Here is a 57671-nt window from a genome sequence, read left to right on the forward strand (position 1 = left end):
CAACAGATATCAGTTTATGTGATGAGGAAATTTTTCAAAGGTATAATTGTCGATGGACAATAGAAACTTTTTTTCGTCAAAATAAAATGGAGTTAAATCTTGATAAATATCAAATAAGAAGTTCTAGGGCAATAAAAAGATACTTAATCATAACTCAGTTAGCATATTTATATTGTATTTTTGGTGTCTGTGATAATTATACCTCCTTTAGTGAAGGATTAAAAATTGCTAGAAATAATTCTAAAGAAGCCTTGATTTCTTGGAACTGTGATAAATCACAAGAAGGTTTTACTAAACAAGAAATATGTAGCCTATTAAAAGTTGCATAGGAAAAGTATAATTATATACTGTAAAAATTTGCTAGCATTTTTGCACATTTATAGCTTAAAAAAATGAACCGTCCCTTTCTTGTCCCTTTCTTGTCCCCTTCTTGTTAAAAAATTTTGCAATTTAATTAATTAATTTTGATGACAAAAAGAAAAAATAAACTATAATGGAGTAATGAGAATATTTTTGGAGGTGACGGTCTTATATTATGAAGAATTATAGTGTGTTTGATATATTGGGTCCTGTAATGATTGGACCTTCTAGTTCACATACTGCAGGTGCTGCCAGATTAGCAAAAATTGCAGCTATAATTGCAGGAAAGAATATTAAGAGTGTAAATTTCGTGCTTCACGGATCATTTGCAAAAACATATAAAGGACATGGAACAGATAAGGCACTAGTTGCAGGAATTTTAGGTATGGATCCATGGGATACAAGATTAAAGAATTCATTTGAAATTGCTAAGGAGAGGGGATTGAATTTTGAATTTACAGAGGAAGATTTAGGGGATGTACATCCTAATACAGTAAAATTCTTGATTACCAAACAAAGTGGAAGAATAGTTGAAATAAAAGGTTCTTCAATTGGAGGAGGAAATATTTTAATTTTCGAAGTTGATGGAGAACCAGTTGAATTCACAGGAGAATATCCAACGCTTATAATTACACATAAAGATGTGCCAGGAATGATATCAAAGGTAAGTACTATTATTTATGATGAAGGAATAAATATTGCATTTATGAATGTATATAGAAATAGCAGAGGGCTTGGTGCTGTAATGGTTTTTGAAACAGATACTATTGTACCAGATGAAGTGCTTTCAAAAATAAAAAAAATGGGGAACATTAACACAATTAAGAGAATTAATCCTCTTAAGGAAGGAGCAGTATAATATAATGTTTGCGAAAAACGGAGTGGAAATGCTGAGCATTTGTAAAAGAGAAAATTTAAGTATTTGGGAATATACATTAAAATGCGAGATAGAAGAAACAGGTAACAGTGAAGAAAAAATAATTTATAAGATGAAAAGAAATTTAGATGTTATGAAGGAGTCTTCAGAGTATGCTCTTAAAAACAATGTGAAATCGATAAGTGGACTTATAGGTGGAGATGCTAAAAAGCTCTATGAATACTCTAAGGGAAATAATTCATTGACAGGTAGTTTTATGGTAATGGCTATGGCAAGAGCGATTTCATGTTCAGAGGTAAATGCTACTATGGGAAGAATTGTTGCTGCACCAACTGCTGGTTCATGTGGAATACTTCCAGCTGTAGTAATTTCAGCAGGGGAAAAATTGAATAAAGATGACAATGATTTAATTAATGCTTTATTCACTGCTGCAGGTGTAGGTAATTTAATTGCACAAAATGCATCTTTGTCGGGTGCAGAAGGAGGATGCCAGGCAGAGTGTGGTTCGGCAGCAGCTATGGGTGCAGCTGCTGTGGTTGAAATGATGGGAGGAACACCAGAAATGGCACTAGATGCTGCTGCAATAGTTATAAAGAATATTTTAGGTTTGGTATGTGATCCTATAGCTGGATTGGTTGAAGTACCATGTGCCAAGAGGAATATTGCAGGTGCTGTAAGTGCACTTACAACTGCAGATTTAGTTATGAGTGGAGTTAAAAGTGTGATTCCTTTTGATGATGCTGTTTTGGCAATGCATAAAGTGGGAAAACAACTGCCATGTGAGCTAAAAGAAACTGCATTAGGAGGACTTGCAGCAACGCCTACAGGTGTAAAACTGAAAAATTTAATATTAGGCACATTCAAATAAGGCATATGGAAGTGAACTATAAGCGACTTCTGATGGTGCAGTATGGCACAAAATAGACCAGAATACTGACTTGTTATTTTTAAAAATGACTAAATCAATAAAAAATGTATTTGTAAATAATTTACTTAAATTGATTTATGTAATTAATAAAGTATGCACTAGTAGTGTAATTAATAAAGTATGCACTAGTAATAACTAAAAAGTTATTAATGAATTTGAATTGACTTATCCTGCAACATCAAGTAAAGCTAAAGTAGTAACTAAAAAGTCATTAATGAATAGTATGTTAGAGAGAAAAAGTTAAATGGGGAATAAATGATGAATACAAAAAAAATGTTTTTGTTAATGATATTGGCTTTTTCCTCTCTAATGGTGAATATATCAAATGAGTGGATTAATGCTATTATTTATTCGATAGCAGTAGTTCCATTAGCAATGTTATTAGGTAATCTTACAACGGAAGTATCAGAGTTTATAGGTGAAAAAAAAGGAGGACTTCTTGCTGCGACGGTAGGAAACTTTCCAGAACTTGTTATGGGAATATGGGCTGTTAGATATGGTATGATATTGATGGCTAAGTCAGCTGTAATGGGATGTATTATTTCTAATATGCTTTTAGGATTAGGAATAGCTGTAATTTGTGGAGGAGTAAAATATGGGCAACAGAATTTTAATAAAATAATTGCAAGAACGAATTTTAATATGCTTTTTTTAGCTTTTTCATCAATGGTTGTTATGGCGTCGATTAATAGATATAGTGTCCTATTAGGAAGAGTAAAAATATCAATTAGTGTAAAAGTTGCATTTGTTTTGATAGGAGTATATATTTTAGGACTCGTTTTTTCATTATATACACACAGAAATTTGTTTATTGTAAGCGAAGGAGAATATAAAGAAGGATTTCAATTCAATAAGAGAGTTATTTTTATACTTATCTGTTTGGTTATTGTGGCTATATTATTATATTTCATAAGTGAAAGATTAGTTTTTAATCTAAAAGAAGTTGCTATGAGTTATGATTTGTCAGAACAGTTTTTAGGAGTAATATTAGTGCCTACACTTGGTAATGTAGGAGAAATGGTATCGGCTGTAATGAGTTCTGTTAAGAATAAAATAAATTTAAGTATTGAAACATCAATTGGTTCGAGTATTCAGATGGCATTATTTGTTATGCCTATAATAATTATATTTTCATATTTTATGGGTATTAAAATGACATTATTCTTTTCTGGATTCCAAATTTTGATGACAGCAATCGCTGTTGGAATGTCATATATTGTATTTCAAGATGGTAAAACTTATTGGTTTGAAGGAGCTATACTGATTTCAATATACATTATGATAATTATTGGATACTATTACATTATCTGATAGCACCTCTGAGGTCGTTCCAGAAAATGTATGTAATATTTTAAAAAGTTGAAAAATATATTAATTGTATAAGTAACTTATAGGGTGATATATTTGTCTCATCGTACTGTAATTGAAGCGTATTATAGTGATATAGATAATTTAGTAGATTTATTAGGTAAATTGGTTAATTCATATAGATTGCTTATAGGAGGTGCTGATGAACTAAATAAGATTGCATTTGCGAGTAAGAGTGATATAAAAGATGCACTTGATAGAGCGGATGACTTAGGTGATATAATAGATGATGTTATTAAGAATATTGATGTAATTTGTGGAAACTATATAAATTACTTGAAAATAAAAACAGAGGTTATGAAAACGGAAATCAATGCTCAATCAGTTATAAGTGAAATAAATGAAGAATTAAAACGAAAAGAGTGAAAAGTATGAAGAGAAAATTGATGAATGCAATTATTATGTATATGTTACTATAAATTTTATACAATATGATAGTAATGGATTTAGTAAGCGAAGATATACTGGAATACTAGATGTTTTATTAGGAGAGGTTAATATTAGAAAAGGTTAATTATAAGTTTATTGTTAAACAAATTATAGAAAGACCGTTTGAATAAATAGAATATTTAGGGCTGTTGATAAAACTGTTTTATCAACAGCCCTAAGTTTTAATATATTATACTTTATAAATTTATGAAAAAAGAATTATCTATAAATTTAAATATTATGGACAAAATAAAAGAGGGAGGTGTTCATAATGAAGATAAAGGACATAATGACTAGGCAAGTTGCAAGTTTAAATGCTGAAGATAATGTTGAAAGAGCAGCTGAATTGATGCGAGAATACAATGTTGGCTCTATTCCTATTTGTGATGGAGAAAAGGTTATAGGAATAATAACAGACAGAGATATTGTTTTAAGATCAGTTGTTGATGGCGAAAATTGCAAACTCCAGAAGGCAAGGGATATAATGACTTCCAATCCTGTTTGTGGTACCACAGATATGGATGTTGATGAAGTAGCTAGGTTAATGAGTGAGAGACAAATAAGAAGATTACCTATCGTTGAAAATGGAAAACTTGTAGGAATAGTATCATTAGGTGATATTGCTGTGGAACCTACAATAAAGGATGAAGCAGGAGAAGCACTATCAGATATATCAGAGCCAAGTATTCCAAGTTTTTAAATAGTGTTTGTTGAAATATGCAGAAATCCACAAGAATGTTGTTTATTATCTTGTGGATTTTTTGTATTAGATGGTATAATGTTCATATAGAGATATGATTGAATTAGATAGGTAATGGTATTGAATTAATTCATAAAAAATGGATTGGAGAGATTTTATGAGAAAGGTCAAATTTATATATAATCCATATTCGGGGGAGAATGTTGTTATAGATGCATTGGATTCTATTATTAATATTCATCAAAAATATGGATATACGATTTGTCCATTTAGAATGGGGTTTGAATATGATTTAATGAAAGCATTTGAAGATATTGACGATGAATATAAATATATTCTAGTTGCAGGTGGAGATGGCACAGTTGATAATGTTGTTAATGTTATGAAGAATATGGGTATTGATCTACCTATTGCTATTTTACCAACGGGAACAGCAAATGACTTTGCAAAGTTTATTGGTATGCCTCAAAATATTGAAAAATGTTGTGAGCAGATAATAAATTCAAAGGAGAAAAAAGTCGATATTGGTAAGATAAATGATAAATATTTTATAAATGTTGCAAGTACAGGTTTGTTTACAGATGTATCACAAAAGACGGATGTGAATCTAAAAAATACCATTGGAAAATTAGCATATTATGTTAAAGGCATTGAACAACTTCCTAATTTCAGAAAACTAAAAATTGGAGTAAAGTCAAAAGAAATGGATTATGATGGTGATATGTACCTTATGTTAGTTTTCAATGGAAGAACTGCTGGAAATTTTAATTTAGCATATAAAGCAGAAGTTGATGATGGAATGTTGGATGTTATCATAATTAAGGCGGATATAATGAAAAATATCATTAATGCTTTTATAAAAATGATAAAAGGAGAGCATCTAGATGGGGTTAAAGGTATACTTTATTTTAAGACAGATAATGTGCTTATAGAGTGTAAAGAAGGTATTGTTACAGATATTGATGGTGAAAGAGGACCGGATTTTCCTTTGAAAATAAGTTGCATAAAAGATGGATTAACTATTTTAGGATATAATAGATAAAGAAGCAAGAGAATAATTCTCTTACTTCTTATTTTTGTTTTTGCTTCTTGCTTTTTTCCTTATTGAATTTTTGGGTTTTCTATTGGATTTCATATAGGTAGATGTTTTGGAATTTTTGTTATTAATACCGGTATTTTTAATATTCTTTTTAGGATGAGGTGGTATCAAACAATTTTTACCATAACCTATCAAATCTGTTCTGTTTGCCTTTATTAATGCTTCTTTAACAAGATTATAGTTTTCAGGATTCCTGAACTGGAGTAATGCTCTTTGCATATTTTTTTCTTTTTGTGTTTTAGGTACATATACTTTTTCACCTGTAAGAGGGTTTATTCCAGTATAGTACATAACAGTGGATAAGCTTCCTGGTGTAGGATAGAAATCCTGTACTTGTTCAGGATTGTATCCCATATCTCTTATATATTCAGCTAATCTAATTGCTGCTTTCAAATCACTTCCTGGATGACTTGAAATGAGATAAGGAACAAGATATTGTTTTTTATTAAGTTTCTTGTTTATTTCAAAATACTTTTTGACAAAGCGATTATATACATTTTCAGATGGCTTACCCATTTGAGCTAATACATTATTAGATACATGTTCTGGTGCTACTTTAAGTTGACCGCTGATATGATATTTACATAATTCTTCAAAAAATTGTGGGTTTTTATCGTAAATTAAATAATCATAGCGTATTCCTGAACGAATAAATACCTTCTTTATATTTGGTAAAGAACGAACCTTTCTAAGTAAGTTTAAGTATTCGGAATGATCTATTATTAAATTTTTGCATGGTGTTGGAAATAAACATTGCCTATTTTTGCACACACCCACTTTGTCTTGAATTTTACATGATTTATTTCTGAAATTTGCAGTAGGACCACCTATATCGTGTATGTATCCCTTAAAATCAGGAAAAGTGGTTAATAATTTAGCTTCATCAATTATAGATTCTTGACTTCTTTTTTGTATTACTCTTCCTTGATGGAATGTTATTGCACAAAATGAACAAGAACCAAAACATCCTCTATGGCTAGTAATGGAAAATTTAACTTCTTTTATTGCAGGTATTCCACCTTCTTTTTCATATATTGTATGATAGTTTCTAACATAAGGTAAATTATAAACATTATCCATTTCATTAATAGTCAATGGTGTTTGAGGCGGATTTTGAACTATGTATTTATCGCCATGCTTTTGAATAACTGTTTTACCTCTTATTGAATCCTGTTCTTGTGATTGAAGTTTAAAGCTTTCAGCATATTTTTTTTTGCTATCTAGTACTTCTTCATAAGAAGGAACTAGTAGAGTATTTTTTATATTGTTTATATCTTTTGCTAAATAAACTGTGCCTCTAACATTTGTTATTTCTTTAATGTTCATACCATATTTCATAAGATTTGCAATTTCAATAACTGCTTTTTCTCCCATGCCATAAATCAATAAATCGGCTTTAGAGTCTAAAAGTATACTTCTTCTTATTTTATCGCTCCAATAATCATAATGTGCAAAACGTCTAAGACTTGCTTCTATTCCACCTATAATTATAGGAATATCTTTAAAGGCTTCTTTTATTTTATTGCAGTATACAATTACAGCTCTATCAGGTCTTTTGCCACTTTTACCACCGGGGGAATATAAATCGTTATGCCTTTTCTTTTTAGCAGCAGTATAATGATTAACCATGGAATCAATATTACCGGAATTAACCAAAAAACTATACTTTGGCCTTCCTAATTTTCTAAAATCATCTATGTTATTCCAATTAGGCTGTGCAATGATACCAACGGTGAAACCCTCGCTTTCCAAAACACGCCCTATTATCGCTGTCCCAAATGATGGATGATCTATGTATGCATCGCCTGTTACGATAATAAAATCAAGCTGTTCAATACCTCTTTTCTTTAAATCTTCTTTGCAAATTGGTAAAAATTCATTATGTTTTTTCATATAAAATGTTGCCTCCAAAAACTAATTGTAGTGAATATGTAGTAATAATATTAGCATAATAACGTAAAAATATAAAGTAATTTGAAACAATGTGTTGCATTATTGATTTATTATAATATAATAGTAATAGTAATACATTTAAAACTTTTGTTAGGTGAAATTGCATATTTTCTTGTAAGAGTGTAATATATCTTAAAACTTTTGTTAGGTGAGGCTCCTATATAGATATACGCTGCTGCCCCGAAACATCGAGAGATGCCAATGGGTCAACAGATACTGCCGTATTAAGGTTTTATCTAATGTAGCTGGAATATTTCCAAAGCTATATAGTGTCAAAGCTCAACGAAGGTTTCATTTCTTATGAAGCCTTTAAGGCTTTTTATTTTTTAGAGTATAAATATTTAAATTTTGAAATTATTATGAGGTGATTGAGAGATGGAATCTGCTGAACCGCACAGTATTAACATAACGCAGAATTTAAAATTTAATATTGGTTTCAGAGGAATAACTTACGAAAGCAATGTATGATTGATGTTAAGTTAAGCTGATAGTAGGTCTTATCAGTGGGTTTCGACGATAAAGTAGTTTGTAAAATAGGCCAGTATAGTGGTTTAGTATTTATTGAATGTGCTTAATATACAAAGTTATTCCTCTGTATACACTAGGGAGGGATAGCTTTGAGAAAATTAACAAGCTTTTTTCTTAATGAGATTTTATACAGGAAAGTGTATGATGAGTTTGATGATTGCATAGGAAAATTATACGATATATATGTAACTACAGAAAATGGTTATCCTAAGGCAATAGGGTATAAAATCAGAAGAGATAAAGAAATGTACTATTATGAATTTAGAAATATTGATTTTTATAGGGAAAATTCTAAAATAGTCATTAAAGTAAGGGGAGTAAAAGAGATAATTCCTATGAAATATTCTTACCTCTTATCAAAACATTTGCTAAATAAAAAGATAGTTGATGTAAATGGTAAAAAAGTTATAAAAGTAAATGATTTAAGAATGGCAAAAATTTGTGGTGAACTTAGGATATTGGCTGTAGATTCAGGGATATTAGCAGTAGCTAGAAGATATTCTGTTGAAAATATAGTTAAATGTATATTTAAACTGTTTAATAAAAAACCTGTAGATGATATTGTTTTATGGGAGAGTGTCCAGTCGCTTGAAGTTGATAATGCTAGTTTGAAGTTGACTGTACCATATGAAAAACTATCTAAGTTACATCCAGCTGATTTAGCTGATATACTTGAGGAACTTGATGAGGATTATAGAAACAGAATACTTGAATATTTGGATAGTGATTTTGCAGCTGAGATATTAGAAGAAATTAATTCAGAGTTGCAAGTTGAAATATTAAAATCGTTAAAAGAGCAAAAGGCAATTGAAATATTGGAACGCATGCCTAATGATGAAATAGCAGATATTTTAGATGAAGCTAGCTATGAAGAAACTGAAAGGCTCTTATCCAATCTTAAAAAAGATGACGAAGAAGAGGTAAGAACTCTTTTAGAATATGAGGATAATGTTGTAGGAAGTATAATGAATAAAGATTTTATATGCTTCAATATAAATATAACAGTACAAGAAGTTATAGAACTCTTGAGAGAAATGAAACCTGATGATGAGGTGCTATATTATGTTTATGTCGTTGACGAAGATTATAAATTAAAGGGCTTAATTTCCTTAAGAGATTTGGTTGTATCTTCTCCTGAAAGTAAAATAAATGATATTATGGTTAAAGAGATTATTAGTATTAAAGATTGTGATGATATCAGTGAAGCGGTAGAATTAATAATAAAATATGATTTAACTGCATTGCCTGTTGTAAATGATGAGGGAACATTATGCGGTATAGTTATTATCAATGATATATTGGATGAAATAATATCTCCTCATTTAAAAAAGAAGTTAAAAATATAGTTAAAATACACATTTTTGTGTATTTTTTTTTATACTTTACACAATATAATACCAAAAGTATTTGTTTTGGAGGGGTAGTTTTGATAGGCAACAAAAATAGAATTATGAAATTAATAGCCATTGTTTGTGTAGTTTATATTACAAGTTTTATGATTTCGGGTTATTTGCCCAGTTTCACCAAAATAGTAAATGCGGAGGTTTATAAATATGGTTCAAAAGGAGAAACAGTAAAATTGATCCAAACTAAACTGAAAAGATGGGGATATTACTATGGATCTGTTGATGGAATTTATGGGAGCAAAACTCTATCGGCAGTAAAGTATTTTCAGAGAAAAAATGGCCTTGTTGTTGATGGAATAGTGGGTAAAAAGACATTAGAAGCATTAGGAATATACATAAAGGCACCAACTACGACATCTTCAAGACAGTATTCATCAAATAGTCAAGATGTAATGTTATTAGCAAGGCTTATTAATGGTGAAGCAAGAGGAGAGCCATATGAGGGGCAGGTTGCAGTTGGGGCTGTTGTATTAAACAGAACAAGAAGTCCAAAGTTTCCTTCCACAATAGCAGGAGTTATTTATCAACCAGGTGCATTTACAGCGATTGTTGATGGTCAATTCAACGCAAAAATTAGAGATACATCTATAAAGGCAGCAAGAGATGCACTCAATGGATGGGATCCTTCTGGTGGAGCATTATTTTATTATAATCCTGCTAAGACAACAAATAAGTGGATTTGGTCTAGACCGGTTATTAAGGTTATAGGAAGTCATAGGTTTTGCAAATAATAGAAAACTTTTAATTAAAGAATAGTGAATAGAGAATAGTGAATAGTAAATGATGAAATCGTTACACGATTTCTTAAATTCAATCTAAAAGATGTTTTATAGATTTAGAGAATAGAAAACCTTAGTTGGTAAATATTTAATAGTGAACTTTAATTCAGAGAATAGTAAAGATTAAAACTGCTGCGAAATTTCTTCAAGATAAAACTGCTAGTTACTAATTGGCTAGTGGAGAGCTATTGAGGTATTCTAAAATTTACCTATTGACAATTCGCAAAATGAAAGATATAATGTTTGTAATTTCAAAAATCTAAAAATTTAAAAATAATTAAAAACAGTGATGAGGCGAGTAAATTTAGGAAGTAGTTTTAGCGAGTCGATGATGGTGGAAGTTCGATACGAAGCCTATATTGAAGAACCCCTCTGAGTTTCTAGCTGAAATCTTTAAAGAAAGTAGGTGTGGACGGAGCCTAACCGTTATACATAGGGCCAGTATTATGATGTACTGGTAGGAGTGAGCTATTATTGGCTAATTAAGGTGGTACCGCGGAATTTTGACTTTTCGTCCTTTGTTTATGAGGATGGAAAGTTTTTTTATTATCTATTTCATATGAAATAAATTTATTTTACAACTTTTTGATTTGTAACTTTCATAATGAAGTTTATACATCAAGATTTCCAAGTACTAATCATTAATAGTGTACATATTTATGATTGGTAGTTGGAACTATAAAAACATAGATAAAATAGTACAATTTAAACGTGGAGGGATAATTTATGATTAAACATGTAAATGCACTAACTATACCTTGTGATTATAAACCATCATTAGGTCTTAAAGATACAGAAATTGCTATTAAACATATAAAAGATTTTTTTGAAAGGGAAATTGCAAAAAAGTTGAATTTAACAAGAGTTTCAGCTCCATTATTTGTAAGGCCAGAAACTGGTCTTAATGATAACTTAAATGGTGTTGAAAGACCTGTTTCATTTGATATAAAAGATTTATCTGGAAGAAATGCAGAAATAGTTCATTCACTTGCTAAATGGAAACGTATGGCATTATACAGATATGGTTTTAAATCAGGTGAAGGATTATATACAGATATGAATGCAATAAGAAGAGACGAAGATTTAGATAACCTTCATTCTGTGTATGTAGATCAATGGGATTGGGAAAAAGTAATTACAAGAGAAGAAAGAACATTTGAAAACCTTAAAGAGATAGTTAAAAGTATTTATAGTGTTTTCAAAGCTACTGAAAGTTATGTTGAAAATTTATATCCGCAAATAAAAGCATTTTTACCAGATGATATTTTCTTTATAACTACCCAAGAACTTGAAGATTTATATCCTGAACTTTCTCCAAAAGAAAGAGAAAATGCAATTTGTAAAGAAAAGAAAGCTGTCTTCATAATGCAAATAGGTGGATACTTAAAGTCCGGTGAAAAACATGATGGTAGAGCTCCGGATTATGATGACTGGATGCTAAATGGGGATATTATATTTTGGTATCCTGTACTTGAAAGAGCTTTTGAACTTTCATCAATGGGAATAAGAGTTGATAAGGATTCTTTATTAAAGCAACTAAAACTTGCAGACTGTGAGAATAGGTTAGAATTAGATTTTCATAAAAAAATAGTTGATGAAATACTTCCTCTAACAGTAGGTGGCGGTATAGGGCAATCAAGAATATGTATGTTCTTTTTAAGAAAAGCTCATATAGGGGAAGTTCAGGCTTCTATATGGTCTGAAGAAATGATAAAAGACTGTAAAAAGGCAAATATAGTTTTATTATAATATTTCTTTCAAACTATATAAATAGCTATTCCTTTTCTTTTCACTTTTGCTTCGGGTGGAGTAGATTTTCCACTTGAAGTCTCGATGTTTTGCTTTAGCAAAACGAGTTCACTGTAAAAAAGCACTTCTATAAGTAAAAAAGTTATAGAAGTGCTTTTTTTCATTTTAAACTATTTTTGTATACATATGCTGATAAAAAAGTACTATTAAGATAAAAAACAAATATTTTATTTTATAAGCTAATTGTATGGGAGAAGGAAAAATAAAATTTGGACTTATGTCAATAAAGATGTATAATTGTATGTAATTAATTGGTGTACAAGCAATAATACAATAATAAAATATAAAAAAATGCAACTAATATTTGATGTACTCCGTATATTAAGTAGAATACGGGAAGAAATATAGAATTCTTAGGGGGACCCTTATTTATGAATTATGATAAGTTATTTGAGGAATTATATGATACATATTACGATAGTGTGTATAAATATATATATTCTTCGGTTAAAAACAAATGGAATGCTGAGGATATTATATCGACTGTTTTTACTAAAATATATCAAAATAGAGAAAAAATTATTAACGTAGAAGGAAGTAAAAATTGGGTTTTCCGAATAGCACATAACTGTATAATTGATTTCTATAGAGTTAATAGCAAGATTATACCTATAGAAGAATTTCTTGATAGAGGAAGAATAGATGAAGGATATGAAGAAGTTCTTATAAAGGATCAATTTGCTCAGGTGAAGAAAATAATTGATCAATTTCCCGAAGAAACAAAAAATATGATTAGATTACGGTATTATGGTGGGCTGAAATTTAGAGAGATTGCTGAAGCTATAGATATTTCTGAAAACACTGTTAAATCTACTGTAGCAAGGGCTATTAAAAAGATTAAAAAGTCTTATTTTAACATGATAGGAGGTGATATAAATGAAAAGAGACAGGTGTGATATAGAAAAAATGCTATTAAATGATGCTGAAAAAATAGAAATAGATTATGATTTTAAGAAAAATTTGAAAAAACAAATAATGTCACAGTGTAGCAATAAAAATATTGTAGATATCAGTGAAAATAGAAAGAAGCATAAAGTCAATAGATATTTGAAAATTGCTTCAAGTTTTGCAATTGTCGTTCTAATTGGGGGCACATTTGTTAAAGTTAATTCGAATACGAGCTTTTTAGCTAAAAACGATAAAAATAATACAATTTCTGTAAGTGAAGTTGTTACTATATCTAAATTAAGTGATAGCAGTAATGCTGATAAAAATGTGTTAAAGGCAGAAGAAGACTTAAAAACAGAAGTTGTTAATGAAATTGAAAAAAGTGACGTGCAAAAAAATAAAGATGAAAATAATTCTAAAAGTTCAAATATTACTAGGAATATTCAAACTGTAGATAAAAATGAGAAGGAAATGGTGGAGATAAATAATAATGCTACATTGTTAGCTAAAGGAACATCTGCAAACAAAAATATAGCTACAAATAAAAGCAGCAGTGTGAAGAGTACAGAAAAGTATACTCATAAAGATGTGTCTAAACAGGATAATTTAAAGAATAAAGACTCTTTATATGAGAATAAAAACACTGACGCTACTAAAAATAAAGATAGTAAAGTCAATGAACAGCATGGTGATGTTAAAAATAATAAAGATGCTGAAGGCATCAAAGATGCAGAAGATATCAAAACTATCAAAGATAATAAGGATGGCAAAGATATTAAAGCTACCAAACCAAATGGCATAGATTCAGGTTATGATTTTGATAAATTGGCAATTGATAATTTATTAAAAAATCAGGAAATTAGTGCAGCATCACCAAACTTGAGTGAGGATACTATTGAAAAACCACATATGGAGAACATAAAAGAAGAAAACAATGTTATGACAAATTGCTATGATTCAAGATATTCTAAAGATTATTCAAAGGTTCTTTTGTGTAAAAAAGATGGAATATATTCAAAGGATATCAAAACTGGCGATGAAATAAAGATAGTTGATTCTCAAAATGCAATTATTGAAAAGCCTAATTATACTCCTGATGGAGATGTTATATATGCTAAAATAGATAAAACTGACTCAAATGATGTTAAATGGTTTATTTACAAATTCAGTGTTAGGGATTCTTCAGAAGAAAGTATTGTTGAAGGCAAGGATCCTATGGTTTCTAAGGATGGCTCAAAAGTAGCATATGAATTTAAAGGAAAGATATGTATTAAAGATTTAAAATCAGGCAAAAACAACATAATAGATGATGGTAAATATCCTTCATGGTCAGCTGATGGCAATTTCTTGAGCTATGTTAAGATTATAAGTGAGAAAGAGACGTTTGACAAAGATACTCAGCAGAAAAATGTTTATGTTGAGAAGAAATATTCTACTGTATGGATATATGACATTAAGCAAAATAAGGAATATGCTATTACAAATAAAGAATTTGTAGTTGATAATGATAAGCTTAACGATTGGGCGAATAAAGTTGTTAATGGAAGTGAATGTGAGAATTTTGATTTAAAGAGTAAGTACACATATTATGAAAGTATGTGGTCAGAAGATGGTAAAGAATTATATGTAATCAGAAGAGATAATGAAAGAGAAATATATGAATTAGTTAAATTTAATTTAAATTAATTGTGAAGCTCCACCGTAATTGGGTGGGGCTTGTTTATGTTTACACATTTGTATTTATGCTATAATAATTTTGAAGGTGTAAATATGAAATCAAAAGATATCATAAAATATTTAGTAAGAATATAATGAGAATATATAAATATGATAGAGGGGAGCAATAATTAAAAATGATAATTGAAATATTAAAATGTCATGGTTCAGGAAATGATTTTCTACTTATAGATGAATATAATAAACAATATAATTTTTCAGAAGAAAATAGAAAAAAATTGGCAATAAAGCTTTGTGATAGAAACAATGGAGTGGGAGCTGATGGAATTTTATTTTTTTGCAAAAGCAATGAATGTGATGCGAAAATGAGAATATTCAATGCTGATGGTTCAGAAGCGGAAATGTGTGGGAATGGATTAAGATGTGTTGGAAGATATGTTTCTGAAATGTTATCAAGAAATGTAGTAAAAATAGAAACAATGTATGAGCAATACGAAGTTAAATATTTGTCGAGTTTTTATGAAAATATTAAAGGTGTTAAAGTTAAAATAAATAATATATCAAGTGATACAAGAAATATACCTATTAACACGAGTCAGAAGCAATTTTTGTTTAATAAAATACTCGATTTTTCAGATAAACTAGCATTTAGTTCAATAAGTGTATCTAATCCACATTTGATTGCTATTGTGGATAACATAGATGTAAATAAACTAGAGGAGATAGGCGTGAAGACTAATAATTCTAGCATATTATTTCCAAGGGGTATAAATGTGAGTTTTGTTAAAATATTAAATGAAAATAGTATATATGTTAAAACGTATGAGAGAGGGGTAGGATTAACGAAATCCTGTGGTACAGGAATGATGGCATCTTCAACAGTTGTATGCATTAATGAACCATGTAGGTTTGAAAGGACGTTGAATGTATATAATGATGGAGGTATGATTAAATGTAAAATTACAAAAGAGAAAGAAAGTGTATTTAGTGCCGAATTTTCTGGAAATGCAACATATATGTTTAAGGGAAAAGTTGAAATTGATTTTCAAAATTTTGATGACTTTAGTTTTACTTTGCAGCATAATTTTGATAATGAAAATGAAGAATATGATAAATTTTTAAAATATACAAATATGAGTATTTCCTAGTATGAAAAAGAGGCTAGTAAGTTGAAGTAGTGTCATAGCTTACTAGCCTACAATTTTACTTAGTTATTTTCAAAAAACGACAAATCAATATGGTGATATATTTTACTTGTTATTTTATTTCAAATGTCCTAGTTATTTTCTGGAGATGCTTTAGTTTGACAATACTTAACTATTAAATCTAATGTAGCTAATATTGAATCCATGTGAGTTCTTTCATAACCATGGGATGCAAATATACCTGCTCCAATTAAACCTGCTTTAATGTCCCAACCTGCTCTAAGTGCAGCAGAGGCATCGGAACCGTAATTAGGATAAATATCTATTCTATGTTCTATATTATGTTTTTTACATAGATTTGTAAGAGCGATTCGTAGATCTAAATCATATGGACCGGAAGAATCTTTAGCACAAATACACACTGCATATTCTGTAGAGTTTTGATCTAGTCCTGGACAACCCATGTCTACTGATATAAATTCTTTTGTTTTTTCAGGTAATGCTGCAGAAGCACCGTGTCCAACTTCTTCATAATTGCTTATAAAGAAATTAACGGTGTGAGGTAGTGTTATATTATTTTCTGTTAGATAAGATATAGTTGAAAGAAGTATTGCTACACTTGCTTTATCATCTAAATGACGTGATTTTACAAATCCGCTTTCGGTAATGATTGTTCTAGAATCAAAACATATAAAGTCACCAACATTTATTCCGAGTTTTTCTACATCTTCTTTTGAGAAGACTTTTTCATCTATTACTACTTCCATATTTTCTGGTATTCTTTTTAATTCTCTAGCATCAGAACCGCTAATGTGGACAGAGGGTTTGATTGTTTGAATAGTTCCGGTATATATTTTACCATCTACTGTTTCAATTGTGCAATTTTCACCTTCTATAGAATTCATCATGTATCCACCTAGAGGTGTAAGAGCTAATGTACCATTTGATTTTATTTCTTTAACCATTGCACCTAGTGTATCTACGTGTGCAGAAAAAGTTCTTTGATATTCATTGTTTTCACCTTTTATTGTGGCTATAACTGCGCCTTTTGTGGTGACAGTATAGGAAACGTTTAATTTATCAAGTTCATCCTTAATGTAGTTCATTATAGTGTTAGTGTAACCTGAAGGACTTGGGATCGTTAGTATGTCATATAGATATTTTTTTAATTTATCAGTATTGTAGTTCATAATATCACTCCTTAATTAAAAGAATAAAAGTCTTTTATATTTACTATATTGTAACATGTACGAAAAATATAAACAATTTTATTGGCTATATTTTTCAACATAATTTACGTAAAATATTATAGGATTATTAGTTCAATTGTAGTATAATGTACTTGTGCATCAGAAGGGAGATTATATATGAAGAAGATAGCAGTTATTCTTATTTTATTAGCGGGAATTATTACTAGCTCAGCTTACTGTAGCTATGTATATTTTACTGTTAAAGATTGGAATGACCTTATTTATAAGGGCGTTAAAATTGAAGATACCGATTTATCAGGTATGACCAAAGAAGAAGCAATGAATATTATAAAGAGGAATTATTCAGACAAAGTACTTAAGAAAAAAATAATTATAAAGTATAGAGAAAATGAATACCATATAGATTATGAACAATTAAATGCTAAGTATAATATACAGGATACTGTAGAGGAAGCTTACGCTTATGCAAAGGATAAAGGTATGTTTCAAAAATATAAATTGATTAATAATCCAAAAGAGAAGATATTTAAATTAAGATTTCAATACAATGATAGGTTTATAGATGAAATTGTTGAAAACATGAAGAAAGATATAAACAGGGAACCTATTGATGCTAAAATAACTATGGTAAAAAGAGGGGTGTTCAATGTAACACCAGAAGTTGTTGGTAAAACTTTAGAAGAAGAAAAGCTTAAGAATCAAATATTAAGTAAAATAAATGGTAAGTTTGATGAAAACGAAATAATTACAATTGAAGCACCTGTAAGGGATATTGTTCCCAAATATACTAAAGATGTTTTGAGTAAGATAGATAGCAAAATTTCTTCTTATGAGACAAGTTTTAGAACTTCAGGAGTGGCTAGAAGTAATAACATTATAATTGCAACTAAAAGTATTAATGGTACATTGCTTTTACCGGGCGAAGAATTTAGTTTTAATGGTGTTGTAGGTAAAAGAACAGCTGATAAGGGATATCAGGCAGCACATGTTATAATAAGGGATAAGCTTGTAAATGGACTGGGTGGAGGAATTTGTCAAGTATCTAGTACTCTTTATAATGCGCTTTTGTTAGCGCATATAGACCCAACGGAAAGGAAACATCATACAATTGCGTCTTCATATGTTCCAATTGGACGAGATGCTACTGTAGATTGGGGAAATATAGATTTTAAATTTGTTAACACGCTAGAATATCCGATTTATATAGAGGGATTTATATATAATAAACGCTTGCATTTTAATATATATTCAAATAGCACGCTTAAGAGATGGTCTTATAAGGTATTTAATGATGTTTATGAAATTCTTGAACCTAAAAATAAAATTATAGAAGATCCAAAAATGTATGAGGACGAACAGAAAATTGAGAAACATTCATATAGAGGATTTAAAGTTAAGGTATACAGGAATGTTTACAAAGATGGTGTATTTGTAAAAAAAGAGCTTATAAGTCAAGATTATATACCTCCAATAAACGGTATAATAAGAAAAGGAACTAAAAAGAGACCTATAAATAAAAATGAAGTACCAAAAGATGAAATGCCGAAAGAGGAAGGTAACGACGTTACTAATGGTGCTGCTTGACATATTTAAATTTAAGCATTACCCTATATGTGTAATGTATATAAAATATTAAAAAATGTGCGGATATGGCGGAATAGGCAGACGCGGTAGATTCAGGTTCTATTAGTCTTTTGGCTGTGCAGGTTCAAGTCCTGTTATCCGCACCAGTTATGCCTAATTGATTTTGAAAAATTGCTTATGCAAGACATATAAGGCATATAAAAATAAATAACAAGTTAAATATACTAGTGTATTACGTTATTATTTATGGAATGTGTAAAACTAAAGCTTCTAGACAAAACTGTCTAGGGGCTTTAGTTTTGCTATGCTATTCTTAAAATATTTGATGTAATCAGTTTTGAAGCTATATAATTTGTTAAATCAACAATTCTGTTAGAATATCCCCATTCATTATCGTACCAAGCTACTATTTTTATCATATTGTTACCGATAATCATTGTTGAAAGTCCATCTATGATTGAAGACCTATCGTCACCTCTATAATCTATGGACACTAAAGGCTCTGTAGAAAAACCTAATATGCCTTTTAAATAATTTTCTGAAGCAAATTTGAAAGCATTATTTATTTCTTCCGCTGTAGCGTTTTTCTTTATTTCACATACCAAATCTGTTATTGAAACGGTAGGTGTTGGTACTCTAAGTGCAAAACCATTTAATTTTCCTTCAAGTTCTGGAAGTACTTTAGCAACTGCTTTAGCTGCACCAGTTGTAGTTGGAATAATAGATTCGGCAGCAGCTCTAGCTCTTCTTAAATCTGTATGAGTTTTATCAAGTATTCTTTGATCATTTGTGTAGGAATGTACTGTAGTCATTAGCCCTTTTACGATTCCAAATTGTTCATTAATCACTTTAACCACTGGGGCAAGACAATTTGTTGTACATGATGCATTTGAGATTATGTTATGGTTTATGACATTAAACTTATCCTCATTAACTCCCATAACTATTGTAATATCTTCATTTTTTCCTGGTGAACACAAAATAACTTTTTTTGCTCCAGCAGAAATGTGCTCTGATAGTTGTTCTTTAGATTTGAATTTACCTGTAGATTCTATTACTATATCAACTCCTAATTTATTCCATGGAATATTTTTAGGTTTATCTTCATGTGTTATTTTTATTTCGTGTCCTTCTATTATAATAGCGTCATTTGAAGTTGTAACTTGTTTATTAAATCTTCCAAAACAAGAATCGTACTTAAATAGATGAGCCATTGTATTTACGTCAGCTCTAGCATTTATGGCTACTATTTCTAAATTATCGCAAAGTTTTTGTTGAGCTATTCTTAAAACAGCTCTTCCTATTCTTCCGAATCCGTTTATACCAATTTTTATAGTCATGAAATTCCTCCTCTTAAATAGTTATCATAGTATATTAAAAATGAGCAAATACGATATACTATTTATATAAATAGTACACAATATTTATAATTCTTTGCACTATAAAAGTCAATTATCATAATAGCATAAAATTGCGTAATATATAGAAAATCCTACTAAATTCTTTGTTTATTTCAAATAATCTAATGATTTTAAGTGTGAAACATATAATAAAAAGAGTATCATAATATATGATATAAGAGTATCATAGAGGGATGGCTAGTTTTACACGTAACTACTTCTATAATTAGGAGATTGGAGCTTTTGCTTCGAGTAGATCAGAGTCTCTACTTGAAGTGACGGTATGTTGCTTTAGTAAAACTAGTTCGTTTTTTAGCGGTTCGATATTTTGTTTTGGTGAAATGAGCTTGGTTTTATAATATTACATGACATAATTAAAGGAAAAAAATATTATATATAGAATAAATTAATTAAACAGATTCACAAAGTAGTTGGTTGATAATATGTAGAGAAGGATTTTTAGATGTTCAATATGTGGAGGGGATACGCATGAAAGAAAGCAATTTTACTTTTAAGGATAAAATGGGGCAAAATATATTTGTATACAAGTGGGAAGGAAATGAAGGAACTCCAAAGGCTGCAATTCAAATTGCACATGGTGCATCTGAACATGCTAAAAGGTATTTTGAATTTGCAAAAACTTTAACGGAAGAGGGGTTTGTTGTTTATGCTAATGATCACAGAGGACATGGTAAGACAGCTTTAAATGATGAAGAATTGGGTTTTTTTGCAGAAAAGAATGGGTGGAAAATTGTTGTTGATGATATGCATGAATTAACTGATATAATAAAAAAAGAAAATGGAGACATACCAATATTTTTGTTAGGTCATAGTATGGGATCTTTTTTGGCTAGAAGCTATATAATTGAGTATGGTAAGGGTATTGATGGTGTTATATTATCGGGTACTGGATATAATACTTCTTTTGAAATTAAATTAGGATTGTTAATATCCAATAGAGAAATAAATAAAAAAGGTTTAAAAACAAAGAGCATGAAACTTCAAAAATTGACATTTGGTTCTTTAAATAATAAATTTAAATCACCTAGAACAGATTATGATTGGTTGAATAGAGATGAAAAAGAAGTTGATAAATATATTGAAGATAAATTATGTGGAGGCGCATTTACAACATCCAGTTATAGAGACTTATTTAACGGAATTAGTGAAATTTGTAATTTAAAAAATATTAGTAAGGTGCCTAAGACACTACCAATCTATTTATTTTCAGGCGATAAAGATCCTGTGGGAAAAAATGGTAAAGGTGTTTTGAAAGTATATAATTTATTCAAGAAGGCAGGTATAAGAGATATAGAGATGAAACTTTACAAAGATGGAAGGCATGAAATGCTAAATGAATTAAACAAGCATGAAGTATATGAAGATATAATAAATTGGATTAACAGACATTTAAAATAGATTACCATGCCGACTGGTATTTTTTTTAGATACCTTATACAATTGCGAAAAATTTGGTATAATATGATTGAAAATTGATAAACATATTTAAATAAAATACATTATAAGGAAAAAGGTGAGTGTGTGAGATACAAATTAATATGTATGGATATGGATGGAACTTTACTTAATGATGATAAAAATATTAGTGAAATAAACAAAGCTGTTATTAAGAAAGCGTATAATATGGGGGTTAAAATTGTTGTTAGTACTGGTAGGATATTCACTTCAGCTGAGCATTTTGCAAGTTTATTAGATGTTAAAACACCTGTGATTTCTTCAAATGGTGCTTTCATAAGGGAAAAAGATAGAGATAAAGTGGTATTTAAAAATGTATTAGGATATGATAAATGCATTGATGTTTTAAAGGTCTTAAAAAAATACGATATATATCCCCATTACTATACTGCAGATACAATTTTCACAGAAAAAATCATCTATTCTTCACATTTTTATACATTAGCTAATAAAGTATTACCAGAAGGTAAAAAAGTAAATATAGTGATTGTGAAGGATTGGGAAGATATATTTAATAAATACAAATATGAAATATTAAAATGTGTTGGTACTGATGATGATTTATCTAAAGTTACAGCAGCAAAAAAAGAACTTATCGATATGGGGTGTTTTGAAGTCGTTAGCTCTTACTATAATAACTTTGAGGTTATGTGCAAGGGTGTTTCTAAAGGTAAAGCTGTACAGACTTTAGGTGAATACTATAACATAAATAGAGAAGAGATTATTTGCATTGGAGATAGTGAAAACGATTTATCTATGATAAAATATGCAGGTTTGGGTGTTGCTATGGGAAATGCAGATGAATTTATAAAAAGGCAAGCTGATTATATAACAGATTCTAACAATAACAATGGAGTAGCTAAGGTTATAGAAAAATTTGTGCTTGGTAATGGCAACGATTAAATTATTTTAGGAGGAGTAGTGCTTGGTAAGAGTGATTATTAAATTATTTGAGGAGGAATATTAAAAAACATGGGAGAAAATATAAATTTTAATATTGTATTATTTGAACCAGAAATTCCACAAAACACAGGTAATATAGGTAGAACTTGTGTCTTGACTAATTGTAAATTACATCTTATAAAACCTTTGGGCTTTAGTTTAGATGAAAAACAAGTTAGGAGAGCGGGATTGGATTATTGGAAAGATGTTGATGTTGAAATTCACGAGTCGTTTGAAGAGTTGAGAAAAAAATATAAAGATGGTGTTTTTTATTTTTGTACTACAAAGGGGAAGAAGTATCATACAGATGTGAAATATAATAGGGGCGATTTTTTAGTATTTGGGAAAGAATCAGCAGGATTACCTGATGAAGTTAGGAATAGTGATCCGGATAGATGTATTAGAGTGCCTATGATAAATACAACAGATAGGTCTTTGAATTTATCAAATACTGTTGCTATAATTGCATATGAGGCATTGAGACAAGTTGAATTTCCAAATATGAAGTAGTATAAGCAATTCTGAAAAAAGTCTTAAATTTTTGAAAAAAAAGACGAATTATATCAAATTATAATAGAAAGTATTGAAAAAACTAATAGAAAAGTAACAATAAAGCCTAGAAATTATATATTAATTATATTATAATTAATATATGGTATCAAAGCTTTAAGAAAGTAAGGTTGTTTTTGAAATTTAGTGAAAATTTAATATATATGTATGGATGAAGTTTTCGAGAGATGATTTTAAGGAATAATATATGTGTTTTTAGGCAAAATACTATTGAGACTGTACAGTGCTGTATGATTGCTTGGTATGGAATTCCTTAAAATAGCCGAAGGAACAAGTATTTAGTCTAGCCGGCTAAATATGAATTTTTCAGGCAAAAGTATCGATTACGGACATAGCTCTGGAAAGCGGTAAGCACCGAAGGAGTAATACTCTCAGGTATCAAGACAGAGATAAAGGCTATTATGCTTTTATTTCTGTCTTTTTTGAGTTCTGTAATAAATAATTAATAGATTCGAGGAGAATAATGATGATAGAACCGTTGATTATTGTTACCAATAATCCTTTGTCAAAAAAGAAGTTTAGTAAATATTATGATGTAACTTTCGTTGATGGAGATGTAGAGAGTGTATACAAAGTTGTTAGAGATAAAATACATTTAGGATACAGATTGCTAACGCATCCGTTAATGAGTAGTGTTAAGCCAAATGAAACACCGTATAGAACTGTTTGTGTAACAAAAAAGAAGTATGAGCAAGTAGATTTTAAATCTTTACAATTGATAGAAAATAGCATTATGGAGTTGAAAAAATTTTTAAGTATTGCACCCGTACCTGAATATACGAATGAAGTCTTGTATGACTTTCAAGTTATAGATTATGATTTAATATTCCATGCATTAAACTAAAGGAGGAATTGATATGTCACAGATATATGATACTATAATTATTGGTGGTGGACCAGCAGGACTTGCAGCAGCGTTATATGGCGGAAGAGCAAGGATGAAGACTTTATTAATCGAGAGGGCTAAGTTCGGAGGACAAGCAGCAACAACTGAAGAACTTGAGAATTATCCTGGTTCTATTGAAGATACTACTAAACCTTTAATAGCAAGAATGAAAGAGCAAGCTGAAAGATTTGGAACAGAAATAATAAAAGATGAAATTGTTGATTTAGAATTAGAAGGTGAAATTAAAAAATTAAAAGGAAGAGACGCTGTTTATGAAGCAAAGACAGTAATTGTTGCAACAGGTGCTAATCCAAGATTAGCAGGGTTTAAGAATGAAGTTGAGTTAAGAGGAAAAGGTATATCTTATTGTGCAACATGTGATGCAGATTTCTTTACTGAATTGGATGTAGCTGTTGTTGGTGGAGGAGATTCAGCATTAGATGAAGCATTGTACTTAACTAAGTTTGCTGAAACTGTAACAATTATTCATAGAAGAGATGAATTCAGAGCTAATAAATCTGTTCAAGAAAAGGTATTTGCGAACAAAAAGATAAACATAATATGGGATAGCGTTGTTGAAGAAGCTATAGATGATGATGGCATTTTAGGTGGATTAAAGCTTAAGAACAGAAAAACTGGTGAAATAAGCGATTTAGATGTACAAGGATGTTTTGTGTTTGTTGGATTTGTTCCAAATTCAGAATTGTTTAAGGATAAACTTACAATGACTGAAAGAGGAGAAATAATAACGGATGCAGATATGAAAACTAATATTCCAGGTGTATTTGCAGCTGGAGACGTTAGACAGAAAAGTTTAAGACAAGTTATTACAGCAACTGCAGATGGTGCAATAGCAGCTACACAAGCAGAACATTATGTTCAAAATCTTTAATTTTATATTTAATTTTGAATTGTATAGGTTAATATTACACAAAATTAATGTGTATCAAATATAAAGGAGGTAGTTAATATGTTAGAATTAAACAAAGAAAATTGGGAAGCAGAAGTTCAAAATTACTCAGAAAAACCTGTATTTGTTGACTTTTGGGGTGACAAATGTGAAATTTGTAAGCAATTAATGCCAGGAGTTCATGGCTTAGAGGAAAAATATTCTGATAAGATTAAATTTGCAAGTTTAAATATCTCAGGTGCTAGAAGATTAGCTATTAAACAAAAAGTTTTAGGACTTCCAACAATGAAAATATACAATAATGGAGAAGTTGTAGCAACAATTACTCCTGATAAGATTTCTACATTAGATGATGTTGAAAACTTTATCAAAGAGTATTATGAGACTCTTTAATTGAGAAAACTAGTTTTGTTGAAGCAATTTGTTGAAACAAAAGTTTTAATTTACTACTTATAAAGGTGGAAGTGTAGAACCGAGAAGATTAGTAATATTTGTGAATTATTTACCATTTTAGAGTTATAACTAAAGTTATTATTTGAGTGAGGAAAATAAAATATTTCTTCACTCAGATTACATAAATAAATGATGACGTATTTATTTAATATTATCTGGGAGGTGAATCTCATGCGTCTAGAATTAGGTAAAATATTCATCAAAGATATTCAATTTGGTGAAGAAACAAAGATTGACAATGGTATTCTTTATGTAAACAAAGAAGAACTATTAAAAGAAGTAGGCGATGATGACAGACTTGCTAGTATTGATTTTGATATAGCAAGACCTGGCGAAGAAGTAAGAATAATTCCTGTTAAGGATGTTATTGAGCCAAGAGTAAAAGTTGAAGGAAAAGGGGGAATTTTCCCTGGGTTCATCAATAAAGTTGACACTGTTGGTTCAGGAAGAACTCATGTTTTAAAAGGTGCTGCAGTAGTAACTACTGGTAAAATAGTAGGATTCCAAGAAGGTATAATTGATATGGCTGGAATTGGAGCAAAATATACTCCATTTTCTAAAACAAACAATTTAGTTGTAATTGCAGAACCAAAAGAAGGTATTAATCAACATCAGCATGAGGAAGCTGTTAGAATGTTAGGTTTCAAAACAGCAGCTTACTTAGGAAAAGCTGGTAAAAATATTGAGCCAGATGAAATCAAAACTTATGAAACATTACCACTTTTAGAGCAAATCAAACAATATCCTGAACTTCCTAAAGTTGTGTATGTTTACATGCTTCAGAGCCAAGGATTATTGCATGATACTTATGTTTATGGTGTTGATGCAAAGAAAATTGTTCCAACACTAATTTATCCAACAGAAGTATTTGATGGTGCTGTAGTTAGTGGTAACTGTGTATCTGCTTGTGATAAAAACCCAACTTATGTACATTTAAATCATCCGATAATAGAAGAGCTTTATGAAAGACATGGAAAAGACTTTAACTTTGTTGGAGTTATATTAACTAACGAAAATGTTTATTTAGCAGATAAAGAAAGATCATCAAACTGGGTAGCTAAACTAGTAGAATACTTAGGTGTAGATGCAGCTATAGTTTCTGAAGAAGGATTTGGTAATCCAGATGCTGACCTTGTTATGAATTGTAATAAGATAACTGATAAAGGAGTTAAAACAGTACTTCTTACAGATGAATATGCAGGTCAAGATGGAAGTTCTCAAAGTTTGGCAGACTCTACTCCAAAAGGAGATGCTGTTGTAACAAATGGTAATGCAAATGAAGTTGTTACATTACCTCCAATGAAGAGAGTCATTGGTCATCCAGATGCAGCAAATACAATTGCTGGTGGACATGATGGAAGCTTATTGGATGATGGTTCTATAAATGCAGAAATACAGGTAATAACGGGTGCGACTAGTGAAGTTGGATTCAATTACTTATCTGCAAAAGGATACTAATTGGGATTCACAAACTAAAAATTTTATGATTATTAAAACGAGAAAGGAAGATGTAATAATGTTAAAAGATAAAAAAGTTATTGCTATCGGCGATAGAGACGGTATACCTGGCCCAGCTATTGAGGCTTGTATTAAATCAGCAGGAGCAGAAGTAGTATTTGCTTCAACAGAATGCTTTGTCTGAACTGCTGCAGGAGCTATGGATCTGGAGATCCAACAAAGAGTTAAAGATTTAACTGAAAAATATGGAGCTGAAAATGTTATAGTTGTAATTGGTGGTGCAGAAGCAGAAGCATCAGGATTATCTGCAGAGACTGTATGTGCAGGAGATCCAACTTTTGCAGGTCCTTTAGCAGGAGTTGCATTAGGATTACCAGCATTCCATATGTTAGAACCAGAAATCAAAGACGCTTGTGATCCAGCTGTTTATGATGAGCAATGTGGAATGATGGAAATGGTTTTAGATGTTGATGAAATCATTAATGAAGTTAAATCAGTAAGAGATGAATATGCAAAATACAGTCTATAATATCACTGTAAATTGATAAATATTTGACAAGACAGAAAATAAAATTAATACTCCATTGAAGGGGGGAAATTCAATTGATTAAAGTAGTTCACTATATAAACCAATTTTATGCTGGAATTGGTGGAGAAGAAAAAGCAGATTTTAAACCAGAAGTAAGAGAAGGATTTGTTGGTCCTGGTATGGGATTAAACGGATTGCTAAAGAAAGAAGATATGGAAATTGTTGCTACAGTTATTTGTGGTGACTCATATTTCGCAGAGAATACAGATGAAGCATTGGCTACTATAATTGAAATGATTAAAAAATACAGCCCTGATATCGTAATTGCTGGTCCAGCATTTAATGCAGGAAGATATGGTGTTGCGTGTGGAGCTGTATGTAAAGAGGTTAGTGAAAAACTTAGTATTCCTGTAATGACAGCTATGTATCCTGAAAATCCAGGTGCAGATATGTATAAAAAATATGTATATGTTGTTGAAACTAGAAACAGTGCAGTTGGTATGAGAACAGCTTTACCTGCTATGGCAAAATTAGCTGCTAAAATAGCAAAGGGTGAAGAAATTGGAACTCCAGCTGAAGAAGGATATATACCAAGAGGCATTAGAAAGAATTTCTTTGCTGAAGAAAGAGGAGCAAAGAGAGCTGTTGATATGCTTGTTAAAAAATTAAGAGGAGAGGAATTTGTTACAGAATTCCCAATGCCTGATTTTGACAGAGTAGAACCATGTCCACCAATTGTGGATATAACAAAAGCTAAAATAGCAATTGTTACTTCTGGTGGTATTGTTCCAAAAGGAAACCCAGATCATATAGAATCATCAAGTGCTTCAAAAATAGGTAAATATGATATAGAAGGCATAATGGATTTAACTTCTGAAACTCATGAGACAGCTCATGGTGGTCATGATCCAGTATATGCCAATGAAGACCCAGATAGAGTTATACCTGTTGATGTTCTTAGAGATTTAGAAAAGGAAGGCAAGATAGGTTCACTTCACAGATATTATTATTCAACAGTAGGTAATGGTACTGCTGTTGCGTCATCAAAAAAATATGGTGCATATGCTGCATCAGAATTAAAGGCTGATGGGGTAGATGCTGTTATATTAACTTCTACATGAGGAACTTGTACTCGTTGCGGAGCAACGTTAGTTAAAGAAATTGAAAGAGCAGGTATTCCTGTAGTTCATATGTGTACAATTACTCCAGTTTCATTAACTGTTGGAGCAAATAGAATTGTACCTACAATTGCAATTCCTCATCCACTTGGTAATCCATCATTAAGCAAGGAAGATGAATATGTTTTAAGAAGAAAGCTAGTTGAAAAAGCTCTTAAAGCACTTCAAACTCCAGTTGATGGTCAGACAATTTTTGAAGATTAATTAAAATTATGAATGTTAATATTGAGGGACAATTTGTTCCTCAATATTTTCAAAATGTACAGTACACAATGTGCACAAAATAAAATCTCCAATCACCAGTCGCCAATCGCTAAATCAGATTGTTATCTTGATGGATATTGGAGATTAGTCCCTGTTCCCTACAGCCTAATTTACAGCACGTTTGTTTGAGGGGTTGTACATATTGTGTACTGTATAAAATATTAATAATAAATGAATGAGGAGGTAAACTATATGAGTTTTCCAGTAATTAAAAAAACAGCTTATGTATTAGTAAATACTCCAGATATGGTAATACATAATGGAACAACACAAATGGTTGAAAGAGCTACAAATCCAGATTCAGAATATTTGAAAGAAATTAGAAGCAATTTAAAAAGCTATGAAGATGTTGTAGGATATGCGCCAAATCAAACTTATATTGGTAATATGACACCAGATGAATTAGAAAATACACCAAAACCTTGGTACAATAAAAATGTTGAAGGTGCTAAAAGATTTGGTAAATTTGGTGAAATAATGCCTCAAGACGAATTTTATGGTTTAATGCAAATAAGCGATGTTTTTGATTTAGTTTTACTTGAAAAATCATTTGCAGCTAGTGTAAAAGCTAAATTAATGGAGCATAAATTGTTCAAGGATAAAGCTGAGTCAATTAAAGAGGGCGAAGAGATAGACAAAATTAAAGATCTAGTAGAAAATAATGGTGCTGAAGGATTATATCAAGGAGATAAGTTAATTGGATGTGTAAGAAGAGCACATGAAGTAGATGAGAACTTATCAGCTGAATATATGCTTGAAAATTTAGCTGTTAAAGCATCAGGAGCATTAGCTTTAGCACATTTGTTAGATGGAGTAGATGTTCCTATTGATGAGATTGAATACATAATCGAGTGTTCAGAAGAAGCAGTTGGTGATATGAATCAAAGAGGTGGCGGAAATATTGCTAAATCTATCGGTGAAATAGTTGGATTAAAAGGTGCAACAGGAATCGATATGAGAGGATTTTGTGCAGGACCTTCTCATTCATTAGTTAATGCTGCTTCATTAGTTAAATCAGGTGTATTCAAAAATGTTGTGGTTGTCGGCGGAGGATGTACTGCAAAATTAGGAATGAATGGAAAATCACATTTAGCTAAGAATATGCCAATTATGGAAGATTGCTTAGGCGGATTTGCATTACTTATTTCACAGAACGATGGAGTTAATCCAGTAATAAGAACTGATATCGTTGGAAGACATACTATTGGTCATGGTGCATCACCACAAGCAGTACTTCAAGCGTTAGTTTTAGATCCACTTACAAGTGCAGATTTAAAGATTACAGATATAAATAAATTTTCTCCAGAAATGCAAACTTCAGAAATTACTGAGCCTGCAGGAGCTGGTGATGTTCCAACTCAAAACTTTAAAATGATTGGTGCTCTTGCTGTTAAAAGCAAACAATTAGAAAGAAAAGAATTACCATCATTTGTAAAAGAACATGGTTGGCCAGGATTTGCACCAACTCAGGGGCATATTCCATCTGGAGTTCCAATATGTGGTCATGGTAGGGATGCAATATTGGAAGGTAAATTAGAAAACTTTATGATAATAGGTAAAGGAAGTTTATTCTTAGGAAGAATGACTAATTTATTTGATGGTATATCTGTTATAGTTGAAAAGAATACAGGAGTAGTTGAAGAAGGCGGTATTAATAAAGAAGAAGTTAAATCTATGGTTGCAGATGCAATGAAAGATTTTGCTAAGTTCTTAATGCAAGAATAATTCTTACAGAAAAAGAGGTGAGATTAATGAGCCAAGAAGCTGCAAAAAAGATGATTGCAGAAGTTTTTAGTGAAATAGCAGATGGTGTAAAAAGTGGAAGTTTCAGTAAAAAAGTCAGAATAGGATTAACTATTTTGGGTTCTGAACACGGAATAGATGAAATGATAAAAGCAGCTGAAATTGCAAAAAGCAAGTATAATGATTTTGAAATAGTTTTGATAGGGTCTAAAGTTGATTGTGATTTCGAATTAGTAGAAGTAGAAAATGCAGAAGAAGGACATAAAAAAATGGTTGAAATGTTGGAATCAGGTGAATTAGATGGGTGTGTAACTCAACACTTTGATTTCCCAATAGGTGTTTCAACTGTTGGAAAAGTTGTAACTCCAGGAAAAGGTAGAGATATGATAATTTCGACAACTACAGGAACAACTTCAACTAATAGAGTAGAAGGTATGGTTATTAATGCTATATCAGGATTAGCTACAGCAAAGGCAATGGGAATTAAGAACCCTAAGTTGGGAATATTAAATATTGAAGGTGCTAGACAGACTGAGAGAATACTAAAAGAAATACAAGCTAATGGGTATGAGTTTGAATTTTCAAATTCACTAAGAGCTGATGGTGGAGCTGTAATGAGAGGTAATGATTTGCTTGCAGGTACACCAGATGTTATGGTGTGCGATTCGTTAACAGGAAATTTATTGATTAAGATGTTTTCATCATTTACAACAGGTGGAGGATATGAAACTGTTGGTGCTGGATATGGTCCTGGTATTGGTGAGAATTATGATAAACTTGTAAATATTGTTTCAAGAGCATCAGGTGCACCGTTGATTGCTGAAGCATTAAGATATTGTGCAACATGTGCAAAGAACAAGGTGTTATGTGTTGCAAATGAAGAATTTAAGAAGGCAAATAAGGCAGGACTAAAGGATGCTATAAATAAAGTTATTAAGAAATCACAAAACACTCAAGAGGATGAAGAAGTTAAAATGCCAGCTAAAAAGGTAGTTACATTTGCTATTCCTGGTATAGATATTTTAGAGCTAGAAAATGCTTGTAAAGTATTGTGGAAGGCTGGAATTTATTCTGAAAGCGGAATGGGATGTACTGGTCCAATAATTCTTGTTAATGAAGAAGAAGGAGAATCTGCATTAGATGTTTTAAGAAAAGCAGATTATATTGAGTAGTCAATGATGAAATAAAAACATATTTTACAGAAATATGCAGAATGAAATAAAAAATTGATTTCATTCTGCATTATTTACATAAATTAAAGTATTTATCGTATAATAATATTTAGAAATGTTTTATATATTCTTCACAAAAAAGAAGGAATTAATGATTATTTGTAGAATACATATATTCTAGCAAATAAACATAATGAAATTAGTAGGAGGGAAAAGGATGAATATCAAAAAGATTACTGCATTGCTTGCGTCTGTAGCTATGGTAGCTACAATGTTTGTTGGTTGTGGAACAACTGCGAATAAGTCTTCAGGTGGGAAAACTTCTAATATCAAAGTAGGACTTTCAACTGATGAAGGTGGTTTAAATGATAAATCATTTAACCAATCAGCTGATAAAGGTTTAAAGAAAGCTGTTAAAGATTTTGGAATTCAATATACTCCTATTGAATCTACAAGTAAAGAGGATTATATGACAAATCTTGGAGGACTTGTTGATAATGGTTCAGATTTAGTAGTTGGTGTAGGATACCAAATGCAAAAGGCATTGGAAGCTGTTGCTAAGAAAAACCCTGATACAAAATTTGTAATAGTTGATTCTGTTGTTGATTTACCAAATGTACAGTCTTATACATTTAAGCAAAATGAAGGTTCATTTTTAATGGGTGTTATTGCGGGTAAAATGACTAAAACTAATAAAGTAGGATTTATTGGTGGTAAAGATCTTCCTTTAATCAATAATTTTGAAGCTGGATTTGTAGCTGGTGTTATGGCTGTTAACCCTGAAGCTGGTAAGCTATTAGTAAGCAGAAAAACTGTAAAATATGCTGATAGTTTTGGTGATGTAAACAAAGGGTACGAGATTGCTAAGGCTCTTTATGGTGATGGTTGCGATATTATTTATCATGCAGCTGGTGGTGTAGGATTAGGATTATTCTCAGCTACAAAAGAGTTGAGAAATAATGGTAAAAATGTTTGGGCTATAGGTGTTGATATGGACCAGGCAGTTACTACAGACTATGGTGATTATTTATTATCTAGTATGGTAAAGAGAGTTGATACTGCTACTTATGAAGCGGCTAAAGAAATGGTTGATGGTACTTTCAAAGGAGGAAAAGCTATAAGCTTAGGATTAAAAGAAAAAGGTGTTGATATAGCTCCTTCTACTTCAAAGCACACTCCAAAGGATGTTTTGGATTTAGTTGAAAAATACAGAAAAGCTATTGTTGATGGTAAATTCCAAGTTCCAGCTAATCTGGAAGAGCTTAAAAAATTCACACCTCCACAAATCTAATATTGCATAAAATTACTAGCTATTAGATTAAAATTTATAATTGTCTTAATTTTGATTAAATAGTATAATAAAAGCTAGATGTTTTCATCTAGCTTTTTCTTGCGATTAGCAAAAATGACTTGTAAGGAGGAAAGTAAATGGAAAAGGTTATAGAGATGAAAGGTATAACCAAGATTTTTCCGGGTACAATAGCCAATGATAATGTGGACTTTGAGCTTTTAAAGGGCGAAACACATGTTTTGCTTGGAGAGAATGGTGCTGGAAAAACAACACTTATGAATGTGTTATATGGTTTATATCAACCGGAAAAAGGAAAAATATTTGTTAAAGGTAGAGAAGTTAAAATAACTAATCCAAATGAAGCTATAAAATTAGGTATAGGAATGGTTCACCAACATTTTATGCTTGTTCATAATTTTACTGTAACTGAAAATATTGTTTTGGGTACTGAGCCTAGAAAAGGACTTAAGCTAGATATAGCAAAAGCAAGAAAAGATGTAAAAGATATTGCGGATAAGTATGGATTTAATGTAGATCCTGATGCATTGATAGAGGATATTTCAGTAGGACAACAACAAAGAGTTGAAATATTGAAAGCTCTATATAGAGGTGCGGAAATATTGATATTAGATGAACCTACTGCAGTATTAACACCACAAGAGATTGAGGAATTGGGACAAATAATTAAGAATTTAGAGTCGGAAGGTAAATCTGTAATACTTATTACTCATAAATTAAAGGAAGTTATGAGTATGAGTGATAGGGTAACCATAATTAGAAGAGGAAAAGTTACAGGGTCTGTTAAAACAAGGGATACAAATATTGATGAATTAGCAGAGTTAATGGTTGGACGTAAAGTAAATCTTGTTGTAGAAAAGAAAGAAGCTAATATAAGAGGAGAAATTCTAAGAATTGAAAATTTAACAGCAACTGATCACAGAGGTATTAAAGCGGTAGATGATTTAAGTTTAACTGTTAATGGGGGAGAAATACTAGGAATTGCTGGTGTTGATGGAAATGGTCAAACTGAGTTAATAGAAGTATTGACTGGCCTCAGAAAGGCTAAAAATGGTAAAATAACTTTGAATGGAAAGGATATTTATGCTAAAACGCCAAGAGAGGTTATTGATTCTGGAATTGGACATATTCCTGAGGATAGACACAAAAGAGGATTGGTTTTAAAATATTCACTTTATGAAAATTCTATTCTTGGTCGTCATCATAAGGAGCCATTCAACAAAAAAGGGGTTATAGACTACAAGACTGTAAAAGAATACTGTAACCACATTATTGAGGAATTTGATGTTAGAACTCCAAATGCAGATGTATCGGCAGCGTCATTATCAGGAGGAAATCAGCAAAAGCTTATTGCTGCGAGGGAGATAATGAAGGATCCCGCTTTAATAATTGCGGCACAACCGACTAGAGGATTGGATGTAGGTGCTATTGAGTATATTCATAAAAGATTAGTTCAAGAAAGAGACAAAGGAAAAGCTGTTCTTTTGGTTTCATTGGAATTGGATGAAGTACTTGCATTATCTGATAGAATAGCAGTTATGTATGATGGAAAAATCGTGGGAGTTTTGGATAGAAAAGATGCAAATGAGCAAAAATTAGGAATATTGATGGCAGGTGGAACCCTCGATGAAATAGAGGAAGGAGCTGAAGGAATTGAGTAGCAAATCAACAAATAAACCAGATAAGAGCAAGAAAATTGAGAGCACTAATCCTATCATTGAAGGATTAAAGAGACTTGCATTGCCTTTATTTTCAGTATTTTTGTCTATGTTTATTGCAGTGTTTTTTGTTATGTGGGCTAAGCACTATTCAATAACTCAATATTTTACTGCAGTAGGAAAATTATTTAGTGTTGTTTGGGCAGGAAGTTTTGGAACTCCAAAGAGAGCTTTGAATTCACTTATTTATATTACACCACTTTTATTTACGGGTGTTGCAAATGCGGTTGCGTTTAAAACAGGATTATTCAATATTGGTGTTGCAGGTCAGTTTGTTCTTGGAATGCTTGCAGCTGCTATTGTAGGAATAATACCTGGATTAAGTCCAATAATACACATACCTTTAATAATAATTGCAGGTGCTATTGCGGGTGGATTTTGGGGTGCAATACCTGGATACTTAAAGGCTAAAATTGGTACAAATGAAGTAGTTAACACTATAATGATGAACTATATAGCGTTATATTTTGTCAATTGGGTTATACTTAGAACAGTTTTTACTGTAAAAGGTGAAGCGGCTACAGCTGTAATTCAGAAGAGCGCACAACTTACTAGATTTGCTCCTGATATGAGCAGAGCAAGTTTTGGTATATTTGTTGCACTTGCATGTGCTATTTTTATATATTGGTTACTATGGAAAACATCAATTGGTTATGAAATCAGAGCTGTTGGATTGAGTCCTTTTGCAGCAGAGTATGGTGGTATAAATATTGCTAAGAATACTGTATTAGCTATGCTTATTTCGGGAGCTATTGCGGGTATAGGCGGTGCTATGCATGTTTCAGGAACTATGCTTAGAATGAATGATATGACTTCACTTCCATCTTACGGTTTTGATGGTATAGCAGTTGCACTTTTAGCTAAAAGCAATCCAATAGGATGTATTGCGTCAGCAATATTATTTGGTGCTTTGAGAAGTAGTTCTACAACTCTTCAAATCAATGGAATACCTAAGGAAATCGTTTCTTTGATTCAAGGAGTAGTAATAATTTTTGTAGCTACAGACTATGTTTATAAATACATTGCTGAAAAGAGAAGAAAGGGGGCAATTATTAATGGATAAAATAGCTTTTATTGTAGCACTATTAGCTGCTACACTTAGATTAGCTACCCCGTTGATTTTTGCTGGACTTGGAGGAGTTTTTTCTGAAAGAGCTGGCGTTGTTAATATTGGATTAGAAGGTATGATGACTATAGGTGCTTTCTTCGCAGTTTGGGGAACACATATAACTCATGGAAATTATTTTGTAGGAATATTAGCAGCAGTTATTGCAGCAGGAACTATTGCAGCATTACATGCTTTTCTATCAATAACGCTTAGAGCAGATCAGATTATATCAGGTACAGCTATTAACTTATTTTCAACAGCATTTGCAAGCTTTTTGATATTTGTATTGTTTGAAGGAAAAGGTGGTCAAACTGACTCAGTAGGAGTTCTTCCATATTTACCAGGGGCAGTAACTAAGATGTTAAATAAAATTCCGGTAATTGGACCGCTTATCAATGGATTAAATTGGTTTGTTATTTTAGCAATAATTTTGGTATTTGTTTCGACATTTGTAATATTTAAGACTCCATTGGGACTAAGAATAAGATCGGTAGGGGAACACCCTAGTGCAGCTGATACTTTAGGTATAAGTGTATATGGAATAAGATACCTTTGTGTAATTATTTCAGGAGTATTAGCTGGACTTGGAGGAGCAACATTGGCATTGAGTACGGCAGGTATATATAAAGAAGGTATGGTTGCTGGACGTGGATTTATAGCACTCGCGGCTATGATATTTGGTAATTGGAATCCTAAAGGAACTATGTGGGCATGTCTATTGTTTGGTTTTGCAGAGGCATTCCAAATTCAAGCACAAGGATTTGGATGGCATTTGCCAACGGAACTTTATTCATCTTTGCCATATATACTAACTATGCTTGCTTTAGCAGGTTTTGTTGGAAAAACTGTTCCACCATCAGCAGATGGTGTACCATATGAAAAAGGTAAACGTTAATAAAAAAACTCAGCTTATTTGCTGAGTTTTTTTATAATGAAAAATAAGAATTTTGTGATATAATTGTGTTGAAAGCAAAAAAGAAAAAAACTTTATTCAGAGAATAGGAAACTTTATTCAGAGAATAGTAAAGGTTGAAATTGCTACGCAATTTCTTTAAGACAAGACTGCCAGTTGGTCAGTGGGCTAGTTGTTAGTTAATGATAAAATCGTTACACGATTTTTGAATGCTATATAAAAATATTTATTGATTGTGAGTATGTGGTGATTGAGTTGTAAATTTGTGCTAGTCGCCTAGCATCCTAGAATTGGAGACTAAACAGAAGTTGCCAATCACTAAAGCAGATTGTTACCTTGATAGAGATTAGAGATTGGGGATTGGAGACTGGAGACTAGAGATTAGCCCTACTACCTGATTTTAGAGCCTAGAATATATACTGAACATGAGGGTGATATTTATGAAAATGGAATTTGGACTTCATTTAACTCAACAACAAAAATTAGTTATGACTCAACAAATGCAACTTTCGGTAAAGATTTTGCAAATGTCGGCTTATGAATTAAACCAGTACATAGATAAGGAAATTTTAGAAAATCCAGTAATAGATTTTCAATGCAATGAAAGTAATAAGGAAGCATTTGATTATAAAAATTTGATTAAATATTTTGAATATAATAGAAATACATATGTTAATGAAAACAATGGAGAAGAAAAAATATCACCGTTTAATTTTATTACATTAAAAAAAACATTGAAAGAGTCTTTGAAAGAGCAGTTGCTGTATCTTAATACTGATGAAAATATGAAAAAGATTTGCGTATATGTTATTGAAAGCCTAGATGAAAGGGGTTATCTCGGCAGTACAGTTGATGAAATAGCGAGTGAACTTGGGGTGTCTGTGCAAAAAACTGAAAAGGCTATAAGTATAGTACAAGGTTTTGAGCCATGTGGTGTTGCAGCAAGAGATATAAAAGAGTGTTTAAAAATTCAACTTAAGAATAAAGGTATAATTGATGACAAAATTTATTTTATAGTTGATAATTGTTTGGAATATTTAGCTAATAATAAATATGCACAGATGGCCAAAAAACTTAATATAACCACAAAGAAAGCTCAAGAATATGGAGATATTATAAAATCACTAGAACCGAAACCATCTCGTGGATTTTATAATGGAGAAGAAACAAAATATATAGTACCGGATGCTTATATAAATAAAATAGGTGATGAGTATTATATAATTATGAATGATGATATAATTCCTAAATTAAATATTAATTCAAAATATAAGCAAATTATCAATTCATCTAAAACTGAATATGACGATGAAATTGTTGATTATGTAAAAAACAAAATAAATAGTGCTATTTTTTTAATAAAAAGTATAGAACATAGAAAAAATACACTTTATACAGTATTGCAAGAAATTATAAAAATTCAAAAAGACTATTTCGATTATGGAAGCAGTTACCTAAAACCAATGACATTAAAGGACATATCTGATGCAATAGGAATTCATGAATCGACAGTAAGTAGAGCTATAAAGGATAAATATATTCGTACAAATAACACTACTATAAAAATAAAAGATTTATTTACAGCGGGAATATATTCAAGAAATGGTGGCGAAAGCATATCAAGAACGAGCGTAAAAGGAATGATAGAAGATATTATAAACAAGGAAGATAAAAGGAAACCACTATCAGATGAAAAAATCAGCAGAATATTAAAAGAAAAAAATATGAATATTTCAAGAAGAACTGTTACGAAATATAGGGAAGAATTGGGAATCGTGTCATCAAGTAAGAGAAGAAGGTATTAGATAACTAAGATTTTTGTATAATTTTGAGCAATTTTTGAATTTTTTATTTGAAAAATTTCAAAAAAGGTTTATAATATACGTGGGAGCAAAAAATGATATGGTGGACAAACTTGTCCCACGAGGTGTTCAAATGGACGAATTGCTTAAATTTCAGAAAAAGATAGTGCCTGAATTGGTAGAGTTACTTGAACTAAGATATAACATTTTGAAAACAATTTATTATTATCAGCCTATTGGGCGAAGAATGTTATCAAGTATTCTAAATTTGGGAGAGAGATGCATAAGAAATGAAATAAAGTTTTTAAAAGAAGCAGAACTCATAAGTATAAATAATTTAGGCATGTTTATAAATCCTGAAGGCGAAGAAATAATTATTAAACTCAAGAAATTTTTATATGAGTTAAATGGATTAAGTGAACTTGAAAGTGATCTACGCAAGTATTTACATATAAAAAAGGTATTTGTTGTTCCTGGTGACTTAGATAATGATAAGACAGTTTTAAAAGATATGGGAAAAGTTGCTAGTGACTATTTAAAAACTATTTTGCGAGATGATATCGTAATTTCTATTACTGGTGGCTCTAGTGTAAGAGAAATAGCTGATAGTATGCAGAAGTGTAGCAAGTACAAAAACATATTAATACTGCCAGCTAGAGGTGGTATAGGGAGAAATGTCGATATTCAGTCAAATACCATAGCAGCAAATTTGGCTCATAAAATAAATGCTAATTATAAATTGCTTCATGTTCCAGACAATTTAAGTTATAATGCGCTTGAAGCTATATTAAAAGAAAAGAATATTGTCGATATAGTGAACAAAATAAGAAATAGTGATGTTTTGATTTTTGGTATTGGAAGAGCTGAAGAAATGGCAAAAAGAAGAGGAATGCCAGATGAATTAATCTGTGAGATATTAAGCAAAGGTGCTGTAGGTGAGGCGTTTGGACATTATTTCAACGATGAAGGTGAAATAGTATATTACACGCCGACAATTGGTATAAAAAATCAAGATACCAAGAATATAGCTATTTTGATTGCGATAGCAGGAGGTAAAAGTAAGGCTAAAGCGATAATAAGCACAGAAATAGATAGAACAGAAAGTGTTTTAATAACAGATCAGGGTGCAGCACAAGAAATTGTTAGGATAATTAAAAATAAACTAGATAATAATATAACTGAGTGATTAAAATTATTTTAAATATTTATATATAAAACAGTAACAGGAGGTAATAATATGGTAAAAGTAGGAATAAATGGTTTTGGTAGAATAGGAAGGAATGTATTTAAGGCACTTCTTAAGAAGTACAGTAATGAAATAGAAGTAGTTGCAATCAATGATTTAACTAGTCCAGCTACTTTAGCACATTTACTTAAATACGATTCACTTTATGGAAAATTTGAAGGTACAGTTGAAGCTAAAGAAAATTCAATAGTTGTTAATGGTAAAGAGATCAGAATTTATGCAGAAAGAAATCCTAAAGACTTGCCTTGGAAGGAATTAGGTGTAGACGTAGCACTTGAATGTACTGGATTATTCAGAAATAGAGAAAAGGCAGAACTTCACTTAGAAGCAGGTGCAAAAAAGGTTATAATTTCAGCTCCAGCTAAGGATGAAGATATAACAATAGTTTTAGGTGTTAATGAAGAAAAATATGATTCTTCTAAACACAATATCATTTCAAATGCATCTTGTACTACTAACTGCTTAGCACCATTTGCTAAGATTATTGATAGAGAATTTGGAATTGAAAAAGGTTTGATGACAACAATACACTCATATACAAATGACCAAAAGATATTAGATGCTCCACATTCAGATTTAAGAAGAGCTAGAGCTGCTGCAGAATCTATGATACCAACTACAACAGGAGCAGCTAAGGCTGTTGCATTAGTATTACCACAGTTAAAAGGAAGATTAAATGGTATGGCAGTAAGAGTTCCAACTCCTACAGTTTCATTAACAGACTTAGTTTGCGAAGTTTCAAAAGAAACTACTGTTGAAGAAGTAAATGCAGCTCTTAAAAAAGCAGCTGAGGGTGAATTAAAAGGAATTCTAGGATTCAGTGAAGAACCATTGGTATCTATGGATTACAGAGGAGATGAAAGATCTTCAATTGTTGATGGTTTATCTACAATGGTTTCTGGAAAATTAGTTAAAGTTGTATCTTGGTATGATAATGAATGGGGTTATTCAAATAGATTAGCTGATTTAACAAAATATATTGTTGACAGACTATAATTTTTGGGCTACAAATATAGGTAGCTAACGATTACCTAAAAGCATTAGGTTCAAATTTAACGCAACTAGCAAAAGTCTCCCATTTTCTATAAGTGGGAGATGAATGCGTAAAAGACAACTTGCTCTATTGGGAGTATTGACCAAGAAGCCTCCACTTCAACAAAGTAAGTGGAGGGTAGTTCATAAGTATTTAACTTTAAGGAGCTGGTAGTATATGAAATTTAATAAAAAAACTATTGAGGATATAGAAGTTAAAGGTAAAAAAGTTTTGGTTAGATGTGATTTTAATGTGCCAATAAAAAATGGCGTTATTACAGATGAAAATAGATTAGTTGGTGCACTTCCTACAATAAAGTATTTAATTAATGAAGGCGCAAAAGTAATATTATGTTCTCATTTAGGTAAACCAAAAGGAGAGCCAAAACCAGAATTATCGCTTTTACCTGTATCAAAGCGTTTATCAGAAATGCTTTGTAAAGAAGTAGTTTTTGCAGCTGATGATAATGTCGTTGGTGAAAATGCAATAAAAGCTGTAGAAAGTATGAAAGATGGAGATGTTGTTTTACTTCAAAATACAAGATATAGAAAAGAAGAAACAAAAAATGGAGATGAGTTTTCAAAGGATTTAGCATCTTTAGCAGAAATATATGTAAATGATGCGTTTGGTACAGCTCACAGGGCACATTGTTCTACTGTTGGAGTTACTAAATATGTAGATACTTGTGTATGTGGATATTTAATTCAGAAAGAAATTAAATTCCTAGGTGAAGCAGTAGAAAATCCTAAAAAGCCATTTGTAGCAATATTAGGTGGTGCAAAGGTTTCTGATAAAATAAATGTTATTAATAACTTGCTTGATAAGGTTGATACTTTGATTATTGGTGGAGGTATGGCATATACTTTCCTTAAAGCAAAAGGATATTCAATTGGTAAATCTTTATTAGAAGAAGATAAGATGCAATATTCTTTAGATATGATTAAAAAGGCAGAAGAAAAGGGAGTTAAATTACTTTTACCAGTTGATCATGTAGTTGGAAAGGAATTTAATGAAAATACTACACCTGTTGTAACGGAAGATGAGAATATAGGCGATGAATATATGGGATTAGATATCGGTCCTAAGACAGCTGAATTATATGAGAATGCAGTTAAAAATGCTAAGACTGTAGTATGGAATGGACCAATGGGTGTATTTGAATTTGAGAATTTTGCAAAAGGAACAATAGCTGTCGCAAAAGCATTAGCAGAATCTGATGCAACTACAGTAATAGGCGGAGGAGATAGTGCTGCAGCAGTAAATCAATTAGGATTTGGTGATAGAATGACTCATATTTCAACAGGTGGAGGAGCATCCCTTGAATTCTTAGAAGGAAAAGAACTTCCAGGCATAGCTGCTCTTAATGATAAGTAGAGTGAAAGGAAGTGTATTAAGTGAGGAAACCTATAATAGCAGGAAATTGGAAAATGAATAAAACTCCAAGTGAAGCTGCTAAATTAATAGAAGAATTAAAAGAGAAAGTTAAAGATGCTAAGTGTGAAGTTATAATATGTCCATCTTTTGTTTGCTTAGATGCAGCTATCAAAGCGGCAGATGGAACTAATATTAAAATTGGTGCTCAAAATATGTATTTCGAAGAAAATGGTGCATATACAGGAGAGATTTCACCAGTTATGCTTGGTGAAATGAATGTTGAGTATGTTATTATCGGTCATAGTGAAAGAAGACAGTATTTTAATGAAACTGATGAAACTGTTAATAAAAAGGTGAAAAAGGCATTTGAACATAATATTACTCCAATTCTATGTGTTGGAGAAACACTATATGAAAGAGAGAATAACATTACTGAAGAAATTATAGGAAAGCAAATTAAACTTGATTTAGTAGGCTTAACTAATGAACAGGTTTCAAGAATCGTAGTTGCTTATGAGCCAATATGGGCAATTGGAACAGGCAAAACTGCAACTGCTGAACAAGCAAATGAAACTATAAGCTATATTAGAAGTGTTATAAGCAAAATGTATGATTCCGAAACAGCAGAGAAAGTTAGGATATTATATGGTGGTTCAGTAAAACCAGCTACAATAAAGGGACAGATGGAACAGTCAGATATAGATGGAGGACTTGTTGGTGGAGCAAGTTTAAAAGCAGAGGATTTTGCTGCAATAGTAAATTATTAGTATATGCAATGTAGAGGGCAGGAGGGAAAATAGCATGGCAAAAAAACCTGTTTTGTTAATGATTTTAGATGGTTTAGGAATTTCGAATTATGAGGATGGTAACGCTGTAAAAACTGCTAACATGCCTAATTATGATTATTTTTACAATAATTACCCAAAGACTAGGCTAGGAGCGAGCGGATTAAGTGTTGGGCTTCCTGAGGGACAAATGGGAAATTCAGAGGTTGGTCATTTGAATATAGGAGCTGGTAGAATCATATATCAGGCTCTTACAAAAATATCAAAAGAAATTGATGAAGGTGATTTTTTCAAGAGTAAAGCTTTGAATGCTGCAGTTAATAATGCACTTGAAAATAATTCATCTATACATTTAATGGGTCTTTTATCAGATGGAGGAGTTCATTCTCATATAGAGCATTTGAAGGCATTGATTAAGTTAGCAAAGGAAAAAGGAGTCAAAAAGGTCTTTTTGCATGCATTTTTAGATGGAAGAGATGTACCTCCTAAGTCAGCTAAAAAGTATTTAGAAGAAATAGAACAATACATGAAAGAATTAGGTATAGGTGAGATAGCGACTGTTTCTGGCAGATACTACGCTATGGATAGAGATAATAGATGGGAAAGAGTTGAATTAGCGTACAATGTATTGGTTAAAGGAGAAGGTGAGACGGCTTCATCTGCTCTTGAGGCGGTAGAGAATGCTTATCATGACAATAAAACTGATGAATTTGTATTACCAACTGTTATTTTGAAAGATGGAAAAGCTACTAGTAAAATTCAAAATAAAGATTCAGTAGTATTCTTTAATTTTAGGCCAGATAGAGCAAGAGAAATAACAAGGGCATTAAATGATAAAGTATTTGATGGATTTAAAAGAGAAAGTCTTGATTTGCTCTATGTTTGCATGACGCAGTATGATAAAACAATTGAAGATGTGTTAATAGCATATCCGCCAGAAAGTTATAAAAATACTTTGGGTGAATATGTGAGTTCATTAGGTAAAAGGCAATTGAGGATTGCAGAAACTGAAAAATATGCACATGTTACATTCTTCTTCAATGGAGGTGTTGAAAAACCAAATCCAAATGAAGATAGAATACTTATAAATTCTCCAAAAGTAGCTACATATGATTTAAAACCTGAAATGAGTGCATATGAAGTTACTGAAAAGTTAATGGATAGTTTGAATAAGGATATATATGATTTGATAATACTAAATTATGCGAATCCTGATATGGTTGGACATACGGGTGTTTTTGAAGCAGCAGTTAAAGCACTTGAGGCGGTTGATGAATGTCTAGGAAAAGTTGTTAATAAAGTTTTAGAAATGGATGGAACCGTATTTATTACAGCAGATCATGGAAATTGCGAACAGATGATTGACTATTCAAATGGTAAGCCTATGACTGCACATACATCGAATGAGGTACCGTTCATTTATGTGTCTAAGGATGCAAAGAAACTTAGAGATGAAGGAATATTGGCGGATATAGCACCAACTATATTAGAAGAAATGGAATTAGAAGTACCTAAAGAAATGACAGGAAAGTCACTTATTTGTGGTTAAAAATCTATATTTCTAAATTAATATCAATGAAATATAGAATTAATATATGTATGGAGGTAATTGCATTATGAAGACTTATATTGAGATTATTGATGTTTTTGCTAGACAAATATTAGATTCAAGAGCAAACCCAACTGTTGAGGTTGAAGTTGTACTTGAGGATGGAACTGTTGGAAGAGCAGCTGTTCCTTCAGGAGCTTCTACTGGAATGTTTGAGGCAGTAGAGTTAAGAGATGAAGATAAAGCAGTATACAACGGTAAAGGTGTATTAAAAGCAGTAGATAATGTTAACAATATTATTGCTGAAGAATTAATTGGAATGAATGTACTTGATCAGGTTGCAATTGATAACACAATGATTAAACTTGACGGAACTCCTAATAAAGCTAAATTAGGAGCTAATGCTATGTTAGGTGTATCATTAGCATGTGCAAGAGCAGCTGCAGAATCTCTTGGCTTAAGCTTATACCAATACGTTGGTGGTGTAAATGCTAAAGTTTTACCTATGCCAATGATGAATATTATGAATGGTGGAAAACATGCAGATAATAATGTTGACCTACAAGAATTTATGGTTATGCCAGTTGGAGCAAAAAGTTTTGCTGAAGCTCTAAGAATGTGTGCAGAAGTATATCATGCATTAAAGAGTATTTTAAAAGAAAAAGGATTGTCAACTGGAGTTGGTGATGAAGGTGGATTTGCACCTAACCTAAATTCAAATGAAGAAGCAATATCTGTAATTGTTGAAGCTATTAAAAAAGCTAATTATGAGCCAGGTAAAGATATTTATATAGCTCTTGACCCAGCTTCATCAGAATTCTTCAATACTGAAACAAATATGTATGAATTAAAAGGAGAAGGAAAGACTTTAACTCCAGCACAAATGGTAGATTTCTATGTAGCTCTTGTTGAAAAATATCCTATCATTTCAATTGAAGATGGTATGGCAGAAGAAGATTGGGATGGATGGAAGATAATGACTGAAAAATTAGGAAGCAAAATACAGCTTGTTGGTGATGATTTATTCGTTACTAATACTGAAAGATTATCAAGAGGTATAAAAGCTAAGACTGCAAACTCTATATTAATAAAACTTAACCAGATAGGTACATTAACAGAAACTTTAAATGCAATCGAAATGGCTGAAAGAGCTGGATATACTGCAGTAATTTCACACAGATCTGGTGAAACTGAGGATACTACAATAGCAGATTTAGTTGTTGCTGTAAATGCAGGTCAAATCAAAACTGGTGCACCATCAAGATCTGAAAGAGTAGCAAAATACAATCAATTGTTAAGAATCGAAGAAGAATTAGGAGAAATTGCTGAATATAGAGGAATGAACACTTTCTATAACATCAAGAAATAATACAGTTTTACCAAAAGGAGAAGATATTTTAAATTTTCTCCTTTTTTAGAGTATATTATTTTTCCCTTAACGTTGTAAATTATAATTTAGTGTGCTAAAATAAGCTTATAATTTACAAAGAATTAAAAAATAGGAGGGGACAGAATGAGAACATTTTTAGTTGTTTTATTAGTTATTGTTTCTTTAACAATGATAGTTGCAATAATGCTTCAACCGACAAAGTCTGATGGTATAAATAGTTTGATTTCTGGTGGAAATCAAAATTATTTTGCAAAAAATAGAATCAAAACCAGAGAAACTATGTTGGCAAGAATAACTGTAGTTACATCTGTATTATTTGCGATTATTGTTATGGCAATTAATTTGATGTAGTAATGTAGTAATAGGGAGGCACGGTAAAATTGAATACAGAGTTTTTGATTTTAATTTCAGGGCTTATAGCTCTATTTTTTGCTTTCATGTTAACTAAGGGCATAATTAAATCAGATGAAGGCAATGATAGAATGAAGGAAATTTCGGGTTATATTCATAATGGTGCTATGGCATTTTTAAAAAGAGAGTATAATTATTTATCTATTTTTATTTTAATAGTCGCAGTTGTTATAGTGTTTTTTATTAACTGGCAGACTTCTATTTGTTTTATTAGTGGAGCAGTTTTATCTATTTTAGCTGGATATTTTGGTATGCATGTAGCAACGAAATCCAATGTAAGAACAGCAGAAGCAGCTAGACATGGTCAAGACAAAGCGCTTCAAATTGCTTTTTCGGGCGGAGCAGTTATGGGGTTGTGTGTTGTTGGGCTTGGAATATTAGGTTTAGGTGCTTTTTATATTTTGTTTGGAGATAATATAATTTATCTAACAGGTTTTGGACTTGGAGCTAGCTCTATTGCACTATTTGCAAGAGTTGGTGGAGGAATTTATACAAAGGCAGCAGATGTCGGGGCAGATTTGGTTGGAAAAGTTGAAGCTGGTATTCCAGAAGATGATCCAAGGAATCCTGCTGTTATTGCAGATAACGTTGGTGATAATGTTGGTGATGTAGCTGGTATGGGAGCTGACTTGTTTGAATCATATGTAGGTTCAATAATTTCTTCTCTTACACTGGGTACATTTTTGGTGAGTAAATTTGGCAATAAGTATCCAAATAATGAACCAGTACTGTTTCCGATTTTATTAGCATCGATTGGTATCATAGCGTCTGTAATAGGTATATTGTTTGCAAGAAAAAGCAAAAACTCAAATCCGCAAGCAGCTTTGAATAATGGAACATATATTGGAGGAATAATTGTTATTATTTCATCTGCTATTTTAAGCAAAGTTATGTTTGGAGATTTTAAAGCTTTTATATCAATTGTTACAGGTCTTGTTATTGGTATGTTAATTGGCAAGATAACAGAGATGTTTACATCTGCAGATTATAAGCATGTAAAAAAGATAGCTGAACATACTCAAAGTGGTGCAGCAACCACAATAATTTCAGGGCTTTCTGTTGGTATGAAGTCTACTATGTTGCCTATAATATTTATTGCTTTCGGAATAATAATTTCTTTTTATGTTATGGGTGGAGCTACTAATCCATCATTGGGATTATATGGTATATCATTGGCAGCTGTTGGAATGCTTTCTACAACAGGATTAACTGTGGCTGTTGATGCTTATGGTCCTATTGCAGATAATGCTGGAGGAATTGCAGAAATGTCTCATTTACCAGCTAGCGTAAGAGAGATTACAGATAAGTTGGATTCGGTTGGAAATACTACTGCTGCGATAGGAAAAGGATTTGCGATAGGTTCTGCTGCACTTACTGCGTTAGCGCTTTTTGCTTCCTATGCACAAGCTACTAAAATACAATCAATCGATTTGCTTAAACCAGTGACATTGGTTGGATTATTGATTGGTGCTATGTTGCCGTTTTTATTTGGAGCACTTACAATGGATTCAGTTGGAAAAGCAGCAAATGAAATGATTGATGAAGTGAGAAGACAATTTAAGGAAAAGCCAGGTATAATGGCTGGTAAAGAAACTCCAGATTATGCTAAATGTGTTGATATTTCTACTGCAGCAGCATTAAGAGAGATGATGCTTCCGGGTATATTAGCTATCGTTGTGCCTATATCTATTGGGTTATTATTAGGTGCAGAAGCTTTAGGAGGACTTATTGCAGGAGCAGTGTCTTCAGGTGTATTAATGGCGATTTTGATGTCTAATTCAGGTGGAGCATGGGATAATGCTAAAAAGTATATTGAGGTAGGTAATTATGGAGGAAAAGGTAGTGAATCACATAAAGCAGGAGTCGTAGGTGATACCGTAGGTGACCCACTAAAAGATACTTCTGGTCCTTCTATGAATATTTTGATAAAACTTATGACTATTGTATCATTAGTGTTCTCAGGAGTTATATATCAATATGGTGGAATAATACTTAAGTTTTTTCAATAATAGAATAGTGTACTTTATGATGCAGATTGTTTAAAATCTGCATTTCTTTTTTTATTGATTAAGTGTATAATTTAAGTATGTGAGATAATTTTTAATTAAGGGGTGAGTGCATGGCAGAGTTTGAATCTAAGCTAAAAAGCGATGAAATGGATTTTTTATTTGATGCAGTTTTAAGCTTAAAGAATAAAGAAGAATGTTATAGGTTTTTTGAAGATATATGTACTATAAATGAAATATATGCTTTAAAGCAAAGATTACAGGTTGCAAGAATGCTTATGCAGAAAAAAACATATTTAGATATTGCTAGTACAACTGGGGCTAGTACTGCAACTATAAGCAGAGTGAATAGAGCTTTAAATTATGGCAATAATGGATATAAAATGGTCTTTGAGAGAATTGACTGGAAAGATAAATAGTGTTTATGTTAAAATACGAGCTACTCTTAAGAGCACTCTTAAGAGCAGCTTATTGTATTTGATGTAATAGATATTATTTATTGCATACAAGAATATAATAATCTTGACTGTCTTCTGAATAAATTACTTCAAATCCATGGCTTTTAACTAAATCTTCAAGCATATGTATTGGTTGAAGTTTATCTGAGTTTATGCTAGATTCTATTCCATTATGTATGCTGTTTATTTTTTCTTTACTTTCAATGTGAGCTATAACAAATTTACCATTATTTGACAAGAGTCCATTAACTTTTTTAAAAAAAGCTTTCTTATCTTTAAAATGAGGATAGCATGAGTAAGCTATTACATAATCATATGATATTTCTGTCTTAAATTGATAAAAATCATTCACAACAAAATTTATATTTTTATATAAGTCTTTATATTTTTCTTTAGAAATTTTTATCATATTTTCTGCAAAATCAAGAGCAGTAATTTTACCGTTAGGGCCTATTTTTTCTTCTATGTATGGCAGAATAACTCCTGTACCACTTCCTAAATCCAATACAGAATTGCCTTTGTGTATATTAATTTTATCCATAACATATCTAATTTTCTCTTCAGGATGTGTACAGATTTCATCCCATTTGTGAGCTAAATCGTTAAAATATTGTTTATCTTTCATAGGCTACCTCCTAGACTCAAATAGCGAACTTTTGTTTAATGCTTTTATTATCAAAGGAATAAGAAGTAACTGTATTATTATACCTGGTAAACCTTTTAAAAATAATCCTGATAATAATATGGATAATTTGAATTGTTTACCCATGAAAAGGTGAATAATAAAATATACGCCAATAATATTTACAATTCTTCCTATAAGCATAGAGGATATCAAAGATGGATACAAACCTAGTTTTATTTTGTTATATAGTAGTGATGTGAAAAATCCATAAGCTGCAAGTTCAAATATCATAACGAATACAAAAGGGAAAGGTGGCATTCCGGTGAATAAATGGCTTAACAGTGGTGATAATATACCTACAGATACTGCATAAGCTGGAGATAGTATGAAACCTCCAATTAAAACGGGAATGTGCATTGGAAGAAATATTGAACCTGCGTTCTTTATTGTGTGAAAAAAGAGAGGGAGTATGATTCCGATAGCTATTAAAACAGCTGCTCTTACCATTTCATTCAAATTAGTTTTGAGATTCTTTTGCATAATAGTGTCCTCCTTTATTATTATATGCTTCATTAAATCTATAATAGCAAATATTATGCCAAATTACACAATGTGAATATTACAAGCTTAGTAATAGTAATAAACTAATAATTATATATGTATTCTCAAAATGAAACATTTTATGTATCATTTTGAGAATAAGAAAACAATATTTGATATACAAACAATTGTTCATTAATAATGGCAATATCAAAGCACAATGTGATATAATTACTTAATAAAACAATGATTTTATATAGGGTAGTTTCGATTTAAGGAGTGATTAAATGGATTTAAAAAAGCTTTTAAATGAGCAGCAATATGAAGCAGCGACTACGATTGAAGGACCTTTACTTATATTAGCTGGAGCAGGTTCGGGAAAAACAAGAGTACTTACATATAGAATAGCACATATGATAAAGGATTTAGGAATTTATCCTTCACAGATTTTAGCCATTACATTTACTAACAAAGCAGCAGGGGAGATGAAAGATAGAATTCGTAATCTTGTAGGTGATGAAGTTGATAACATGTGGATTTCAACATTTCACTCATGCTGCGTTAGGATATTAAGACGTGAGATAGACAAATTAGGATATAATAAAAACTTTACTATATATGATTCTTATGATCAAAAGACATTGATAAAGCAATGTATGAAAGAATTAAATGTTAATGACAAGGACATAACAGATAGAGAGATAATCAATAAAATATCTGATTCTAAAAACAACTTAATAAGTGCAGAAGAATATAAAAAGAAAAATGAACATGATTTTAGAAAGAATAAAATTGCAGATGTTTATTTATTGTATCAAAAAAAATTAAAATCAAATAATGCTCTTGATTTTGATGATTTGATATATAAAACTGTTATGCTGTTTAAAAAGCATAATGATGTATTAGAATTTTATCAAAGAAAATTCAAATACATAATGGTGGATGAATATCAAGATACAAATGAATGTCAATATCAGTTTGTTAAGCTTCTTGCTGATGCAAATAAGAATATTTTTGTGGTTGGAGACGACGACCAATGTTTACCAGAAGGAACTCTTATTAGAACAAAATTAGGAGCTGTGAACATAGAAGAATTAAGAGAAAATGATAGAATATTATGTGCATCAGGTAATGGAGAAGTAAGCGAAGGAAGTATAGATAAAGTAATAAAAAAAGAATATAAAGGAATGTTTATTAGAATAAAAACTAGAAGTGGAAAGACTATAAAAGCAACACCTAATCACATTACATTTGCTAGAATTAATGATGATTTATCTTCATATAAAGAATATACACGTCACTTTGCAAATGCAGTTAATTTAAACTTTTTCTCTGGTGAAAAAGAAGAAGGAAGTCAACACTACTCACACAGAATAGAATTAATAACATCAGAAGAGGATGAAAAATTAAAGGCTATAGAGGCTGGATTTTCTGTAAAAAAAGAAAATATAAATAGTTGGAGAATAGAAACTGAAAGAGTATTGTATGATGAAGCTGAAAAATATGGAAAAAGAATAATTCAAATAAATGATGATTTAGAAATTGTAAGAAAAGCTAAATTGACAAAACACAATAGTTACTATTTCATGCCTATTGGGAGTTTAAAGCAAGGTATGATTGTAACGGTGTTTGATAATAATGAAATTGTTGAAGATGTTGTTGAAAGTGTGGATATAGAAGAATATAAAGGATATGTATATGATTTATCAGTTCCAGATTTTAGACAGTATATAGCTAATGATGTTATAGTGCATAACTGTATTTATGAGTGGAGAGGAGCTAACATAAGAAATATTCTGGATTTTGAGAAGGATTTTCCTGATACTAGGGTTATTAAGCTAGAACAAAATTATAGGTCTAAAGGAACTATTTTAGAAGCAGCAAATCAAGTTATAAAGAATAATGTCAATAGGAAAGGTAAAACTCTAAGAACGGAAAAAGATAATGGTGATAAGATTAAAATATATAGAGCAAGTACAGATAAAGATGAAGCTGCATTTGTAGCTTCAGAAATGAAACGATTAATAAAAGAAGAGGGAAGAATGTACAAAGACTTTGCTGTGCTTTATAGAATGAATTCTCAATCACGTTCTATCGAAGAGGCTTTCAGAAAAAATGATATTCCTTACAGGATAATAGGAGGCCTTAAGTTCTACGACAGAAAAGAAATAAAGGATATAATGGCATACTTAAAGCTTATTTGCAATCCATATGATGATGTAAGTCTTCAAAGGATAATTAATGAGCCTAAGAGAAGCATAGGGAAAACAACATTATCAAAGGTAATTGACTTTGCAGCACAGACTGAGGAGAGCATTTACAATGTTTTATTAGATGTTGGATTTATTCCGGGATTGAGTGCTAGAAATGTTACATCTATAAATAAATTTACTACTTTAATAAATGAGTTTATGGAATTAAAAGAGGAATTAACAGTATCTGAAATGATAAGAAAAATAATTGATGAAACAGGCTATATGAAAGCACTTGAGAAAAATAAAGATACTGAAAGTGAAAGCAGAATAGAAAACTTAAAAGAGCTTGTGTCTGAAGCTGTTGAATTTGAGATGAATTCTGAGGATAAATCAGTTGAAGCATTTCTGGAAAATAAAACACTGGTTACAGATATGGACAATTATGATGAGAATGCTGATGCAGCTGTCATGATGACCATACATAGTGCTAAGGGACTTGAATTTCCAGTAGTATTTATGGTAGGCATGGAAAATGGTATTTTTCCAAGCGAAATTACTCTTAGCAGCAATACGGAAATGGAAGAAGCTAGAAGATTGTGCTATGTTGCTATAACTAGAGCAGAAGAAAAACTGTATATGACGTCAGCAGAGCAAAGAATGGTATTTGGAAGAATGGTATTTTATTCACCATCAGATTTTATCGATGAAATACCTCCTAAATTAAAGGAGTTTATTAACAATAGAGGGTTAAATAGAGTATTTAATAGTTCAAGAAATTCTAGCCAGTTTAGTAATTCTAGTTCATTTAAGAATTCAAATATATGGAATAAAATGAATACCACAAACACTTTTAATACTAGTGTTGCAAATGCTATAAATAATAATAATACAAAATTGAGCAAAGAAGAGGCAGTAGTGGGTAGAAAAGTTAAGCACAAAAAATTTGGGGTAGGTACTATTGTTAATGTATCTGGTAATGGGAATGATATTATAATTACAGTTGCATTTGATAATATGGGTATAAAAAAGTTGATGATTGATTCAGCACCACTTGAATCGTGTTGATAATTATGTGTGCTAATTAGGCATTTTCAAAAAAATAACTAGTCAGTATGCTAGTCTATTTTGCGAACTACTTCATCGTTGGAACCCGTTGATAGAACCTACTATCAGCGGAACCCAACTCTTTGTATTTCACAAAATATACGTCGCATCTTTGATTTGTTATTTTCTTTCAAATGCCTTATCTTAAGAAAGGAAGAGTTTTGTTATTATGAGTCAAGAGAGTAAAAGACAAAAGATGATTGAACTTATTGATGAACTGAATAAATATGCTCATGCTTACTATGTTCTTGATAACCCAATTGTATCAGATGCTGAATATGATAGTAAGTATGATGAACTGGTAAAACTAGAAAAAGAATTAGGAGAAGTTTTGCCTTATTCACCAACTCAGAGAATAGGAGATAAGATTTTACCAGAATTTAAAAAACATACCCATCTCTCTAAGCTTTGGAGTATGGATAAAGCACAATCTATAAATGAAATAATAGATTGGCACAATAGAAATTTAAGAGCTATAAATGAATATAATTCATCACATGAGTATAAATTACCAAAACTTGAGTATGTACTGACAAAGAAATTTGATGGTTTAACTATTAATTGTACTTATGATGAAGAAGGAATTTTAAGAATAGCTGCAACGAGAGGAACGGGTGTAATAGGTGAAAATGTAACAGAACAAGCTAAAACTATAAAAAGCCTTCCACTAAGAATAGATAATGATTTTGTATTTGAAATTCATGGTGAGGCTATTATGACTCAGGAAGCTTTTCAAAAATATAATGAGAATGCAGAAGTTCCTTTAAAAAATTTAAGAAATGGTGCTGCTGGTGCACTTAGAAACTTAAATGTAAAAGAAACTGCTAAAAGAAATCTGTCTGCTTTCTTTTATGATATTGGATATAGTGAAGGCAAAGAATTTGATTCATATTTAGAAATGATGGAATTCATAAAAGAAAAGGGATTTCCTGTTGATGATTATATGGTTGTTTGTAGCAGCATAGACGAAATAAAAAAGCAGATAGATTATATTGAAAAAATAAGAAGTGATTTGAATTATGATATTGATGGTGTTGTTATTGCAGTAAATGATATCAGAACTAGAGAAATTTTAGGATATACTGTTAAATTCCCTAAATGGGCTATTGCATATAAATTTGCAGCAGAAGAAGCAACAACTAAACTATTAGATGTAGAATGGAATGTTGGAAGAAGTGGAAGAGTTACCCCTACGGCAATATTAGAACCAGTTGAAATAGGAGGAGTTACAGTAAAAAGAGCAACTTTAAATAATATTGATGATATAAGAAGAAAAGGTGTTAAAATAGGATGTAATGTATTTGTTCGTCGTTCAAATGATGTAATACCAGAGATTATGGGTGTAGTTGAAGACACATTGTATGGTAGCAGAGAAATTACAGTTCCTAAAACCTGCCCTAGCTGTGGAAGTGAAATCAAACAGTATGGTGTGCATTATTTTTGTGAAAATACTCTTTCATGCAAACCACAATTGATAAAGAGCATTGTGCATTATGCAGGAAGAGAAGCAATGAATATTGCAGGTTTCAGCGAAAAAACTGCAGAACAGCTTTTTGAAGAACTAAATATAAAATCAATACCAGAACTTTATAAAATAACTAAAGAACAATTGCTTTCATTAGATAGATTTGGGGAGAAAAAGGCGTATAATCTCTTAAAAGCCATTGAGAACAGTAAAAATTGTAGTTTACCATCATTTATTTATGCACTAGGAATACCTAATGTTGGCAAAAAGACTGCCTATGATATAGCACAAAAGTTCAAGTCACTTGATAGAATTCAAAATGCTACATTCGATGAATTGGTATTAGTAAACGATATAGGTGATACTGTGGCACAGTGTATAATAGACTTTTTTAGTGATGATACAATAAAGAATAATATAAATGAATTGTTAGAACAAGGAGTAACACCTGTGTATGAGGAGAAGAAAATTGATGAAAATATTTTCACGGGTAAAACGGTAGTTGTTACTGGTTCTCTTGAAAACTACTCAAGAGCTTCAATAAAAGAAAAACTTCAATCATTAGGTGCAAAAGTATCTAGTAGTGTAAGCAAAAAGACGGATTATGTTATTGTTGGAAAAGAACCCGGTTCTAAATATGATAAAGCATTACAGCTTGGTATTAACATAATTTCCGAAGAAGAATTTGAAAATATGATACAGTAAAAAATGCCTGTCCTAATCTTTCGAGGACAGGCATTTTTGTTAATTTACAACGGGTATTTTTATTAATTTATAATTGTTATTTTTTCAAATATTTTCTCAGCTGTCTTTTAATAAATATAAAAAGCAGTGGTAAGGAATATATTAGTTGTCCAGCAGTTGACATTGATTCTCCAAATTGAGGGAATATAGAGTAAAGACCTTCTCCAAATAAATGTCCACCAATTAAAATCAAAAGCAGATTTAGTATTGAAAATAATATTGTTATATTTAGTTTTATGGTTGTTTTAAATAATATAAAAGCTAAAACAAGAGAAGCCAATATACCTATGAATATTCCAATTACGATTGTAATGTTGAATTCAGCGGCATATGGTAATAGGAACATGATTATCTCTAAGCTCTCTCTGAATATAGTTACGAACGATAATAGTAATAAGCTAAATGCTGTTAATTTAACATTATATTTCTGATTTATATCTAATGAAAAGTTTTTGCTTTGCTTACCAACCCATATTATGCTGTATAATATTAAACCAGCTAGGAAAATCATCATAGCACCTAAGAAAATTTGTTCGGCATATCCTTCCAAATTATTAACTTGTCCAATCAATAATTTACCGGATATTAAACTAGCTATTATACCAATAATGGAGCCAGCATAAATATATTTAGATAAATCTGTTCTATAGATTTTATGCAAGTAAACAATAAGAGGGATAATAATCAAAAGCATCTCTAAACATTCTCTGAAAGTGATTATTATAGGTGTTAGCATCTTATCACCTCCTAACTGTTCTTAATATATTATAGAGGAGTTATAAAGATATTGTTACAATTAAGGATTAACAATGGAAACTTAATTCTGCATGATTACTGAAATATAAGTTGTTTTGTGGTAAAATAAAAATGTTGTGAATAAATTGTTGAAAAATCAAACTTTATTGAGTTATAATAACTAAATAACGAGAAAGTGAGGGATACTATGTCAGTTACAAAAAAGGATGTTGAATATGTTGCAAAACTTGCAAGATTAGAATTTGCTGAAGATGAAAAAGAAGCATTAATAAATGACTTGAACAGTATTTTAGGATATATAGATAAATTAAATGAACTAGATACAGATGATGTTGATATAGTTGTTAATCCATATTATTTAGAAAATAAGTTCAGAGAAGACGAGGTTCAACCTTCTCTACAGTTAAAGGATGTAATTGATAATGCACCTAAACATTTAGAAGAATACATAGTTGTTCCAAGAGTTGTAGAATAGCTGAAATTGAGTTTAGAATAGAAGAGGTGATTTTTTTGGAATTATATAGATTAAAAGCTCATGAACTTAGAGATTTGATACATAACAAAGAAGTAAAATGTACTGAAGTTACGGAAGCATTATTAAATAGAATTGAGGAAGTTGATGATAAAATCGGAGCATTCTTATATGTTGCTAGGGAAGAGGCAATGAATGCTGCAAAAAATGTTGATGATAAAATTAGCAAGGGTGAAAAGGTAGGAGACCTTGCAGGTATACCTATTGCAGTTAAGGATAATATAAGCGTTAAAGGAATGCAGAATACATGCGCATCTAAGATTTTACAAGGATATAAAGCTCCTTATGATGCACATCTAGTAGAAAACTTAAAAAGAGAGAATGCAGTAATATTAGGAAAGACTAATATGGATGAATTTGCAATGGGTTCATCAAATGAAACAAGTGCCTACAAAATGGTTAAGAATCCTTGGGATTTAGATAGGGTACCGGGAGGATCATCAGGTGGTTCAGCAGCGGCAGTTGCAGCTTTTGAAGCACCACTATCATTGGGTACTGAAACAGGAGGATCTGTTAGACAACCAGCTTCATTATGTGGTGTTGTTGGATTGAAGCCTACATATGGAAGAGTTTCAAGATATGGCGTTGTAGCTTTTGGTTCAACATTAGATCAGGTTGGACCTATGGCAAGAGATGTTGAAGATTGTGCTATTATAGCAGAGGCTATTTCAGGACTAGATGATAGAGATTCTACTACTGCTGATATTACTGTTCAAGATTATAAAAAGAGTCTTAACAAGGACATTAGAGGTAAAAGAATAGGTATTCCAAAAGAATATTTTGGAGAAGGTCTGAATGATGGTATTAGAAAAAGTGTTGAAGAAGCAGTAAAGGTTTTAGAAGATAATGGTGCTATTGTTGAGGAATGTTCATTACCATTGTCAGA

Annotated in this window: 49 protein-coding genes, 1 tRNA gene, 2 pseudogenes, 2 riboswitches and 1 other annotated feature (1 of these 55 running past the window's edge); of the genes and pseudogenes, 46 read left to right on the plus strand and 6 right to left on the minus strand. The window is 31.1% G+C overall.

The features are described 5' to 3' along the window. The 7 genes from CLTEP_RS06630 to CLTEP_RS06660 all read left to right on the plus strand — a co-directional run. On the plus strand, positions 1-329 hold a 329-nt coding region (locus CLTEP_RS06630; RefSeq protein ID WP_153016290.1), incomplete at its 5' end, for a transposase. A 206-nt stretch (positions 330-535) separates the two neighbouring features. Further along, positions 536-1219, plus strand: a complete 684-nt coding sequence (gene sdaAB, locus CLTEP_RS06635; RefSeq protein WP_066824400.1) for an L-serine ammonia-lyase, iron-sulfur-dependent subunit beta — start codon at positions 536-538, stop codon at positions 1217-1219. A 4-nt stretch (positions 1220-1223) separates the two neighbouring features. Beyond that, positions 1224-2105, plus strand: a complete 882-nt coding sequence (sdaAA, locus tag CLTEP_RS06640) for an L-serine ammonia-lyase, iron-sulfur-dependent, subunit alpha (RefSeq protein ID WP_066824402.1) — start codon at positions 1224-1226, stop codon at positions 2103-2105. Positions 2106-2423: 318 nt separating this feature from the next. Beyond that, positions 2424-3476, plus strand: coding sequence for a calcium/proton exchanger (gene cax / locus CLTEP_RS06645; protein WP_242863879.1), 1053 nt, complete (start codon positions 2424-2426; stop codon positions 3474-3476). 93 nt (positions 3477-3569) lie between these two features. Next, positions 3570-3899, plus strand: a complete 330-nt coding sequence (locus tag CLTEP_RS06650) for a hypothetical protein (protein ID WP_066824406.1) — start codon at positions 3570-3572, stop codon at positions 3897-3899. 334 nt (positions 3900-4233) lie between these two features. After that, positions 4234-4662: a CBS domain-containing protein gene (locus CLTEP_RS06655; protein ID WP_066824408.1), complete on the plus strand. Its 429-nt coding sequence runs from the start codon at positions 4234-4236 to the stop codon at positions 4660-4662. Positions 4663-4819: 157 nt separating this feature from the next. Continuing rightward, positions 4820-5704, plus strand: coding sequence for a YegS/Rv2252/BmrU family lipid kinase (locus tag CLTEP_RS06660; RefSeq protein WP_066824410.1), 885 nt, complete (start codon positions 4820-4822; stop codon positions 5702-5704). A gap of 21 nt (positions 5705-5725) precedes the next feature. Here CLTEP_RS06660 and CLTEP_RS06665 read toward each other — a convergent pair whose 3' ends face one another. Then, the gene (locus CLTEP_RS06665) at positions 5726-7654 is read right to left on the minus strand and encodes a YgiQ family radical SAM protein (RefSeq protein WP_066824413.1); all 1929 of its coding nucleotides are present in this window, start codon (positions 7652-7654) and stop codon (positions 5726-5728) included. 193 nt (positions 7655-7847) lie between these two features. Next, a riboswitch (M-box (ykoK) riboswitch) is annotated at positions 7848-8008 on the plus strand. Between the two features lie 323 nt (positions 8009-8331). Here CLTEP_RS06665 and CLTEP_RS06670 point away from each other — a divergent pair. The 6 genes from CLTEP_RS06670 to dapF all read left to right on the plus strand — a co-directional run bounded on the left by CLTEP_RS06670 (position 8332) and on the right by dapF (position 15949). Next, positions 8332-9588 carry a magnesium transporter gene (locus CLTEP_RS06670; protein ID WP_066824418.1) on the plus strand — a complete coding sequence of 419 codons (1257 nt, stop codon included), beginning with the start codon at positions 8332-8334 and terminating at the stop codon, positions 9586-9588. A 149-nt stretch (positions 9589-9737) separates the two neighbouring features. Beyond that, positions 9738-10379 carry a spore cortex-lytic enzyme gene (gene sleB / locus CLTEP_RS06675; protein WP_423230731.1) on the plus strand — a complete coding sequence of 214 codons (642 nt, stop codon included), beginning with the start codon at positions 9738-9740 and terminating at the stop codon, positions 10377-10379. 325 nt (positions 10380-10704) lie between these two features. Then, positions 10705-10949: a binding site (T-box leader), on the plus strand. Between the two features lie 204 nt (positions 10950-11153). After that, positions 11154-12176 (plus strand): aspartate--ammonia ligase, encoded by a 1023-nt coding sequence (gene asnA / locus CLTEP_RS06680; RefSeq protein ID WP_066824422.1) that lies wholly within the window; start codon positions 11154-11156, stop codon positions 12174-12176. 431 nt (positions 12177-12607) lie between these two features. After that, the gene (locus CLTEP_RS06685; protein WP_066824432.1) at positions 12608-13132 is read left to right on the plus strand and encodes an RNA polymerase sigma factor; all 525 of its coding nucleotides are present in this window, start codon (positions 12608-12610) and stop codon (positions 13130-13132) included. Next, positions 13113-14810 carry a hypothetical protein gene (locus tag CLTEP_RS06690; protein WP_066824435.1) on the plus strand — a complete coding sequence of 566 codons (1698 nt, stop codon included), beginning with the start codon at positions 13113-13115 and terminating at the stop codon, positions 14808-14810. The genes CLTEP_RS06685 and CLTEP_RS06690 overlap by 20 nt, the downstream gene beginning before the upstream one ends. Positions 14811-14977: 167 nt before the next feature. Continuing rightward, the gene (dapF, locus tag CLTEP_RS06695) at positions 14978-15949 is read left to right on the plus strand and encodes a diaminopimelate epimerase (protein WP_066824437.1); all 972 of its coding nucleotides are present in this window, start codon (positions 14978-14980) and stop codon (positions 15947-15949) included. Positions 15950-16077: 128 nt separating this feature from the next. On the opposite strand, the gene CLTEP_RS06700 is transcribed toward dapF, so the two are convergent. Continuing rightward, positions 16078-17136: a M42 family metallopeptidase gene (locus tag CLTEP_RS06700; RefSeq protein ID WP_066824440.1), complete on the minus strand. Its 1059-nt coding sequence runs from the start codon at positions 17134-17136 to the stop codon at positions 16078-16080. A gap of 177 nt (positions 17137-17313) precedes the next feature. Here CLTEP_RS06700 and CLTEP_RS06705 point away from each other — a divergent pair, with 177 nt between their 5' ends. Together CLTEP_RS06705 and CLTEP_RS06710 are read left to right on the plus strand one after the other, a co-directional pair. Then, complete coding sequence (locus CLTEP_RS06705; protein WP_066824454.1) at positions 17314-18741, plus strand: VanW family protein; 1428 nt, start codon at positions 17314-17316, stop codon at positions 18739-18741. A gap of 59 nt (positions 18742-18800) precedes the next feature. After that, positions 18801-18887, plus strand: a tRNA-Leu gene (locus CLTEP_RS06710). 156 nt (positions 18888-19043) lie between these two features. Here the strand turns inward: CLTEP_RS06710 and gap (CLTEP_RS06715) are convergent. Next, on the minus strand, positions 19044-20081 hold the full coding sequence (gene gap, locus CLTEP_RS06715) for a type I glyceraldehyde-3-phosphate dehydrogenase (protein WP_066824455.1): 1038 nt from the start codon (positions 20079-20081) through the stop codon (positions 19044-19046). A 549-nt stretch (positions 20082-20630) separates the two neighbouring features. Between gap (CLTEP_RS06715) and CLTEP_RS06720 the strand changes: the two genes are divergently transcribed. From CLTEP_RS06720 to CLTEP_RS06850, 25 genes are all read left to right on the plus strand, one after another. Continuing rightward, entirely contained in the window at positions 20631-21560 is a 930-nt protein-coding gene (locus tag CLTEP_RS06720) for an alpha/beta hydrolase (RefSeq protein WP_066824456.1), read from the plus strand. Between the two features lie 123 nt (positions 21561-21683). Next, positions 21684-22520: a Cof-type HAD-IIB family hydrolase gene (locus CLTEP_RS06725; protein WP_066824458.1), complete on the plus strand. Its 837-nt coding sequence runs from the start codon at positions 21684-21686 to the stop codon at positions 22518-22520. 81 nt (positions 22521-22601) lie between these two features. After that, a complete protein-coding gene (gene trmL / locus CLTEP_RS06730; RefSeq protein WP_066824596.1) occupies positions 22602-23069 on the plus strand; it encodes a tRNA (uridine(34)/cytosine(34)/5-carboxymethylaminomethyluridine(34)-2'-O)-methyltransferase TrmL in 468 nt (155 codons plus the stop codon). 387 nt (positions 23070-23456) lie between these two features. Further along, a riboswitch (glycine riboswitch) is annotated at positions 23457-23526 on the plus strand. A gap of 69 nt (positions 23527-23595) precedes the next feature. After that, a complete protein-coding gene (locus CLTEP_RS06735; RefSeq protein WP_066824463.1) occupies positions 23596-23973 on the plus strand; it encodes a GrdX family protein in 378 nt (125 codons plus the stop codon). Positions 23974-23986: 13 nt separating this feature from the next. Then, positions 23987-24907: a thioredoxin-disulfide reductase gene (trxB, locus tag CLTEP_RS06740; RefSeq protein ID WP_066824465.1), complete on the plus strand. Its 921-nt coding sequence runs from the start codon at positions 23987-23989 to the stop codon at positions 24905-24907. Between the two features lie 78 nt (positions 24908-24985). Further along, complete coding sequence (locus CLTEP_RS06745) at positions 24986-25318, plus strand: thioredoxin family protein (RefSeq protein WP_066824467.1); 333 nt, start codon at positions 24986-24988, stop codon at positions 25316-25318. A gap of 231 nt (positions 25319-25549) precedes the next feature. Further along, positions 25550-26836, plus strand: coding sequence for a glycine/sarcosine/betaine reductase component B subunit (locus CLTEP_RS06750; protein ID WP_066824468.1), 1287 nt, complete (start codon positions 25550-25552; stop codon positions 26834-26836). A gap of 58 nt (positions 26837-26894) precedes the next feature. Then, positions 26895-27365, plus strand: coding sequence for a glycine/sarcosine/betaine reductase complex selenoprotein A (gene grdA / locus CLTEP_RS06760; RefSeq protein ID WP_084364726.1), 471 nt, complete (start codon positions 26895-26897; stop codon positions 27363-27365). A 74-nt stretch (positions 27366-27439) separates the two neighbouring features. After that, on the plus strand, positions 27440-28747 hold the full coding sequence (gene grdB / locus CLTEP_RS06765) for a glycine reductase complex selenoprotein B (protein ID WP_084364722.1): 1308 nt from the start codon (positions 27440-27442) through the stop codon (positions 28745-28747). Positions 28748-28999: 252 nt separating this feature from the next. Continuing rightward, positions 29000-30532: a glycine/sarcosine/betaine reductase complex component C subunit beta gene (gene grdC, locus CLTEP_RS06775; RefSeq protein WP_066824486.1), complete on the plus strand. Its 1533-nt coding sequence runs from the start codon at positions 29000-29002 to the stop codon at positions 30530-30532. 26 nt (positions 30533-30558) lie between these two features. Next, positions 30559-31722, plus strand: a complete 1164-nt coding sequence (gene grdD, locus CLTEP_RS06780) for a glycine/sarcosine/betaine reductase complex component C subunit alpha (protein ID WP_066824488.1) — start codon at positions 30559-30561, stop codon at positions 31720-31722. Positions 31723-31939: 217 nt separating this feature from the next. Next, positions 31940-33013: a BMP family lipoprotein gene (locus CLTEP_RS06785; RefSeq protein WP_066824490.1), complete on the plus strand. Its 1074-nt coding sequence runs from the start codon at positions 31940-31942 to the stop codon at positions 33011-33013. Between the two features lie 137 nt (positions 33014-33150). Next, positions 33151-34692: an ABC transporter ATP-binding protein gene (locus tag CLTEP_RS06790; protein WP_066824492.1), complete on the plus strand. Its 1542-nt coding sequence runs from the start codon at positions 33151-33153 to the stop codon at positions 34690-34692. Further along, positions 34685-35812: an ABC transporter permease gene (locus CLTEP_RS06795; RefSeq protein ID WP_066824493.1), complete on the plus strand. Its 1128-nt coding sequence runs from the start codon at positions 34685-34687 to the stop codon at positions 35810-35812. Before CLTEP_RS06790 ends, CLTEP_RS06795 begins: the two co-directional genes overlap by 8 nt. Further along, the gene (locus CLTEP_RS06800; RefSeq protein ID WP_066824495.1) at positions 35805-36752 is read left to right on the plus strand and encodes an ABC transporter permease; all 948 of its coding nucleotides are present in this window, start codon (positions 35805-35807) and stop codon (positions 36750-36752) included. The genes CLTEP_RS06795 and CLTEP_RS06800 overlap by 8 nt, the downstream gene beginning before the upstream one ends. Before the next feature lie 464 nt (positions 36753-37216). Next, positions 37217-38575, plus strand: coding sequence for an RNA polymerase factor sigma-54 (gene rpoN / locus CLTEP_RS06805; RefSeq protein WP_201786599.1), 1359 nt, complete (start codon positions 37217-37219; stop codon positions 38573-38575). A gap of 130 nt (positions 38576-38705) precedes the next feature. After that, on the plus strand, positions 38706-39758 hold the full coding sequence (locus CLTEP_RS06810) for a sugar-binding transcriptional regulator (RefSeq protein ID WP_066824598.1): 1053 nt from the start codon (positions 38706-38708) through the stop codon (positions 39756-39758). Positions 39759-39809: 51 nt separating this feature from the next. Then, the gene (gene gap, locus CLTEP_RS06815; protein ID WP_066824502.1) at positions 39810-40814 is read left to right on the plus strand and encodes a type I glyceraldehyde-3-phosphate dehydrogenase; all 1005 of its coding nucleotides are present in this window, start codon (positions 39810-39812) and stop codon (positions 40812-40814) included. A gap of 214 nt (positions 40815-41028) precedes the next feature. Next, on the plus strand, positions 41029-42225 hold the full coding sequence (locus tag CLTEP_RS06820) for a phosphoglycerate kinase (protein WP_066824505.1): 1197 nt from the start codon (positions 41029-41031) through the stop codon (positions 42223-42225). 20 nt (positions 42226-42245) lie between these two features. Continuing rightward, positions 42246-42992 carry a triose-phosphate isomerase gene (gene tpiA / locus CLTEP_RS06825; RefSeq protein WP_066824508.1) on the plus strand — a complete coding sequence of 249 codons (747 nt, stop codon included), beginning with the start codon at positions 42246-42248 and terminating at the stop codon, positions 42990-42992. A gap of 34 nt (positions 42993-43026) precedes the next feature. Then, positions 43027-44559, plus strand: coding sequence for a 2,3-bisphosphoglycerate-independent phosphoglycerate mutase (gene gpmI, locus CLTEP_RS06830; RefSeq protein ID WP_066824510.1), 1533 nt, complete (start codon positions 43027-43029; stop codon positions 44557-44559). Between the two features lie 67 nt (positions 44560-44626). Next, positions 44627-45928, plus strand: coding sequence for a phosphopyruvate hydratase (gene eno / locus CLTEP_RS06835; protein WP_066824513.1), 1302 nt, complete (start codon positions 44627-44629; stop codon positions 45926-45928). A 144-nt stretch (positions 45929-46072) separates the two neighbouring features. Continuing rightward, positions 46073-46300, plus strand: a complete 228-nt coding sequence (gene secG / locus CLTEP_RS06840; protein ID WP_066824515.1) for a preprotein translocase subunit SecG — start codon at positions 46073-46075, stop codon at positions 46298-46300. 29 nt (positions 46301-46329) lie between these two features. Then, positions 46330-48369 carry a sodium-translocating pyrophosphatase gene (locus CLTEP_RS06845; RefSeq protein ID WP_066824517.1) on the plus strand — a complete coding sequence of 680 codons (2040 nt, stop codon included), beginning with the start codon at positions 46330-46332 and terminating at the stop codon, positions 48367-48369. Positions 48370-48479: 110 nt separating this feature from the next. After that, the gene (locus tag CLTEP_RS06850) at positions 48480-48785 is read left to right on the plus strand and encodes a YerC/YecD family TrpR-related protein (protein ID WP_066824519.1); all 306 of its coding nucleotides are present in this window, start codon (positions 48480-48482) and stop codon (positions 48783-48785) included. 73 nt (positions 48786-48858) lie between these two features. Here the strand turns inward: CLTEP_RS06850 and CLTEP_RS06855 are convergent, their stop codons facing one another. Then, positions 48859-49449, minus strand: coding sequence for a class I SAM-dependent methyltransferase (locus tag CLTEP_RS06855; protein WP_066824521.1), 591 nt, complete (start codon positions 49447-49449; stop codon positions 48859-48861). Between the two features lie 3 nt (positions 49450-49452). Further along, positions 49453-49989 (minus strand): ECF transporter S component, encoded by a 537-nt coding sequence (locus CLTEP_RS06860; RefSeq protein ID WP_066824524.1) that lies wholly within the window; start codon positions 49987-49989, stop codon positions 49453-49455. A gap of 287 nt (positions 49990-50276) precedes the next feature. On the opposite strand from CLTEP_RS06860, the pseudogene CLTEP_RS15535 reads away from it, so the two are divergent. The 4 genes and pseudogenes from CLTEP_RS15535 to ligA form a co-directional block, all read left to right on the plus strand. Then, positions 50277-51734: pseudogene (locus CLTEP_RS15535) on the plus strand (UvrD-helicase domain-containing protein); the annotation flags it as partial. A 147-nt stretch (positions 51735-51881) separates the two neighbouring features. Beyond that, a pseudogene (locus CLTEP_RS15540) lies at positions 51882-52775 on the plus strand (ATP-dependent helicase); the annotation flags it as partial. A gap of 240 nt (positions 52776-53015) precedes the next feature. Then, positions 53016-53249, plus strand: coding sequence for a hypothetical protein (locus CLTEP_RS15545; RefSeq protein WP_341372116.1), 234 nt, complete (start codon positions 53016-53018; stop codon positions 53247-53249). A 208-nt stretch (positions 53250-53457) separates the two neighbouring features. Then, positions 53458-55458 (plus strand): NAD-dependent DNA ligase LigA, encoded by a 2001-nt coding sequence (gene ligA, locus CLTEP_RS06870; protein ID WP_066824530.1) that lies wholly within the window; start codon positions 53458-53460, stop codon positions 55456-55458. Between the two features lie 76 nt (positions 55459-55534). Here the strand turns inward: ligA and CLTEP_RS06875 are convergent, their stop codons facing one another. Further along, positions 55535-56233, minus strand: coding sequence for an FTR1 family protein (locus CLTEP_RS06875; protein WP_066824534.1), 699 nt, complete (start codon positions 56231-56233; stop codon positions 55535-55537). Between the two features lie 207 nt (positions 56234-56440). Here CLTEP_RS06875 and gatC point away from each other — a divergent pair, with 207 nt between their 5' ends. Then, positions 56441-56728 (plus strand): Asp-tRNA(Asn)/Glu-tRNA(Gln) amidotransferase subunit GatC, encoded by a 288-nt coding sequence (gene gatC, locus CLTEP_RS06880; protein WP_066824537.1) that lies wholly within the window; start codon positions 56441-56443, stop codon positions 56726-56728. 35 nt (positions 56729-56763) lie between these two features. Then, a protein-coding gene (gene gatA, locus CLTEP_RS06885) for an Asp-tRNA(Asn)/Glu-tRNA(Gln) amidotransferase subunit GatA (protein ID WP_066824547.1) crosses the window boundary here: on the plus strand, positions 56764-57671 show its 5' portion. It continues 550 nt past the right edge of the window; only the first 908 of its 1458 coding nucleotides appear in the window; it begins with the start codon at positions 56764-56766; its stop codon lies beyond the right edge, outside the window.

It is taken from the genome of Clostridium tepidiprofundi DSM 19306 (assembly GCF_001594005.1).
In the GTDB taxonomy this organism is placed as follows: domain Bacteria; phylum Bacillota; class Clostridia; order Clostridiales; family Clostridiaceae; genus Clostridium_AC; species Clostridium_AC tepidiprofundi.

Excerpts from the sequence above, each read along its gene's own strand:
- gpmI (WP_066824510.1), top strand. The coding sequence starts at position 43,027 with ATGGCAAAAAAACCTGTTTTGTTAATGATTTTAGATGGTTTAGGAATT.
- secG (WP_066824515.1), top strand. The coding sequence starts at position 46,073 with ATGAGAACATTTTTAGTTGTTTTATTAGTTATTGTTTCTTTAACAATG.
- grdD (WP_066824488.1), top strand. The coding sequence starts at position 30,559 with ATGAGCCAAGAAGCTGCAAAAAAGATGATTGCAGAAGTTTTTAGTGAA.
- CLTEP_RS06810 (WP_066824598.1), top strand. The coding sequence starts at position 38,706 with ATGGACGAATTGCTTAAATTTCAGAAAAAGATAGTGCCTGAATTGGTA.
- CLTEP_RS06750 (WP_066824468.1), top strand. The coding sequence starts at position 25,550 with ATGCGTCTAGAATTAGGTAAAATATTCATCAAAGATATTCAATTTGGT.
- CLTEP_RS06660 (WP_066824410.1), top strand. The coding sequence starts at position 4,820 with ATGAGAAAGGTCAAATTTATATATAATCCATATTCGGGGGAGAATGTT.
- CLTEP_RS06850 (WP_066824519.1), top strand. The coding sequence starts at position 48,480 with ATGGCAGAGTTTGAATCTAAGCTAAAAAGCGATGAAATGGATTTTTTA.
- CLTEP_RS06735 (WP_066824463.1), top strand. The coding sequence starts at position 23,596 with ATGATAGAACCGTTGATTATTGTTACCAATAATCCTTTGTCAAAAAAG.
- sdaAB (WP_066824400.1), top strand. The coding sequence starts at position 536 with ATGAAGAATTATAGTGTGTTTGATATATTGGGTCCTGTAATGATTGGA.
- CLTEP_RS06690 (WP_066824435.1), top strand. The coding sequence starts at position 13,113 with ATGAAAAGAGACAGGTGTGATATAGAAAAAATGCTATTAAATGATGCT.
- CLTEP_RS06705 (WP_066824454.1), top strand. The coding sequence starts at position 17,314 with ATGAAGAAGATAGCAGTTATTCTTATTTTATTAGCGGGAATTATTACT.
- grdC (WP_066824486.1), top strand. The coding sequence starts at position 29,000 with ATGAGTTTTCCAGTAATTAAAAAAACAGCTTATGTATTAGTAAATACT.
- trxB (WP_066824465.1), top strand. The coding sequence starts at position 23,987 with ATGTCACAGATATATGATACTATAATTATTGGTGGTGGACCAGCAGGA.
- CLTEP_RS06655 (WP_066824408.1), top strand. The coding sequence starts at position 4,234 with ATGAAGATAAAGGACATAATGACTAGGCAAGTTGCAAGTTTAAATGCT.
- CLTEP_RS06855 (WP_066824521.1), bottom strand. The coding sequence starts at position 49,449 with ATGAAAGATAAACAATATTTTAACGATTTAGCTCACAAATGGGATGAA.
- CLTEP_RS06790 (WP_066824492.1), top strand. The coding sequence starts at position 33,151 with ATGGAAAAGGTTATAGAGATGAAAGGTATAACCAAGATTTTTCCGGGT.
- sdaAA (WP_066824402.1), top strand. The coding sequence starts at position 1,224 with ATGTTTGCGAAAAACGGAGTGGAAATGCTGAGCATTTGTAAAAGAGAA.
- CLTEP_RS06785 (WP_066824490.1), top strand. The coding sequence starts at position 31,940 with ATGAATATCAAAAAGATTACTGCATTGCTTGCGTCTGTAGCTATGGTA.
- CLTEP_RS06820 (WP_066824505.1), top strand. The coding sequence starts at position 41,029 with ATGAAATTTAATAAAAAAACTATTGAGGATATAGAAGTTAAAGGTAAA.
- CLTEP_RS06665 (WP_066824413.1), bottom strand. The coding sequence starts at position 7,654 with ATGAAAAAACATAATGAATTTTTACCAATTTGCAAAGAAGATTTAAAG.
- gap (WP_066824502.1), top strand. The coding sequence starts at position 39,810 with ATGGTAAAAGTAGGAATAAATGGTTTTGGTAGAATAGGAAGGAATGTA.
- asnA (WP_066824422.1), top strand. The coding sequence starts at position 11,154 with ATGATTAAACATGTAAATGCACTAACTATACCTTGTGATTATAAACCA.
- CLTEP_RS06720 (WP_066824456.1), top strand. The coding sequence starts at position 20,631 with ATGAAAGAAAGCAATTTTACTTTTAAGGATAAAATGGGGCAAAATATA.
- CLTEP_RS06745 (WP_066824467.1), top strand. The coding sequence starts at position 24,986 with ATGTTAGAATTAAACAAAGAAAATTGGGAAGCAGAAGTTCAAAATTAC.
- sleB (WP_423230731.1), top strand. The coding sequence starts at position 9,738 with ATGATTTCGGGTTATTTGCCCAGTTTCACCAAAATAGTAAATGCGGAG.
- gatC (WP_066824537.1), top strand. The coding sequence starts at position 56,441 with ATGTCAGTTACAAAAAAGGATGTTGAATATGTTGCAAAACTTGCAAGA.
- CLTEP_RS06860 (WP_066824524.1), bottom strand. The coding sequence starts at position 49,989 with ATGCAAAAGAATCTCAAAACTAATTTGAATGAAATGGTAAGAGCAGCT.
- ligA (WP_066824530.1), top strand. The coding sequence starts at position 53,458 with ATGAGTCAAGAGAGTAAAAGACAAAAGATGATTGAACTTATTGATGAA.
- CLTEP_RS06700 (WP_066824440.1), bottom strand. The coding sequence starts at position 17,136 with ATGAACTACAATACTGATAAATTAAAAAAATATCTATATGACATACTA.
- CLTEP_RS06875 (WP_066824534.1), bottom strand. The coding sequence starts at position 56,233 with ATGCTAACACCTATAATAATCACTTTCAGAGAATGTTTAGAGATGCTT.
- CLTEP_RS06685 (WP_066824432.1), top strand. The coding sequence starts at position 12,608 with ATGAATTATGATAAGTTATTTGAGGAATTATATGATACATATTACGAT.
- gap (WP_066824455.1), bottom strand. The coding sequence starts at position 20,081 with ATGACTATAAAAATTGGTATAAACGGATTCGGAAGAATAGGAAGAGCT.
- dapF (WP_066824437.1), top strand. The coding sequence starts at position 14,978 with ATGATAATTGAAATATTAAAATGTCATGGTTCAGGAAATGATTTTCTA.
- eno (WP_066824513.1), top strand. The coding sequence starts at position 44,627 with ATGAAGACTTATATTGAGATTATTGATGTTTTTGCTAGACAAATATTA.
- CLTEP_RS15545 (WP_341372116.1), top strand. The coding sequence starts at position 53,016 with ATGAATACCACAAACACTTTTAATACTAGTGTTGCAAATGCTATAAAT.
- cax (WP_242863879.1), top strand. The coding sequence starts at position 2,424 with ATGAATACAAAAAAAATGTTTTTGTTAATGATATTGGCTTTTTCCTCT.
- rpoN (WP_201786599.1), top strand. The coding sequence starts at position 37,217 with ATGGAATTTGGACTTCATTTAACTCAACAACAAAAATTAGTTATGACT.
- CLTEP_RS06800 (WP_066824495.1), top strand. The coding sequence starts at position 35,805 with ATGGATAAAATAGCTTTTATTGTAGCACTATTAGCTGCTACACTTAGA.